This is a genomic window from Pseudoalteromonas sp. PAB 2.2 (genome assembly GCF_001938575.1).
GTDB classification, from domain to species: Bacteria; Pseudomonadota; Gammaproteobacteria; order Enterobacterales; family Alteromonadaceae; genus Pseudoalteromonas; species Pseudoalteromonas lipolytica.
Genome location: NZ_LYPI01000011.1, coordinates 230,686 through 288,356, shown reverse-complemented (window position 1 = coordinate 288,356; position 57,671 = coordinate 230,686). Strand labels below are relative to the sequence as shown.

Annotated in this window: 53 protein-coding genes and 1 riboswitch (1 of these 54 running past the window's edge); of the genes, 24 read left to right on the top strand and 29 right to left on the bottom strand. The window is 42.7% G+C overall.

Annotation, left to right across the window (positions count from 1 at the left end; all coding sequences use genetic code 11):
• The 4 genes from BWD47_RS11285 to BWD47_RS11270 form a co-directional block, all read right to left on the bottom strand.
• Positions 1–2,026, bottom strand: the 5' portion of a protein-coding gene (locus BWD47_RS11285) for a serine/threonine-protein kinase (RefSeq protein WP_075594000.1). The gene continues 1,301 nt to the left of window position 1, outside the view; only the first 2,026 of its 3,327 coding nucleotides appear in the window; the start codon lies at positions 2,024–2,026; the stop codon falls past the left edge of the window.
• Between the two features lie 19 nt (positions 2,027–2,045).
• Positions 2,046–2,942, bottom strand: coding sequence for an FHA domain-containing protein (locus tag BWD47_RS11280; protein WP_083633663.1), 897 nt, complete (start codon positions 2,940–2,942; stop codon positions 2,046–2,048).
• A gap of 29 nt (positions 2,943–2,971) precedes the next feature.
• Positions 2,972–3,808, bottom strand: coding sequence for a DUF6689 family protein (locus BWD47_RS11275; RefSeq protein ID WP_075593999.1), 837 nt, complete (start codon positions 3,806–3,808; stop codon positions 2,972–2,974).
• 165 nt (positions 3,809–3,973) lie between these two features.
• Positions 3,974–6,439 (bottom strand): S8 family serine peptidase, encoded by a 2,466-nt coding sequence (locus tag BWD47_RS11270; RefSeq protein WP_075593998.1) that lies wholly within the window; start codon positions 6,437–6,439, stop codon positions 3,974–3,976.
• Positions 6,440–6,708: 269 nt separating this feature from the next.
• Between BWD47_RS11270 and BWD47_RS11265 the strand changes: the two genes are divergently transcribed.
• Positions 6,709–7,290: a hemerythrin domain-containing protein gene (locus tag BWD47_RS11265; protein ID WP_083633662.1), complete on the top strand. Its 582-nt coding sequence runs from the start codon at positions 6,709–6,711 to the stop codon at positions 7,288–7,290.
• A gap of 33 nt (positions 7,291–7,323) precedes the next feature.
• Here BWD47_RS11265 and nrdD read toward each other — a convergent pair whose 3' ends face one another.
• Together nrdD and nrdG are read right to left on the bottom strand one after the other, a co-directional pair.
• Entirely contained in the window at positions 7,324–9,123 is a 1,800-nt protein-coding gene (gene nrdD, locus BWD47_RS11260; protein ID WP_075593997.1) for an anaerobic ribonucleoside-triphosphate reductase, read from the bottom strand.
• 5 nt (positions 9,124–9,128) lie between these two features.
• Positions 9,129–9,581 carry an anaerobic ribonucleoside-triphosphate reductase activating protein gene (nrdG, locus tag BWD47_RS11255; protein ID WP_075593996.1) on the bottom strand — a complete coding sequence of 151 codons (453 nt, stop codon included), beginning with the start codon at positions 9,579–9,581 and terminating at the stop codon, positions 9,129–9,131.
• 266 nt (positions 9,582–9,847) lie between these two features.
• On the opposite strand from nrdG, the gene mog reads away from it, so the two are divergent.
• On the top strand, positions 9,848–10,375 hold the full coding sequence (gene mog, locus BWD47_RS11250; protein ID WP_036973017.1) for a molybdopterin adenylyltransferase: 528 nt from the start codon (positions 9,848–9,850) through the stop codon (positions 10,373–10,375).
• A gap of 85 nt (positions 10,376–10,460) precedes the next feature.
• Here the strand turns inward: mog and BWD47_RS11245 are convergent, their stop codons facing one another.
• Complete coding sequence (locus BWD47_RS11245) at positions 10,461–11,933, bottom strand: NarK family nitrate/nitrite MFS transporter (RefSeq protein ID WP_065978357.1); 1,473 nt, start codon at positions 11,931–11,933, stop codon at positions 10,461–10,463.
• Positions 11,934–12,264: 331 nt separating this feature from the next.
• A complete protein-coding gene (locus BWD47_RS11240) occupies positions 12,265–13,455 on the bottom strand; it encodes an alginate export family protein (protein WP_075593995.1) in 1,191 nt (396 codons plus the stop codon).
• Positions 13,456–13,638: 183 nt separating this feature from the next.
• On the opposite strand from BWD47_RS11240, the gene BWD47_RS11235 reads away from it, so the two are divergent.
• On the top strand, positions 13,639–14,382 hold the full coding sequence (locus tag BWD47_RS11235) for a molybdopterin-synthase adenylyltransferase MoeB (RefSeq protein ID WP_036973025.1): 744 nt from the start codon (positions 13,639–13,641) through the stop codon (positions 14,380–14,382).
• Between the two features lie 16 nt (positions 14,383–14,398).
• Here the strand turns inward: BWD47_RS11235 and BWD47_RS11230 are convergent, their stop codons facing one another.
• From BWD47_RS11230 to BWD47_RS11220, 3 genes are all read right to left on the bottom strand, one after another.
• Positions 14,399–14,842 (bottom strand): putative zinc-binding protein, encoded by a 444-nt coding sequence (locus BWD47_RS11230; RefSeq protein WP_075593994.1) that lies wholly within the window; start codon positions 14,840–14,842, stop codon positions 14,399–14,401.
• Positions 14,843–14,989: 147 nt separating this feature from the next.
• Entirely contained in the window at positions 14,990–16,192 is a 1,203-nt protein-coding gene (locus tag BWD47_RS11225) for an NnrS family protein (protein WP_196857407.1), read from the bottom strand.
• A complete protein-coding gene (locus tag BWD47_RS11220) occupies positions 16,189–17,457 on the bottom strand; it encodes a nitrate/nitrite transporter (protein WP_065978355.1) in 1,269 nt (422 codons plus the stop codon). Before BWD47_RS11220 ends, BWD47_RS11225 begins: the two co-directional genes overlap by 4 nt.
• Before the next feature lie 321 nt (positions 17,458–17,778).
• Between BWD47_RS11220 and BWD47_RS11215 the strand changes: the two genes are divergently transcribed.
• Positions 17,779–19,497 (top strand): bifunctional protein-serine/threonine kinase/phosphatase, encoded by a 1,719-nt coding sequence (locus BWD47_RS11215; protein WP_075593993.1) that lies wholly within the window; start codon positions 17,779–17,781, stop codon positions 19,495–19,497.
• On the opposite strand, the gene BWD47_RS11210 is transcribed toward BWD47_RS11215, so the two are convergent.
• Positions 19,494–20,363, bottom strand: coding sequence for a U32 family peptidase (locus BWD47_RS11210; RefSeq protein ID WP_036973032.1), 870 nt, complete (start codon positions 20,361–20,363; stop codon positions 19,494–19,496). The two genes, BWD47_RS11215 and BWD47_RS11210, sit on opposite strands and share 4 nt — an antisense overlap.
• 8 nt (positions 20,364–20,371) lie before the next feature.
• Positions 20,372–21,364 carry a peptidase U32 family protein gene (locus BWD47_RS11205; RefSeq protein ID WP_074989365.1) on the bottom strand — a complete coding sequence of 331 codons (993 nt, stop codon included), beginning with the start codon at positions 21,362–21,364 and terminating at the stop codon, positions 20,372–20,374.
• A gap of 80 nt (positions 21,365–21,444) precedes the next feature.
• Here BWD47_RS11205 and BWD47_RS11200 point away from each other — a divergent pair, with 80 nt between their 5' ends.
• Positions 21,445–21,963 (top strand): SCP2 domain-containing protein, encoded by a 519-nt coding sequence (locus BWD47_RS11200; protein WP_036973036.1) that lies wholly within the window; start codon positions 21,445–21,447, stop codon positions 21,961–21,963.
• Between the two features lie 134 nt (positions 21,964–22,097).
• On the opposite strand, the gene BWD47_RS11195 is transcribed toward BWD47_RS11200, so the two are convergent.
• Complete coding sequence (locus tag BWD47_RS11195) at positions 22,098–22,469, bottom strand: hypothetical protein (protein ID WP_036973038.1); 372 nt, start codon at positions 22,467–22,469, stop codon at positions 22,098–22,100.
• 69 nt (positions 22,470–22,538) lie between these two features.
• A complete protein-coding gene (locus BWD47_RS11190; protein ID WP_075593992.1) occupies positions 22,539–24,152 on the bottom strand; it encodes an antiporter in 1,614 nt (537 codons plus the stop codon).
• 278 nt (positions 24,153–24,430) lie between these two features.
• On the opposite strand from BWD47_RS11190, the gene narL reads away from it, so the two are divergent.
• The 3 genes from narL to BWD47_RS11175 are packed head-to-tail and all read left to right on the top strand — an operon-like array spanning position 24,431 to position 26,643.
• Positions 24,431–25,084, top strand: a complete 654-nt coding sequence (gene narL / locus BWD47_RS11185; RefSeq protein ID WP_036973040.1) for a two-component system response regulator NarL — start codon at positions 24,431–24,433, stop codon at positions 25,082–25,084.
• Between the two features lie 2 nt (positions 25,085–25,086).
• The gene (gene glp / locus BWD47_RS11180; RefSeq protein WP_075593991.1) at positions 25,087–26,343 is read left to right on the top strand and encodes a gephyrin-like molybdotransferase Glp; all 1,257 of its coding nucleotides are present in this window, start codon (positions 25,087–25,089) and stop codon (positions 26,341–26,343) included.
• A 15-nt stretch (positions 26,344–26,358) separates the two neighbouring features.
• Positions 26,359–26,643 carry a hypothetical protein gene (locus tag BWD47_RS11175; protein ID WP_036973042.1) on the top strand — a complete coding sequence of 95 codons (285 nt, stop codon included), beginning with the start codon at positions 26,359–26,361 and terminating at the stop codon, positions 26,641–26,643.
• Here BWD47_RS11175 and BWD47_RS11170 read toward each other — a convergent pair.
• The 10 genes from BWD47_RS11170 to BWD47_RS11125 form a co-directional block, all read right to left on the bottom strand.
• Complete coding sequence (locus BWD47_RS11170) at positions 26,640–27,815, bottom strand: ATP-binding cassette domain-containing protein (RefSeq protein ID WP_051501922.1); 1,176 nt, start codon at positions 27,813–27,815, stop codon at positions 26,640–26,642. The genes BWD47_RS11175 and BWD47_RS11170 overlap by 4 nt on opposite strands.
• A gap of 14 nt (positions 27,816–27,829) precedes the next feature.
• Positions 27,830–28,522, bottom strand: coding sequence for a molybdate ABC transporter permease subunit (gene modB, locus BWD47_RS11165; protein WP_036973043.1), 693 nt, complete (start codon positions 28,520–28,522; stop codon positions 27,830–27,832).
• A gap of 4 nt (positions 28,523–28,526) precedes the next feature.
• Positions 28,527–29,279 (bottom strand): molybdate ABC transporter substrate-binding protein, encoded by a 753-nt coding sequence (gene modA, locus BWD47_RS11160; RefSeq protein WP_075593990.1) that lies wholly within the window; start codon positions 29,277–29,279, stop codon positions 28,527–28,529.
• Positions 29,280–29,289: 10 nt separating this feature from the next.
• Entirely contained in the window at positions 29,290–29,739 is a 450-nt protein-coding gene (locus BWD47_RS11155) for a molybdenum cofactor biosynthesis protein MoaE (RefSeq protein WP_065978350.1), read from the bottom strand.
• Between the two features lie 2 nt (positions 29,740–29,741).
• Positions 29,742–29,987 (bottom strand): molybdopterin converting factor subunit 1, encoded by a 246-nt coding sequence (gene moaD / locus BWD47_RS11150; RefSeq protein WP_065978349.1) that lies wholly within the window; start codon positions 29,985–29,987, stop codon positions 29,742–29,744.
• Between the two features lie 15 nt (positions 29,988–30,002).
• Complete coding sequence (gene moaC, locus BWD47_RS11145; protein WP_065978348.1) at positions 30,003–30,473, bottom strand: cyclic pyranopterin monophosphate synthase MoaC; 471 nt, start codon at positions 30,471–30,473, stop codon at positions 30,003–30,005.
• Positions 30,473–31,024: a molybdenum cofactor biosynthesis protein B gene (gene moaB, locus BWD47_RS11140; protein WP_075593989.1), complete on the bottom strand. Its 552-nt coding sequence runs from the start codon at positions 31,022–31,024 to the stop codon at positions 30,473–30,475. The genes moaC and moaB overlap by 1 nt, the downstream gene beginning before the upstream one ends.
• Complete coding sequence (locus BWD47_RS11135) at positions 31,012–31,584, bottom strand: molybdenum cofactor guanylyltransferase (RefSeq protein ID WP_074989362.1); 573 nt, start codon at positions 31,582–31,584, stop codon at positions 31,012–31,014. The genes moaB and BWD47_RS11135 overlap by 13 nt, the downstream gene beginning before the upstream one ends.
• A 1-nt stretch (position 31,585) precedes the next feature.
• A complete protein-coding gene (moaA, locus tag BWD47_RS11130) occupies positions 31,586–32,557 on the bottom strand; it encodes a GTP 3',8-cyclase MoaA (RefSeq protein WP_075593988.1) in 972 nt (323 codons plus the stop codon).
• Positions 32,545–32,676: riboswitch (molybdenum cofactor riboswitch) on the bottom strand. (Overlaps the previous gene by 13 nt.)
• 123 nt (positions 32,677–32,799) lie before the next feature.
• Positions 32,800–34,623 carry a histidine kinase gene (locus BWD47_RS11125; RefSeq protein WP_083633661.1) on the bottom strand — a complete coding sequence of 608 codons (1,824 nt, stop codon included), beginning with the start codon at positions 34,621–34,623 and terminating at the stop codon, positions 32,800–32,802.
• A 267-nt stretch (positions 34,624–34,890) separates the two neighbouring features.
• Between BWD47_RS11125 and BWD47_RS11120 the strand changes: the two genes are divergently transcribed.
• The 11 genes from BWD47_RS11120 to BWD47_RS11075 all read left to right on the top strand — a co-directional run bounded on the left by BWD47_RS11120 (position 34,891) and on the right by BWD47_RS11075 (position 48,076).
• Positions 34,891–38,616, top strand: a complete 3,726-nt coding sequence (locus BWD47_RS11120) for a nitrate reductase subunit alpha (protein ID WP_075593987.1) — start codon at positions 34,891–34,893, stop codon at positions 38,614–38,616.
• 14 nt (positions 38,617–38,630) lie between these two features.
• The gene (narH, locus tag BWD47_RS11115; RefSeq protein ID WP_036973051.1) at positions 38,631–40,166 is read left to right on the top strand and encodes a nitrate reductase subunit beta; all 1,536 of its coding nucleotides are present in this window, start codon (positions 38,631–38,633) and stop codon (positions 40,164–40,166) included.
• 3 nt (positions 40,167–40,169) lie between these two features.
• Entirely contained in the window at positions 40,170–40,883 is a 714-nt protein-coding gene (gene narJ, locus BWD47_RS11110; RefSeq protein ID WP_036973052.1) for a nitrate reductase molybdenum cofactor assembly chaperone, read from the top strand.
• 10 nt (positions 40,884–40,893) lie between these two features.
• Entirely contained in the window at positions 40,894–41,577 is a 684-nt protein-coding gene (gene narI / locus BWD47_RS11105; RefSeq protein ID WP_036973053.1) for a respiratory nitrate reductase subunit gamma, read from the top strand.
• Between the two features lie 45 nt (positions 41,578–41,622).
• Positions 41,623–42,399 carry a peptidylprolyl isomerase gene (locus BWD47_RS11100; protein ID WP_036973054.1) on the top strand — a complete coding sequence of 259 codons (777 nt, stop codon included), beginning with the start codon at positions 41,623–41,625 and terminating at the stop codon, positions 42,397–42,399.
• 15 nt (positions 42,400–42,414) lie between these two features.
• Entirely contained in the window at positions 42,415–42,555 is a 141-nt protein-coding gene (locus BWD47_RS20130; RefSeq protein ID WP_155950865.1) for a hypothetical protein, read from the top strand.
• Between the two features lie 112 nt (positions 42,556–42,667).
• Entirely contained in the window at positions 42,668–43,288 is a 621-nt protein-coding gene (gene gmk, locus BWD47_RS11095) for a guanylate kinase (RefSeq protein ID WP_036973055.1), read from the top strand.
• Between the two features lie 110 nt (positions 43,289–43,398).
• On the top strand, positions 43,399–43,674 hold the full coding sequence (gene rpoZ / locus BWD47_RS11090; RefSeq protein ID WP_036973056.1) for a DNA-directed RNA polymerase subunit omega: 276 nt from the start codon (positions 43,399–43,401) through the stop codon (positions 43,672–43,674).
• Positions 43,675–43,804: 130 nt separating this feature from the next.
• Complete coding sequence (spoT, locus tag BWD47_RS11085) at positions 43,805–45,910, top strand: bifunctional GTP diphosphokinase/guanosine-3',5'-bis pyrophosphate 3'-pyrophosphohydrolase (protein WP_036973057.1); 2,106 nt, start codon at positions 43,805–43,807, stop codon at positions 45,908–45,910.
• Between the two features lie 11 nt (positions 45,911–45,921).
• A complete protein-coding gene (locus tag BWD47_RS11080) occupies positions 45,922–46,314 on the top strand; it encodes a RidA family protein (RefSeq protein ID WP_036973059.1) in 393 nt (130 codons plus the stop codon).
• Positions 46,315–46,471: 157 nt separating this feature from the next.
• Complete coding sequence (locus tag BWD47_RS11075; protein ID WP_036973061.1) at positions 46,472–48,076, top strand: DUF342 domain-containing protein; 1,605 nt, start codon at positions 46,472–46,474, stop codon at positions 48,074–48,076.
• Between the two features lie 48 nt (positions 48,077–48,124).
• Here BWD47_RS11075 and asnA read toward each other — a convergent pair whose 3' ends face one another.
• On the bottom strand, positions 48,125–49,120 hold the full coding sequence (gene asnA, locus BWD47_RS11070; protein ID WP_036973062.1) for an aspartate--ammonia ligase: 996 nt from the start codon (positions 49,118–49,120) through the stop codon (positions 48,125–48,127).
• 187 nt (positions 49,121–49,307) lie between these two features.
• Between asnA and asnC the strand changes: the two genes are divergently transcribed.
• The 3 genes from asnC to recG are packed head-to-tail and all read left to right on the top strand — an operon-like array spanning position 49,308 to position 52,657.
• Entirely contained in the window at positions 49,308–49,766 is a 459-nt protein-coding gene (gene asnC / locus BWD47_RS11065; protein WP_036973064.1) for a transcriptional regulator AsnC, read from the top strand.
• Positions 49,767–49,820: 54 nt separating this feature from the next.
• Positions 49,821–50,537 (top strand): tRNA (guanosine(18)-2'-O)-methyltransferase TrmH, encoded by a 717-nt coding sequence (trmH, locus tag BWD47_RS11060; protein ID WP_065978344.1) that lies wholly within the window; start codon positions 49,821–49,823, stop codon positions 50,535–50,537.
• 38 nt (positions 50,538–50,575) lie between these two features.
• A complete protein-coding gene (gene recG / locus BWD47_RS11055; protein ID WP_075593986.1) occupies positions 50,576–52,657 on the top strand; it encodes an ATP-dependent DNA helicase RecG in 2,082 nt (693 codons plus the stop codon).
• 54 nt (positions 52,658–52,711) lie between these two features.
• Here the strand turns inward: recG and BWD47_RS11050 are convergent, their stop codons facing one another.
• A complete protein-coding gene (locus BWD47_RS11050; protein ID WP_036973069.1) occupies positions 52,712–53,644 on the bottom strand; it encodes a porin in 933 nt (310 codons plus the stop codon).
• Between the two features lie 196 nt (positions 53,645–53,840).
• On the bottom strand, positions 53,841–54,695 hold the full coding sequence (locus BWD47_RS11045) for a LysR family transcriptional regulator (protein ID WP_036973070.1): 855 nt from the start codon (positions 54,693–54,695) through the stop codon (positions 53,841–53,843).
• Between the two features lie 90 nt (positions 54,696–54,785).
• Here BWD47_RS11045 and BWD47_RS11040 point away from each other — a divergent pair, with 90 nt between their 5' ends.
• Both BWD47_RS11040 and BWD47_RS11035 read left to right on the top strand, forming a co-directional pair.
• Entirely contained in the window at positions 54,786–55,160 is a 375-nt protein-coding gene (locus BWD47_RS11040) for a DUF413 domain-containing protein (RefSeq protein WP_036973071.1), read from the top strand.
• A 79-nt stretch (positions 55,161–55,239) separates the two neighbouring features.
• Positions 55,240–56,475, top strand: coding sequence for a diguanylate cyclase (locus BWD47_RS11035; protein WP_075593985.1), 1,236 nt, complete (start codon positions 55,240–55,242; stop codon positions 56,473–56,475).
• 2 nt (positions 56,476–56,477) lie between these two features.
• Here BWD47_RS11035 and rarD read toward each other — a convergent pair whose 3' ends face one another.
• The gene (gene rarD / locus BWD47_RS11030) at positions 56,478–57,401 is read right to left on the bottom strand and encodes an EamA family transporter RarD (protein WP_065978341.1); all 924 of its coding nucleotides are present in this window, start codon (positions 57,399–57,401) and stop codon (positions 56,478–56,480) included.
• Between the last annotated feature and the right edge of the window lie 270 nt (positions 57,402–57,671).

Below are 57,671 nucleotides of genomic sequence, written 5' to 3'. Positions count from 1 at the left end.
AATCAAAGGCTAAATCAATCTCCCCGAGTTGATTGTAAACAACACCAAACGCATTCAGCGCTTCGCCTTCTTGATACGCATTTTTCGATTTTTTGGCAGTTACTAAGGCTTTAACAAAATACTCATCAACCGCTTTTTGATACTGCCCTTGTAAAAATGCAGCTCGGCCAAGCATAAACCATGCATCGGGATGATAAGGGTCAAGGTTAACGACCTCAAGCAACAACGTTTCCATTTTTTGATGTTGTTCTGTCAGAAAATAAAACTCAGCAAGGGCTATTTTTAATTCCACATCATAAGGAAATGCCTTTACAAGGGCTGCATAGTCAGCTTGAGCTTGCTCTGCTTTACCGGCGAGATCATTAAGCCTCGCACTGGCAAATTTTGCTGTGTAGGTTTTATCTTCAGCAAACTTAAGGGCCTGATTGTAAGCATTCTCAGCATCAAAAAATTGCTGGGTAGCAAGCAATAATTCACCTTGCAGTAACCACCCTAGCCCTGAATTTGGGTGCTTGGTTAAAAACTGCGATAACGATGTTTGCGCTTTTTCAAACTCACCTTTTTGCAGTAACGACTTCACAATAAACAACTCACCTGCTGGTTGAGGGTCAACTTGTAATGCCTTCACTTCAGTTGATAATTGCAATTGCTGTGAAAAACGCTCGGTAAAACTCGACACGCTTTGTTGCCAATTAGCTTGATTAAAATCGCTCGTTAAGAGTGTATTTTGCTGTAATGTGTGTCCTTCAAGCTGATAAACATTAAATTTAATATCGTGTTGCTCTGAACCACTTGGGTATAGTTGCGGAGCAATCAGGTAGCTTACATTTAATAAGTCAGCCACCAGCGCTAGCTTTTGCTCATCTAACGGCATTGTAATTCCAAGTTGAGAGAGCAACTGACTTAACCTGCCTTGCTCTACTACTCGTAAATGACCTAATTCATGCAGTTGATAGTTAATATATTCAGCAAGCCCTTGTGCAACGCTATCGTCGCTACTTTGCAAAGGTAAAACAGCCACTGCATAGTATTCTTTCTCAGGCTGTTGGGGAGTATCGTGTGGCATGCTTAAAAATACCGCAGCCATAATAAACAAGCCTATAACCACCACGACAGCCATCAACATAGAGTGTTTTTTAATGTTGTGCGGTTTTTCTTTAATTTGTTTTAAAAATGCCGTTTGTGCCTCAGTGGCATTTTTAAAACGTGCGTTAACTTGAGAATGAATAAGTTTGTTGATAAATGGCGCAATAAAAGCCAGTTGTTTATGCTTTACGCGACATTTTGCTTTATTAAGCTGCTTTGCCGTTAATACCTCATCAAGGCTTTGTCCAGTAAAGGGAAGTTCACCACAACACAGCTGATACAACACCACGCCAACCGCATATAAATCAGTAGTCGAATTTACAGCCCCAAACTGCAAATACTCTGGAGGGGCATAATGAACCGTCCCCACAATATCGCCCACATCTGCGCTGCCTTCTAACACCGATAAACCAAAGTCTGAAATATACAGTCGTCCCTTTTTATCGAGCATAATATTGGCGGGTTTAATATCTCGGTGAACAACATTGGCTTGCTCCACAAAAACCAATGCCTCTAATAACTGGCTGACAAATGTAATAAGCTCTTCACGACTCTGAAAAGTCAGACTAGCCTCTTCTAGCGATTGGCCGTCAATCCAATCCATCGTTATAAAATGTAGATTTTGCCAATGATAATATTCATGAACACGTAAAATAGTCGGGTGGCTTAATTGACGTAAATGCAGTAATTCTTGTTTGAACTTTGCAATCGCATCTGATTGCTGACTAATTGATTGATTAAGTACTTTAATGGCAATGTGTGTATCAAGCTGTTTGTCGTAGGCGCGGTAAACACACCCATACTGACCTTGACCACACATGGCTTCAATCTCAAAACGGCCAAGTAAACATTCGCCAGGCTTAAGATAAGTCGGTGAGCTAATTACCTGAGTTTCATGCAATTCATCACTGCTACTTTTAGAAACGTCGTTATTGCTCATATCACCTATTTAACAGGGGTTAATGACATAAATTAAATAAAGTATAGCCAGTATTTTCGTTAACGTGCTTATCTGTAACCACTTTTTGTAAGTTATCAATAGATTGTTGCAACAGTAAGGCTTGCACTGCGGCCTCGATTTGAAGTCCCATGCTGTGGAAAATTTCGATGTCTAAATCAGTCAGTACTTTTCCCGCTAATTGGCTGTCGGTATACACGACCCCAACAACTCGACCGTCAAACAGTAACGGGATACACGCTAGCGAGGATATTTTTTTCAACTGAATACTGTCGCGGTGTTTGAGTAAGTCATGTACCGACACATCCATAGCCACCACGGGTTCTGCTTTTTCAAAGCAACGAGAGATTGCACCAACACTGCCTTCAAAGCGTTTCAATTTAAAATCACCCGTTTTGAAACCTTGTTCGATACATACTTGTAATGAATCTAATTGTTCGCCTAATAGCAACACACCACGCTGCGTGCCTGTTAACGTAATTAGGTTATGTAATTGGGCAATTAGGCTTTCTTTTAAATAGTCTGTATTAGAAGACGGTGAGGCTAACTTACTTTGTGTTAATCGCCAGGTGTTATGCTCATTAATGGCCGCTATTTGCGACATTGACTTTGCTTCAAACAAGCAATCTAAATCACCAATCGAAATGATTGCATCATCAGCAAGGGTTGAGTGAGTGACAACGGCACCGTTTACTTTCGTGCCGTTTAAACTTCGTTGATCATTAAGTTGCCATGCATCATTACTGTGCGACACACGAGCATGCTGACGTGACACCGTTGGGTGCTCCAAAATTAACTGACACTCTTTCGCACGTCCTATGAGGTATCCACTTTGTTCGTATAAATAGCTTTCCATCGCAGGCTGATCAGTATAACAAACCGTAATTCTAGCGGGCATACACAACTACTCTACAAACCTTATTATTCTTAATTGGCAAGTCTCAAACTAAAGCGTAACGTATTTGCATAAGCTATCAGCTCACCCATCACGTTATCGACATCTCGGCTTGAGCGCCACACATCTGGAATTGCTTGGCCTCGATTAGCTTTCACATTATTAATAAACTGGCTAACTTTACTACTCGCTGAGCTGTAATCAAGCGTCATAATTGCTTGATTAATATCGGCGACGTCTTGCAATAGTGTTGAATAAACAACACTGTCAATCTGGCTAGAAAAAGCATTTAACGCCGATTGTAAGTCGTTAAACTTTGTATTGATCACAACGGTTGCAGGGCGTAAGTCAGCGACAATTATAAACTGTGAAAAGCGGCCTGTTGAACCGCGAGCACGGTAACTCCCCGCCCCCATTGTTGTAGTAATATCTTTAAACTCACCGCCCAAAGGCGCTTTAAAAAAGCGTAGCGGCGTACCCGCTGTGTACTCTAAATTGTGCGTATGAATGTCAACACTCGCGACTCCCGAAAACGAAAAACCGCCACTGGTATCAGGCTCAATGGTAATCATCATTGGAAAAAGCGCTTGCAAAGAAATATTGCTACTGTTTGGTAGTCGCTGCAAAAGATTAAGCGACGTGATATCAATAATTTCGGCTGTAATACCTATATTATCAGCGGTAAGGCCTACTGCATTTTCAAATTCAAGGGTGATATCTGCTGAAATATTTGCAGGGAGGTTAATCACGGCCTCAACAGTATTACCTTGAACATTGACACTGACTAATTCTGTGCTGTGTGATACTGGGCTTGAAAGCATCATTATTAAAGCAAATGCAATGATGTAAAACGTCTTGAACTGGCTCATATTCTCAACTCTCTCGTGACGACGGCAAGCCGAAGCAACACTTTTATTTAACAAACTACAACATTAAACTTACTTTCGACTGGGGTATTTCGCAAGTTTTTAATGAAAAATAACGGATAAAAACCAACCATTTTTCAGGTTGGTTTTTATTCATCAAGGACTTAACTATCTTAAATATTGATCGAACACTCGACCAATAATCACCGCGTAATCACCCCGGCTTACTACGGTGTCTGGTTCAAAGTAAGCAACAAGCGTCGGTGTTAAATCATAGCGGCCCTGTTCAAGCTCAAAACGGACACCTAACAGCGACATATCAACAGCCAATTGCACATACCCTTTTAATTCGCTAGGTATCGCATTGCTATCACGAAGCGGGATTTGTTCGCCGTTGTAAGCAACCGTGATATCGCCCGTGTGATTGCCAGCCTGCGATTGTAAGCCAAGTGCTTGCACTAATGAGTACGCTAAATCGGTTTTGCTAACTGTGCCCGTCGGATTAAATGACTGCCCCGATACTGACATCACCGGATTTTGCTCTTGTTTACGGTCTTTTAACGCTGAGCCTACTGACGTAACGGCATCGACAAACGCTTCGCTACCAGACATAACATCCACAAAGGCCGGTTTTTGTGTCGCCAGAATGTCACGTTGTTGTCTGATTGCCATTCCCATCACAAGATACTGAGCAAGCTCTGCACGTGATAGGTTTACATCAGGTCGGTAGTAGCCATCATCGTGACCATCAACGAGTCGTTCACTAACCGCAAATTCAATCGCTTTTCGAGCTGGGTGAACAAAAATATCATTAAGCCCTTGGTATCCACCTGACTTCAAAATACTAATTTCACCACTAATAAACTCAGGTAAGCTTGGGCCATTTGTGACACCTGTAGGATCGGCTTCTACACCTGATAACGAGGTCAAACCAAATGCAGATAACTTCCACTCTCCGGCTTGTGCTGGCGCTGAAACACGCATTGAAGTATCAAGTACTGGCAAGGTTAAGTTGCCAAAATAAACCGTGCCATCGGGTGCTTCAAGTTTGAGTTTAGTGGTGTTCGCCAGCACATCTGCAGCCACATTGATAAACGCAGCATCACTGCCAACAGTAAAGGTAAATTCCTCTGGTTCACCCACTGGTGAGTAGAACACTTCAAATGGGGTGGGTGAGCTGTCATCCACAATAATGGCATTCGCATTAAAGTCGTTTAAGTTATTTACTGTGACACTATTTTCAGCGTTATAACCCAATGCGCCAGCTACAGCGGCATACGCATTGACATAACCAGCGCCCACTTCCCATGCCTGATAGCCCGGCATGTTTGTCGCTGTTTCTTGCATAATTTGTTTAATTTGCAGCGGTGTTAAGTCGGGGTTTGCTTCCAGCATCAGCGCAGCCACACCCGCAACATGGGGGGTGGCCATTGACGTGCCTGAAATCATTGTGTAATAAGGTAAGTATTCAGCTTCAATTGCGTCAATGTCATCTGCACCGCCGTTCGATACGATGTTCGTTTTTGCGCGTGTCGAAATAATATCCACTCCCGGTGCGACTATTGTTATTTCATTTTTATACTGCCACTCACTGCCGTCTGGCATAGTAAAGGTGCCTTGTTCACCACTTTTACCCCGTGATGAAAAATCAATTAAATCACCTTGCTTGGTGCCTGCACCCACCGACATTCCCCATGGAATTTGTGCATATGGGTTGTGAGTATCTTCGCCTGAACCTGAATTACCCGCAGCAAACACTGATAACATACCCAACTTGTAAGCTTTGTAAGATGCCAATGAAATAGGATCATGGCTTTCGAACTTACCACTGCTTCCCCATGAGTTACTCATGATACGAATCGGCGAGTTAAAATCCCAAATATGGGTAATGGCATAGTCATAACCACCCAGAGCATCCAAAATAGAAATACCTGCGCCAGAACCATAACCAATTAAATCAGCACCCGGTGCTGCACCTTGGTACTTACCATCAGAATGACTTCCCCAACCAGCCACAGTGCCCGCACAGTGTGTGCCATGACCTACATTTAAATCGGTGTTAAGTTGGCCTTCAATCCACACACCACTTGCACCAGTAATTGAAATAGCACTGGCATGAGTAATCCCTTGCACGTTTTCAATGACTTTAGCGCCATACTCTAAATCAGCGAGTGACGCATCAATACCAGAATCATTGACAAGAACGGTGACGCCTTTACCTGTGAACGTCATCCCATTATTAGCCGTGAATTCGTCTGATTGAAGCTTTTCGACCCCCGTAATTTCTCGCGCTTCTAGGTTGTAATAAGTTAAAGGTCTATTTGCAAAAATAGAGCGAACCCCTTCCATTGCTGCTAACTTTTTAATTTGTGTAGGTGATGCAACAACACCAATCATTGGTAATGACTTAAATTGCACACTTTGTGTGATACCTAGATTAATTAACTTACTTATTTGTGTGGCTTTAAGTGCTTCCATTTGCTCGTAACTTACAACCACCATCGCTTTGTCTGTGAGCGACATAGTTTTAAGCTGTTGCTCTAATTGAGAGCCTATCACTGCGGCTGCCGCTGCGTTTAAACTGAATCCTGCAAGCGTTAAACCAACCGCCATATTTTTCATTAATAGTTTCATCTGACACCTACCTTGCGTGAATTGACGCCTAAAATGGTTAATGTTTTATTTACATTTCTAATTAAATAGCCGAATGAAGTTGGCAGCTATCAGGATCAATCCCTACATGGCATGAGGGAAATCCCCTATTAGGTAAGGTATTAAATGAATTTTTACGGGCACTACCTAGTAAAGGTTAAGCGTTTTCTATCCCCTTTGAGGAATATCTTTCGTCCTATGTTTCAACTAGATTGATTAAACCATTCGTCATTTAAAAGTAAGGATTGAGAATGTCTGCTCGTACAGAAACATCAAATGATATAGCGAGCGAAAGCGCTAATGCTATTGACCTTGTCAATGAAGATAACTCAACCACCAAGCAACACACTCATATTGGACAAGCTATTTCTGGCAGTAACATAAACTGGGAGGCGCAATCGCCCATTAAGCTCATTGCGCATATCATCGATAATTTTCATGAAAAGCACAGAATGCAATTTCAACAATTGATCCAATTAACCAAAGCAGTGAAATTAAAAAATACTGATCATGCTGACTACCCTCATCATCTGGAATCTCATTTATCGCAAATGAAATATGAACTTGAAGAACATATGATGAAAGAAGAGGCCATTTTATTCCCAATGATCATGAAAGGTTATTATCCATCGGGTCCTATTAGTGTGATGGAAGCAGAACACTTAGAGCACGAGAAGGCACTCGAAAAATTAACCACACTCACCAATAAGTTTACTCCTCCGCACGATGCTGATGAAGACTGGCAGCGTCTTTATGCCAAAATACATGAGCTCTACAACGATTTAAACGAGCACATTCATTTAGAAAATAATATTCTTTTTATGCAAGGTTAAGGCAAAAGGGGCAATAGACGCCCCTTTACATTGTTAGGCTAACGCTGATTGTTGTACTTTTGTGCATTGGTAATGTCGCAATTTGTGCTCTTTACGTCGGCCATGACTAAATGACGACACTCTTTTTAAGTAGCCAATCACGCGTGTGCCATAATCAATATCTGTTGAACCACACTGTGAGCATGATTGCCTTGAGCGTTTGTCGATATACTCACAGTGATTACAAATGGTGATCCTCACATTAATGCAAAAATAATTGCACCCCGTTCGCGCTGCCACATTAAATAACTGCATATATTGCTCAGTGTCTAAATGCTCTTCTAAGTTCAAATGCAGTGCTGAGCCACCATCTAAAAACTCTGTCATCGATTTACCATGCAATATAAACTTATCAAGGTGATTTAGTGTTGTGTCTTCTACTAAATAGAAATAACTGTTGTAGCATTCTCTTGGCGTGAAGTAGCCATCTTCGCTATCCCATTTGGCATTTTTTATCCCTAAATTTTCAGCAGGAACAAACTCAGTGTTAAATAAAAAGCCGGTCTCTTTTGTTGCTAAGCGATTCTCTTTATAAATCACTTCTAACTGACTTTTCACCCATTCTTTATACGCATCATTAACCCCCACTTGAATACCTAAATACTCTGCGGCTTCAACCATGCCATTAATACCAATGGTTAAAAATTGCTTGTTAAAGGAAATAAACCCTGCGTCGTACACCGGTAGCATGCCCGCTTGCTGGTACTCTTCCATTAAGGTGCGATACGCGATTTGATAAGCATGTATTTTTCTTATTTCTGTTGCTAGGTCTCTGCCATCTTGCACCAATCGATTCATATTCAGTGTAATAACATTGATAGAGCCCGTCGAAACGCCCCCCGCGCCTAAACTATACGAAAAACTATGATCGCTAATTTCATTACGAAGTCGACAGCATGAGGCTAATGAATCAGCATCGGTTGATTGATAAACAAAAAATGAGCCGCCTTGACTTAAGTTTTCGGCACACATCAATGCAAATTCTTTATCTTTAGGTTCATTGTCTTCTACTAGCATGGCAGCGGTGACAACAGGAAATGTTAAAACAGCTTTGTTTCGCTCTTGGTTAAACCAATTTAAAAACATGTCTTGCAGTGCCTTTAAAGACGACCAATCGGGAGCCGTCATATCAGGAAACACAAAATGACCAAACATAGCCTCAAAGTATGCACTATCGTACAACGAGATATTCCAAAATACGCTTTGATAACCTCGTGCAGCAGCGGGTTGATTTAAAGCGTACACGACATGCTGTAAGTGATTTTCTATCTGTTTATAGTGAGTAACTAAATAGTCTTCACCGTAATCCTTACGCGCAAAGTAATCAAAATACATTAAAAACTCGACCGTCGCGACAGCCCCTGCAAACTGCGCGCTAATTGCAAAAACAAGATTCACAAAACTGCCGCAGAACGATTCTAAATGCTTGGGTGCCTTAGACTCTCCCCCTAATTTGGTTAGCCCATCCAATAAAAATGGATACATGGTGATAGAAGTACAGTAAGGCTTTAAGCTCGTTTCATCATGCACATAAATTTCATGGTTCTCAATTTGTCGAAGGTACTCTTTGCCCAATGACTCGCCGAAAAGCGCGGTTATTTTATTACTCACCTGAGTGCGATTAACGTGAATGAAAAAGTCTTTCATTATTTCTGATTCTAGCGTCGCTATATTTTTTAATGTCACATTTGCATTCGCATCCACTTTAGAACCATCGGCCGCATTCTTGGCCTGTGTATAGTTTTCGATGAAACGCATTTTTTCTTTTAATTGTTCACAATTCAGCATAGACATTTTTGTTATCCTTTTAAAAATAATGAGTTAAGTACCTTACCCGAAGCAATTTCAATAAATCGTTGATTAGTTAAATGGCTCGCCAGGCCACCTAATTCAGCGACATAACGGCCCGTTTTTACATAAGTCAGCTGTGCTTTTAATTGCTCCGACACATCCTCAAGCCCGGTATACAAACACGTTGCTAAGCCTTGCTGCGTTGCTAACTTTAAAAAATAAACTAAATCACCTTCCTGCCATTCTCCGCCAAAAAACACCACACAAGTTATCAAGTGCTTATAGCGCTCAAGCAGTGCAATAAAGCGTTGCGATGTTAACCGCTCACCATACTTTGGATCCCATGTATCAACGCTATGACATCCAGGACAGCGCAAGGGGCACCCCGTGCACACAAAGCCTAACGCAATGTGTCCGGGGACTTCTTGAAAGCACACTTGGGGTTCTAATACATTAAACATAAACCACTACATATTGTGTTTTAAATTTCAATATGATCAATATATAGTATCAACGCCGTTTTAAGCCAGTTTAAAACTTGATCTAGATCAAAGCAGCTTAGTTCTGCCAAAAGAACAAAATGGGTAGCCAATCAAAACCCCGCTCCTGTCACAAATAAAATGCAGCGAAACGGAGCGCCCCCCAAACACCTCTACCTACTTTGGAGGAGTTACCTTTACCCATCACTTTGCTAGAGTGCGAATAAATGAATTGTAAAGAGATGAAAATGACTGCGAAAATTGGAATTTTGACTGTTAGTGATCGCGCAAGCCGAGGCCAGTACGATGACTTATCGGGACCCGCTATCACCGATACATTAAATGACTATTTAAGTTCGCCATGGCAGGCATGCTATCGATTAGTCGAAGACGAGCAACATTTAATTGAAGCGGCATTATGCGAGCTTGCCGATCAAGAACAATGCGCTTTAATCATTACCACAGGTGGAACGGGTCCCGCCAAACGAGACATAACCCCCGAAGCCACAGAAGCGGTGTGTGACAAAATGATGCCAGGATTTGGTGAGTTAATGCGTACTGAAAGCTTAAAATACGTGCCAACGGCTATACTCTCTCGACAAACAGCGGGGATAAGAGACCGCTCATTAATTATTAACTTACCGGGCAAACCCAAAGCGATTCGTCAATGTCTTGATGCCGTATTTCCTGCGGTGCCTTATTGTATTGATTTACTTGAAGGGCCTTACTTAGAATGTGATGAATCTGTGGTTCAAGTATTTAGACCTAAGTCATAAATAAGGTTTGTCATAACGTTAAAACATCCCCTTAGTTAATAACGAAAAAAGCCAGCTTAAGCTGGCTTTTCTATCGTATTAAGATTTATTTGTGTGATACATCAATCAGTTCAACAGTCCCGTCTTCGCGTACTTCAGCAATTTGACCTCGCGGTTCATCCATAAAGAACAAAGTAACAAAGCCAATCATTGCCGTACCGGCGATAACATAAAAGAAAGTTGCATAATCAACGAACGATAACACCGTTAAAAATGTAACTGCCCCAACGTTACCATATGCCCCTGTCATCCCTGCAATTTGACCTGTTAAGCGACGTTTAATTAATGGCACGACCGCAAACACAGCACCTTCACCTGATTGAACAAAGAAAGAACACGCCATGGCTGTTGCAACTGCTAACCATAATGGCCACTGCGAATTAACCATGCCCATTAACAGATAACCTGCGGCTAAACCGGCGGTTAAAATAAGTAACGTTGTACGGCGACCAAACTTATCTGAAATAAACCCACCTGCTGGGCGTGACATTAAGTTCATAAATGCATACGCACCGGCCACCATCCCTGCCATAACAGGGTCAAGCGAGAAGGTCTCAGCAAAAAATAGCGGCAGCATTGACACCACAGCAAGCTCAGAACCAAAATTTGTAAAATACAAAATATCCAGCACAGCTACTTGCTTAAAGCTATAGCGGTGTAACTCAGGTACTTCTTGCTCAAATACCGTTTTATTTACATTCCACACTTTTTTAACTTCAAACAAGTACAGCAGCACTAACCCACCATAAATAAGGTGTACGACATTTGCTTCAATCATCCCAACACCATTGGGTGAGAGTTTCCAAGCCAGTAATGCCATTGCTGCATACATAGGGATTTTCATGATTAGGAGTAAGAAAAAATCGCCTTTAGAAGTGACTTCCATCGCCCCTAAATTTTTAGGACGAAAGTACGTCGAGCCTTTAGGTGTATTGGTTACATTAAAATAATAAATAAAACCATACACAAAGCTCATTACACCCGTAATACCAATTGCATAACGCCAACCATCATCGCCGCCAAAAATTAATGCCAACGTAGGCAGTGAAAAAGCCGCAGCAGCGGAACCAAAGTTACCCCAGCCACCATACACACCTTCTGCGGTGCCTAACTCGTGATGAGGGAACCATTCAGACACCATGCGGATACCAATAACAAAGCCTGCGCCGATAAACCCAAGTAAAAAACGAGCAATGGCAGCTTGCAAAAAGCTATCAGCAAAAGCAAACATTAAACAAGGTACTGCGCTGACAATCAGCAAACATGAATAGACTAACCTTGGCCCGTATTTATCGGTTAGCATGCCAATAATCACGCGGGCAGGAATGGTCAAAGCCACGTTCAAGATCAGTAGTGTTTTTACTTGCTCTGTACTTAATCCCAAGGTGGTTTTTACAGCCTGTAGTAACGGTGCAAAATTAAACCACACAAAAAAGGTGATAAAGAATGCAAGCCAACTAAGATGTAAGATTTTCATTTTTCCTTGAAAGGAAAAAAGGTTAAATTTTTCACTCGCCATTGTCGTCTCCAAACGGTTTTATTAATTTGATTCTGAGCCGACTTACTAAAAAAGAATTGATGTAAATCAAGGAATAAAGGTAACCGCCGTGCAGCCAAAAACACGTCTACCCCCTATGAATAGGCGCACTGCAAAGCAATGCCTTTGTTAACTGCGCTTACTACCTACTAAGGTGTATTAACACCCCCTATCACTCTATGAGGGAGATAAAAGGAGATATTGGAGGAATAACAATGAGGTTTTGGGATATCACACAGAAAAAAGCCTCCGAAGAGGCTCATAATTGCAGGGAACTGAAACTAATCTAGCTGCTAAAAAGCATGCTAAGCGGTTAAAACTTATGAGTGAGCATCAACCATACCTTATCGGTATCCGTGGCATAATCATCAGCGTTGTACATGGCATATTTAAACAGCACATTACAGTTGCTTGAAAGTGCATATGCAGCCGTTAAATCAAGCTCTTGGCCATAATCGATGCTGTGTGCATCACTATCAAAAAAGTGATAAGTCGCGCTCAGCTTTATATCTGCCAACTGCCCATTAACGCCAAAGTATAAATCAGCAAGCCCATTACCTGGGGTCGCTAAAAACTTATCTGCAAAACCTTGGAACTTATGCCCTGTTGCCAGTGGTGTACTAAAACCTATGTTGTTATCTGAGCCTAACAGCTCATAGCCAACTTTCCAGCCAAGCTTACTCACTTTACCCTTTAGCTCCGCTAATATATAGTCAGCATCAAACGAATTGGGGTTATCGGCATAATCTTGCTGAGTTGCATAACTAACCGTATAACTCAATGAATCGGATAATTGGCCTGTTGCGCGTACACCCATTGTTTGTGTTGAGCTGGCTAAAGCAGCATCAAAGTCATAGAGATAGGCAAACACACTGACATTAAATTGCTTATTAACTTGGTATGCAGCATTGGCAAAGTGTAATTTACCGTGCAAATCGCTTTTATTGCTGTCTTCACCAAAAATACGATTCACATTAAACACATAGCTGTAGTCGAACTTTAATGACTCTGATGGTTTATAAACGACTCTGTAACCATCAAAAGTTTGTTCATTCTGGCGCCATGCGACACCCCCTACAAATCGTTGGTCATCAAGGTTGATACGTTGTCTACCCGCAACAACGTGCAACTCTTTATTTTTGAATTGCAAGCTTGCTTGATTAACCTCAGTACCTTTAGGGTCAGCAACAACGGGGTGATCCGTATGACCATTAACGGTACTGTTATAATTGTCATTACCAATCTCGGTAACATTATCAAACTCGAGAAGTGCTGAAACGCCTTTGAGTGTTGCCGTTGTATAATTAATACGCGTGAGTAATGTTGATGCATGTGCTTGTTCAGCGATCCCCGATTGATCGACATTTTCATATCGATAACGCAACATGCCATGCACTTCACCATTCGCCAACATGTTATGAATGCCATTATCTTCAGTTGCACTCACTTGCGTACTCAAAGCAAATGTAACTAACGCTGTTAGAACTGAGAGCTGTGTTTTCATATCACTACCTTGCTATGTTTTTAAGTTATGCACAGATTACGGCTATGCATAACTATGAAAATTGATTTAAATCAACTTTTTCATAGCGTTACCTAATATGACTCACTGCACCTCCAAAGAGGTATAACAACACTGCCCTATTTAATGTAGGCTTATAGACGCGTTCTAAAGAAGGAAAATTGCATGTTATTAGAGAGTGCCAACACCCTGCGTTATTGCCGTCATATTCTGCTTCCTCAGGTTCAAGAAGAAGGGCAAGAAGCCATTATGGCAAGCCACGTACTCGTTGTCGGAGCTGGAGGACTGGGTAGTGCAGTACTCCCTTACCTTGTTGCGGCAGGTGTCGGAAAAATTACTTTATTTGATCATGACACAGTGGATATAACTAACCTGCAACGACAAATATTACACACCGAAAACAGTGTGGGTCAGTTAAAAGTTGAATCAGCTAAACAGCAATTAACAGCACTCAATAGCCAAGTAGAGATGACAACCTATGCTTCTGAGTTTACGACACACCATGAGCCAGAGTTAATCAGCGCTGATGTTGTCGTTGACTGCAGTGATAATCTCGCAACACGCTTACTGCTTAATCGCTTATGTTGGACACATAAAACGCCCCTAATTTCAGGTTCTGCAATTCGTATGGAAGGGCAACTCATTCACTTTCCAATGCGTGACGGCGATCCCTGTTATGCCTGCGTTGCTCGGCTATTTAAAGAGCCCTCATTAAGCTGTATGGAAGCTGGGGTCCTTGCCCCAGTAGTTGGCACTTTAGGTTCATTGCAAGCCACAGAGGCGCTTAAAAGCCTGCTATCTATGCCCCCTAAAACAGTGTCAATGCTGTTATATGATGCAGAGCACCTGACATTTAAAGAGTTTATTATTCCAAAACAACCCCACTGCGAGGTGTGTGCAGAGCGTTAAAGTTACATTGCTAACCTTAACGCTCTGCACACGGAAACATCGCAATCACTTTGCTTCCTGCGGCTTCCTTTTGATTCACTTTATGTTGCTTTGGTAGGACAGACGCGAGTTGATACTGCACCGTTTTTGTCACTTGCAAACAGGCCGCTAGCGAAGGTTTGCCCACGCCATTGTTTATTTTCTGAAGCTGCTTGGTCATATCAAAATGATAAAATGTATTAATAGATAACTTTTCGAGGCTTAACTTCGCACAGTTAAGCCCACAGCCATCAAAAACAATAATCGCAGGAGAAGATGCTAACTTTTGCCAATGCATAGCAGAACCTGCTGATAATGCCGTAATGGAGACTTTTTCAACTTTCCCCTGCATAATTAAACTTTGTGATAAGTCTTCAGCCAGCTCTGCACCATAACTACAGCCTGAGCACGTTAACAATATTGGTAAAGATTGCTCCTTCATGCTTTCCACTCTTTTTACTGATACGTAAATATCAGCTTAGTAAGCGTACAAAAATTCAGCTTGATCTACATCAAGAGGAATGAAGTCCACACTAATTCAAAAGAGGTAGCTACTTTACCTAAACAACCATATTGACGTATAGAAACGTTAGCCTGCGCGGCCATCTGCTCTTGGTTGTGTTAACACCGGAAAATACACTAAGCAGAATAAACCATAAGCCATACACCATGTAATCACAGATAAAGAAATAAAGTACAGGCTCAATTGTGAATTTATCAACACACCAAATACGCGTAATAAGGCCGCTATTAATACCGCACCAAATGCAAAAATAATGGCGTGCTTAACCACTAATTTTCTTCCAGTGTGGCCTAAGCTAACACGCGCCATCATGCTTAAAATCATATTGCCCATAGCCCCCACAGTCAGTGCATGGAAAGCGGTCGAAATTGACAATAAATCAGTGAAGTAAGACATCCCCATTAATATAATTCCCACAGGAATAAACCAATAAGCCAAATGCAAACTCCACAGCAGTGGAACCGCTAAGGTTTTAAAGAACGGCCATCGCGCCGCACGAAGACAATGAAATACAGCACATATAATGAGCATGCCGCCAATGAGCTCATTGCTCAGGTAATAAACTGCACCAGTAAAAAACAACACAAAAATAAACCAGGTACTGCCAAGCGCTGCAATCTCTAACCAAGGTTTACCGTCGACCTTCTTTGTCGCAGTTGCATTTGCAGTGAAAAAGGGAATTACACGCCCGCCTAATACACTCATTAATAACGTAATTAGCCAAATAGCAGACATATAACCATGCTGATACAATTCAGGCATCCCCAGTGTCACGCCTAAGTGCATTAATAAATTGGCAGCACTGAGTAATAAAATAATCGGCACAAAAAAGAGGTTTCGCATTTGCCCTTTGACAATGATTGGTTTTGCTAACCAATAACCCGCTAAGGGCAAAAACACCATATCAATACCAAATACTAACCAGTGCGGCAAAGCGGGCACCACCATGGCAACTCGCGCGATTAACCATGCAAGAGTTAACAGCAGCAGCTTTCGACCATGAATAGAGCGTAAACCTGTCCAGTTTTGTACCGCGGTTAATAAAAAGCCGATAACAATAGCGCACACAAAACCAAACAGCATTTCATGGCTATGCCAGAACAAAGCCCCTCCATAAGGAGAGAAAGACCAGTGACCATTGAGTACTAATCCCCACACAACCAAAGCAATACAACTAAATAAGCCCCCACACAAAAACAGCGGACGAAATGCGAGCTGAAATAAGGCAACGTCACTTTTGGTTTGTTGTTCATCGGATATTTGCATCATAAACTATCATCTTCTAAAAAATTATAACTCGCAGCTTCATTCAATCTTCGTTGATAGCGCTCAGCACGCACCGCGAAATACATCAGCATCATACAGACAGCTAACACAGCGTAAAGCAACATAAAAGAGGCACTGTAAAAGCCAAATAAATCAACCACCGCACCAAACATTATCGGTAATGTGAATCCTCCCAAGGCCCCAATGGCAGCAATAAAACCGCCTACCTTGCCCATTTCTAACGGGTAGTTTTCATGGATAACTTTAAACACACTGGCACGCCCAAAACCTTGCGCTAAGCCAATCACAAATAATAAGCCAGTAAACACCCACACATTCACCGACACAGATAAATTCACATCTTGCTTAATACCATGAATGGTCATTGTTGTGGGCGGGTAGCTTAAGAAAAACAAACACACTAAACACACCCAAAACACGCTCCAGTTAACACTACGACCGCCATACTTATCGGCAAACCACCCACCAAGAGCCCGTATCACCGACGACGTTGCAACAAAAAACAATGTAAAGGCCATCGCTTGTTTAATTGATAATTGGTAGGCCTGCATATAGTAATATGGCAGCCAAAGCAGTAAGGCCAAGAAAGAACCAAACACAAAATAATAATAGAGCCCTAATCGCCAAACTTGCGTATTTTTCAGTAACAGTGTCCAGGTTTGCGGTTTACTATTAATAACATGAGCGTTATCTGGCTGGCTGGGGGCAAACACACCATACAGCACCGCAACAAATAACAAACCAAACGCATACACAGGCCCAACCCACTGCCAACCATAGCGCTCCATTAACCAAGGCGCTAACACGAGTGTAATAGCGGCACCGGCATTACCCACGCCAAAAATCCCCATCGCGGTTCCTTGTTGACTGCGTTGATAAAAATCACACACATAACGGATACCGAGGGTAAATGAGCTACCACTGAGACCAATCCATAAACCGAGAAAAAGTAGTTGAGAATAGCTTGTCGTTATATACAAGCATGCAAGGGCGGGCACACACACTAACATTTGCACAACAAAGAGCACTTTTGCCGAATAGCGGTCAGCCAATTCGCCAGCGGGGATCCGAGACAATGCACCTGTGAACATCGGGGCTGCAAGTAAGCCACCTAACTCAGTGACCGTTAATTGCCATTGCGATGATAAAGGCAATACTATCGCCGCATACAATGTCCATACGGAAAAGTTAGCCGCAAAAGCTAAGGTAGCAAATAATAACGCACGTTTAGCGCGAGACTCTGACATGCGATGCTCCAATTAAAAACGGTCGATGAACACGTCATCTATAAATCATTGACCCATTCTACCTAAAGCACGCGCTTTTTATGAGGCTCTACCCACAATGCCACAACTTAAAAATATCAACAGACAAAAACGACGAACAAAATAAAAAGCACATAAAAATCAAAGAATTAAAAACAACAACAATTACCCCAAAAGAGGTAGTTAAGCTTATTTGATAATAAACAGACCCGAAAAACTGACCGTTTATTGATCTGTACAGGTTGAATACTCCCCCCGTTTTCTTGCACTATTTTGATATTATTTCAAAGCTAACTACACATTATGCAAAGCACTCAGGTTGATGCAGGATTTCATACCTCACGCGGAATAAAAGAAATCAACGAAGATTGCGCAGGTCTTTTTATTCCAAAAGATGAGTACCTCAGCAATATTAAAGGTGCCGCATTTTGTGTTGCCGACGGTGTTAGCTCAGCAGAAGCAGGTAAAGAAGCGAGCGAAACAGCCGTTGAACGCTTTCTTAGTGAATACTTTAAAACCCCCGATACATGGTCTGTTAGTCGCAGTGGCGAACAAGTATTATCGGCAATCAATTTACGCCTTTTTCGCAAAAGCCATGCATTTTCACAAGAAAATAAAGGTTACTTATCAACCTTAAGCTGCCTGATTTTAAAAGGAAATCATGGTCATATTTTTCATGTGGGTGATAGTCGAATTTATCGCTTTAGAAATGGAAACTTAAAGCAACTCACAGCCGATCACACCACCAATTTAGGGCAAGGAAAATCGTTTTTATCGCGTGCCATTGGCATGGATAACAAATTACACATTGATTACAGCAGCAATGAATTACAACAAGGTGACATTTACTTATTAAGCTCTGACGGGGTGCATGATTTTCTCCCGACCGATATCTTAATAGATAACTTATTGAGTTATCAGCCAGCCTCTAAAATAGCAGAGCAACTGTGTATAGAAGCCAAAAAGCATGGCAGTGATGACAATATCAGTTGTGTCGTTTTAAAAATAAAAGAGCTGGCATATCAAAATGAAGCTGAATATAGCGCTGAGCTCACAAAATTGCCTTTTCCACCGCCGCTTAAAGCAGGTATGAAATTAGATGGTTATCTTGTCATTGAAGAGCTGTTTGCCTCATCACGTAGTCAACTTTATTTAGTGGAAGATGAGCTTACAAAAAAGCGTTACACAATGAAAACGCCTTCAGCCAATTTTGACGACGACACACATTACATCGACCGCTTTATTAAAGAGCAATGGATTGGCAGCCGAATTGACTCCCCTTATGTCGTAAAAATTTATCAACATTCACGGCCAAGAAGTGCCCTGTATTATTTAATGGAATGGCTCGATGGCACCAGCCTCGACAACTGGTTAGCTGAGCATCAGCCCCTAAAACCTAAACGAGCAATCGCCATCGTTAAACACATTGCAGCGGCCTTAAATGCTTTTCATAGTAATGATGCGATTCACCAAGATCTCAAACCTGGCAATGTGATGGTATTAGAAAATGATGAAATCAAACTGGTTGATTTTGGCTCTGTGTTTGTTGCTGGAGTTGCGGAGCTTTATCAGCCAATAGAACATCAAGGGGCACTTGGCACGGCCAGCTATTCAGACCCTAATTATTTGCTGGGCAAAAATGCTGCCGTGCAAGGTGATGTGTATAGCCTCGCGACTATTTGCTATGAATTATTTACTCACCACTTACCCTATGGCGAAAAAGTTGAGCAATGCACAAGCATGGCAGACTACGACAAACTACGTTATCACAGTGCCATTAAACATAACCCCGTTATTCCAATTTGGTTTGATAAAGCACTGCAAAAAGGGGTTAGTTTTGATTTAACAGAGCGCTATCAAACCGTGGATGCACTCATGCATGACTTAACCGTCCCTAATCCTGAATTTTTAAAACCGGATCCTGAACCGAAGGAAGCCAGCAGTTTATTATTTTGGAAAATGGTAAGTGGTTTTTGGTTTATCACACTGGCTCTCATATTGTATTTATTTAGCCAGCACTAAGACTGGCAATGCATACCCGCAATGTGATGCCAAAAGCCATTAATATGTTCATCCGGTCGCTTAGAGTCGGTGCCCAAAGCAAACGACTCAATCCATTGTAAGTCGTCCATATCGTGCATACTTAGCCGCGCGATATCCGCACTGCTATTAAGTGCATGGCGGTCTTCACACAAGTTATACACTTGCCCAGACATTGTTTGAATGCCATTTAAGGTAAACACCTTTTTACCGTCTTGGCTGTGAGTCATTAATCCCGAAGGGTGCTTTTGACAAATGAGCTCACATTGATCTTTAGCTAAGTCATAATGGCGAGCCGTGAAGCATCGCGCACTGTAAGCCAAAGGCAACAAGCCATAACTAAACACTTCAAATTGCATCGGTAAATCTGTCAAACCCGCGTATTCGTGTTTTAAAGCCACCAGCCAATCTCTCGACAATTCAACAGGCATAACCCAGCGCACAGCTCCCATTTGAGCAAACTTTGCTAGCGTATAACCGTTATAAACATTAATTGCGGGGCCAATCACAAATGGTAATCCCAAGCTATGTAATTGCTGCACGGCGGCAAGATCATTCGCCTCTATTAAATACGCGCTTTGACGACACACACGTTTTAACTCTTGAAGTTGAGCCCCCGACTCCAACAAGGCTAAGCTAGACAGCACCACTTCTTTTCCTGCTTGCTCTAGCATTTTAGCCCACTCAAGGTAATCATTTAGGCGACTTAAACGTCGCTTTCCACAGACGGTTTCGCCTAAATAAACAATATCGGCTGTCGACTGCGCTACCCGCTCATAAAATTGTTCGAGCAACTCCTTTTGCCACAAAAACAACATGGGCCCTACCGCAACTTTTAACTGTGTCATTGTTACTCCTATTTCCACTTGCGATGATACGCACCTAAGGTGGTTTGCTGCCCCTCAGATAAACTGTCCAGCGTCGTTTGCCAATGCGTTTCAACACTGAAGTCAGTCACATTTTGCTTTGCATGGTCAATAGCCTGTCGCCAAACGCGTGTAACTTGCTCAACATAGGCAGGGCTGCGCTGTCGGCCTTCAATTTTAACGGCCGCAATATTCATGGCTAATAACTCAGGTAACAAAGAAAGCGTATTTAAGCTCGTTGGCTCTTCTAAGGCATGGTAGGTTTCGTTATTAACAACAAAACGCCCTTTACATAACGTTGGATAACCGGCTTGCTCATCGTCAGTGAACTGATCAATCAATACATCATTCAAGCGTGATTGCATTCGAGCGCCCTGTTGTTGCCAACGAACAAACTTGGCCGGCGAACAGGCACCTGTTGTATTAGGTGATTCGCCTGTTAAATATGAAGATAAATAACAACGCCCTTCGGCCATAATACATAAACTACCAAAGGCAAAAAGCTCAAGTTCGATGTCGGTGGTGGTTGCCAATTGCCTGACCTGTTGCAAACTTAATACCCTAGGCAATACCACTCGCTTCACACCAAACTGCTTATAAAAATCAATTGCGAGTGCATTTGTCACCGATGCCTGCACACTGACATGCATTTCTTGGTGCGGATAATTATTCGCAATAAAATCAAGCGCAGCAATATCAGCAACAATCAGGGCATCTACCCCCACAGCAATCGCTTCATCAATGGCATGCTTCCATCTTGTAAAATGATTGGGGTGAGCAAAGGTGTTAATAGCAACATGCAATTTTCTTTTATGCTGCTGACAATAGTCTGCCGCTTCAACGAGTTGCCGCTCATTCAAGTTTAGGCCCGCAAAGTGACGCGCATTGGTATCATTGTTTAAGCCAACGTAAACCGCATCAGCGCCTTGCGCAATTGCTCTTTTTAACGAGGGTAAGTTTCCTGCTGGGCAAAGTAACTCCATACCCACTCCTGATTATTTAAACTAAGAAATAAATTATCAATAATGGTAAGCCAGCAAACCTAATAAGGTAATCTACTAATATGATTAGTCTCACTGATATTATGAAGCATAAAACTCCGCCATTTTTTACCCCGAAATGGCTAACTGCTATTACTCATCTCACGCCAACCGCAGGCATAAGTTGGCTGATAGAACAGCGAATAAACCTCATTTTTAAGACACAGATCAACGACGGTGAGCTCGACTTTTTGATTGATAAACAGTTATGCATTGACGTCGATAACCTGCCACTCAGCTTGCTTATTTCACTCAATGCAACCTCTAAACGGTTAACTATTTTCTCTATAAAACCGTGGTTACTCCCTAAAGAACACCTCAAATACGACGGAAAGTTAACAGGGAGTAGTGATACATTTTTAAGTTTGATGAGTGGAAAATACGACCCTGATACACTTTTTTTCTCACGTAAATTAGCAATCCAAGGCGACACAGAACTGTGCCTAACTGTTAAAAACTGGCTCGATACGCAAGACCCACAAGCAAGCTTGCCAGACTGGTTATTTAATCAGTTAACAGAGTACGTAGAGTCATTACAATAAAAAGAAGGCAGCGAGTAGCTGCCTTCTTTTTACATTTAGGAGAGTTGTGCACAGAGCACACTAACGGCCATTAATCAGTTTAATATCGACCACTTACTTTGTGCCATTATTGCCGTGCAATTTTTTATACTGACTTAACTACCGACCATTTCTACAAGGTTATCTTCTCTGTCGAGGACAACATACAACGCCGTGTTTTTACCACTTTGTACGTCTTTAATCATCGCCTTCATGCTACTTTCAATCAGGCTGACCTCTGTATTAGCACCAATACTGGTGACAAATAATAAATCCCATGCTTGGTTTATGTTATCTGCTTCGTGACAAAGCGCCGTATAGTCAGTTAACTCACTGGGCAGTTTATCAACACACATAACAGGCTCAATCACGCCTTTATTGACATCGTTAACTGAACTTTCAACATTTGCTTTTGTAAATAACAACAGTAGCTTAACGGGTTCAGCTTGATGGCGAGCCATGGATAATAATTCTTGAAACTTACTCATATTCTTTTCCTGCAACAATAGAAAAAGAGCCAAAAACCGAAGTTGATGGCTCTGGACAAGTGGAGATCGTTATGGATTATAAAATTCGCCGTCTTTTCTTAAGTAGAACCACCAATTAATAATCAAACATAGCGCATAAAATACCGCGAAACCAATCAGTGCTACCTCAGGTGTTGTCGCTTTAATTTGCTGACCAAATACCATTGGAATATAAAATGCACCGTATGCAGCCACTGCCGAAGTCCAACCTAATACAGGGCCTGCTTGTTCTTTAGGAAACACCATCGCAATCGTTCTAAAGGTTGAGCCATTACCAATCCCTGTTGCTCCAAATAGCACTAAGAATAAGATGAAAAATGGCATAAAGAACTCTTCAGGTGTAGGCGACTGATAAGCCTCTTTCATGTAATAGGCTGCACCTAACGACGAGCCAATCATTACCACAGAACACACCTGTGTTACTAACGCACCACCCCATTTATCAGCAATCCACCCACCTAGTGGACGAATTAATGCCCCAATAAATGGTGCCATCCACGCATACATGAGCGCACTTGGGCCATTTGGGTTTAAGGTACTATGGGTCATCACACCATCAACCATAATGTGTTGAAAACCAAAAATAACTTTGATTGCTAACGGAAATGCTGCCGCAAAACCAATAAATGAACCAAACGTCATGGTGTAAATCGTGCTCATTACCCAGGTATGTTTATTATTAAAGATTTGATATTGCTTAGTGAGGCTTTTACCAATCGCCCCCGGTATCATCTTCAGTAAAAACACGGTAATAGCAACAACCAGCACCAGTACCAACTCTTTCGGTACCCCAAAGCCAGAACCATTTGCTGATTCAGGAAGCATCAACCACAGACCAGCCGCCGCAGTGGCAAGACCAATTGTTAGCATCACAGAAACCATTGCAAATGCACTCAGAGGGCTGCCTAAGTTTGGTGACACTTCTGGCGTGCGAATGTTATTCATACCAAACCATGTTGCAAAGAACAGCGGTATTAAGAACAGTAGCCATAAAAAACCACCGTTTTGCAGCCAAGTTTCAGAACCGGCTGGAATTTTACCAATCAAACTTCCCGACGTGCTCACCAACGTAATTGGATCGCCGCCCAATGCACCAAACACCCCATATGTCATAAACAATGGAATCAAAATCTGCATCGTTGTCACACCAAAGTTACCTAACCCTGCATTGAGACCCAGCGCTAAACCTTGTTGTTTTTTTGGAAAGAAAAAGCTGATATTTGACATTGAAGAAGCAAAGTTACCCCCACCAATACCCGACAACAAAGCAAGTAACTGATATTGCCACAATGGTGTCGTTGGGTCTTGTAATGCCAAGCCGGTAAATAGAGCCGGAATTATGAGTAGCGATGTAGTGAAGAACAGCGTGTTTCTGCCACCACAAAAGCGAATGAAGAAACTACTGGGAATACGTAATGTAGCACCAGAAAGTCCAGCTATCGCCGTCAGCGTAAATAGCTCATCTGCGCTAAAACTAAACCCTGCATTCATCATCTGAACGGTCAAGATTCCCCAGTAAAGCCAAACAGCGAAGCCACAAAGTAAACTTGGGATCGAAATCCATAAATTCCTTTGCGCAATTTTTTTACCTTGGGAATTCCAGAAAGCTTCATTTTCTGGTTCCCACTTGTCTAGTTCAGCCATATGCTGCTCCATTTCGTTCTAATTGAACTTACTATGCGCACATAAAATCAACTCAACAATTCACATTGATGGGTAAGCCACACACAGCATAAGCAGCAAGCAACTACCACTTAGTGGGTATATTTAAGCGTAAGCAATTGTTTATCATTAAATAATATAAGAAAGCTTAAGGTTATTAGGAGTAATAGGGAGGCTTTTTGGTGAATACTTTATTGATCCACGTTAAGATATTTTTAAACCGCCAGTCTTTCAGGCTAAAGCCAACAAAGAGTTAAAGTATGAATGCACTAACCAGCTCAATTTTATTAGTTGATGACCACCCATTGCTACGCAAAGGCCTACAACAGTTAATCGATTTAGAAGACGAACTCGTCGTCATCGGTGAGGCAGCAACAGGCAAAGAAGGGCTACAGTTAGCTATAGAGCATGATCCCGATCTCATTATTCTTGACCTTAATATGCAAGGAATGGATGGCTTAGAAACCCTTAAAGCCATGCGTGCCAGTGATGTTACATCGCGTATTATTATGCTAACGGTTTCTGATAACGATGAAGACGTGCTCACTGCAATCAGCTATGGCGCAGATGGTTACTTACTAAAAGACATGGATCCTGAAGAAATTCTCGAAAAAATAAAACAAGCGGCACTGGGTAAAATGGTGCTGAGTGAAAAGCTCACAGGGGTACTCGCCCAAGCTATCCGCAAACCTGATGTATCGCAAAAAGCGAACATCCTCAATTCACTCACTAGCCGTGAATTTGAAATCCTCAAGTTAATTGCGAAAGGGTTATCAAACAAGTTAATCGCACGAGAATTAGATATTTCTGATGGCACCGTTAAAGTGCACGTAAAACACCTGCTGAAAAAGCTAAACCTGCGCTCACGTGTTGAAGCTGCCGTGTGGATAATCAATCAGCAAAAAGGGGCTTAATAATGAATCAGTTTTCGAGTGAGCAGCCCCTGCTCTCTTTTCAACACGCTAGCGAAGCACTTTTATCAGACACGCCGTTATTAGTTAAAACAGAGACACTGCCTTTATCGGCTGCTCATCGTCGTATTCTTGCTGCACCGATTATCGCCGACATTAATGTGCCTAACGCAGATAACTCAGGAATGGATGGTTTTGCATTTCGTTTTAGTGACTTAAATGAACACACACATTTAAATATTATTGGCACTGCCTATGCCGGGCACCCATTCAACGGCAAATGGCAATCAGGTTGCTGCATACGCATCATGACAGGCGCACATATTCCGGCTGGTTTTGATACGGTGATTATGCAAGAACATGTCACGGTCTCCACTGAACAAACAATCACTTTAAACACTAAGCCTTGCTTTGCACAAAATGTACGTAAACAAGGTGAAGATATCAGTATCGGCAGCCAATTATTTGCATCAGGGCAACGCTTAACAGCCACAGATATCGGTATGCTTGCCTCGCTTGGTATTGCCTCTGTTAGCGTTTATAAGCCACTTAAAGTGGGGGTTATTTCTACGGGCGATGAACTTTTTGAACCCGGCACGCCACTTTCACAAGGTGGAATTTACGATACTAACCGTTACACGATTCAGGCTATTTTAACTAATTTAGGCTTTGCGGTGCAGGATTTTGGCATCATTGCTGACGACCCTGACGCGCTAAGGTTGGCTTTTGAAGAAGCACTTTCAAATACCGATGTCATTATTACCTCGGGTGGTGTGTCGGTTGGTGATGCTGATCACACAAAAACAGTGCTCACAGAGCTTGGCCAAATGCAGTTTTGGAAAGTAGCAATAAAGCCAGGTAAACCATTCGCATACGGTCATTTTCAGCATTTAACACAAGACGGCCACAACAAGCGATTTATGGGATTACCGGGCAACCCGGTTTCAAGTGTTGTGACATTGCATCAACTCGCGATACCTGCGCTTCGTAAAATGGCTGGTGAAACAGTGCGTACACAGCCTCCCCTTAAGTTACCTTTAGCGTGTGATATTAGTAAAAAACAAGGTCGCGCTGAATTTATTCGTGCATCATTAGTTGTCGATAACACAGGAACCTATGTTGAGCCTTTAAAAGGACAAGGTTCTGGCATGCTCAGTACTTTTGCAAAAAGCCAAGGTTATTTATTGCTTGATGCTGAAAAAACTCAGTGGCAAAGTGGCGACTTAGTGCCCTTTATTCCTTTTGATTGTGCATTAAATTAGAAGCAAAGCAGTCAAATGCAAACACGTAAACCTGACCGCGTCACCGCCATGCAGCAATTAATCGAGCAGGTAAAAGTAGAGCTTCCCTTATACGAACCTGATACCTTTTTTTGTGGCACCGATAACTCGTGTATCGGCTGCCCTAAGAAGCTAATGGAGTTGGTTGATACCGAACTATGCTACTGGGAACACCAGCTGCAAATAGGCACAATCCCTAATTTTGACGATATTTCTCGATTCGCGAAGCTCTGCAAAAATGTAAAACGCGGTTTAGTAAGAAATAACTTAGTCGATAGTTAACCGTGTAATGCGTCCGCTTTACCTATTAAATACCACGTTTCATCTAGTTTAGGCTGTAGTTGATTAAATGATAAGCGCGTGATCCACACATGCAATGATGCGGGTTTATGCACACCGTCTTGTTCGCTGTTAGCGAGCCTTACTTTCACCAACATACCTTGCTCTTTTCCCATATTAACGGGGTAAAACGCCGTGATCCGCACTTTTAATTGGTTCACAAAACTACTCTCTGGTAGTGCTATTTTTGATAAACCCAGACGATTTGCTTTCAGTATTAATGGCTGCAAACGCCCTATTTGATGCTCTGAATTATACGCAGCAAAGCAGCGCTGCCCGCCAACGTGATACTCCGTTAAGCCCAGCGCAGGAAAGTGAGCATGAACCTGTCCGTAAAACATAGAGGTAAATTGACTTCCCTGTATGTTCTCACTCGATTGGCTCTCTAGTAACTGCTGCTGATAACGCTCAACACCTTCATCCACAGGGAACATTTGCCACTGTGTACTATTGTTTATCGTATGCTGCAATAAGCAGCTATCAGCTAAAGCTAATACATCATCCAGTTGGTGGCATGCTAACAAAGCAGCACCTTGCACTTTACAAAGGTAGTCTTTTATAACCCCTATACAGGCTTGCTTATTAAGTTGATCGAGACCGGTAAGCACTTCATCTAATAATAATAAAGGCGCTCCTTTTATCATCGCAAGCAAAAGCGCAACGCGCTGGCGCTGTCCACCACTTAATTGGTGAGCCCGATACACTAGTTTGTCGGTCAGCCCTAAGGGGTCTATTGCCCAACTTATATCAAATGGCTGCGCTTGTTGCTTAGCAACCAACTTTAATAAAGCGGCAATGCTTAGGTGGTCAAATAACAAAGGAGACTGTGTTACGTAAGCGATGCGGCGCTTATGTGCTGGCATACCTAACTGCTGCTGCCCTGTTACTTTTAACCCGCCAGAAGCAGGAGCAACACCCGCAATTGCATTAAACAAACTGCTTTTACCTGTACCACTTGGGGCTAATAACACCGTTATTTGCAAGGTCTTAAGCTGACAATCAAGTTGCTGAGTAACAGGCTCTGAACAATTAAGTTCAATATGCGCAACCACAGGCTTAGACGTACACTGTGGGTCTGAAATACCCATGCTGCTGTCGCTATTTAATGCCATCATCTGTTTAAACCTATTCAAAGCAAGCTGGTTGGTGTACTTACACGCTGCGTTTGTCTTTGCCACCATTGACATGCAAACACAACGGCAAATGAGAACACGAGCATCAGCCCTGCAAGCATATTTGCAGCCTGAAGATTAAAACTCTCAACATGATCAAATAACGCCAGTGACACAACTTGAGTTTCTCCTGGAATATTACCGCCAATCATTAAAATAACACCAAACTCACCCACCGTATGGGCAAAGCTTAAAGTCGCAGCGGTATAAATAGCCGGTTTAATCATGGGGAGTACTAACCATAAAAACTGCTTCCATGGCTTAAAGCCCAATAAGGCAGCACTGCTGTATAAGTTATCAGGCAATTGTTCAAATGCACTTTGTAAGGGCCGAAAAGTAAAAGGTAAGCTGTAGATCATCGACGCCACTAAAATCCCCGAGAAGCTAAAGACTAACTGTATACCCAAGGTATTTTGCAGCCATAAACCGATACCTTGTTGCGGCGAAAATAACACTAAAAAGTAATACCCTAATACCGTAGGAGGCAAAACTAAAGGCAAGGTAATTAAGGTTTCGAGGAAGGGTTTTATGGCCCGTTTACTTCGCGCAAGCCAATATGCGCAGGGAATCGTTATTACTAACAACGCCAGCGTACTTAACGCAGCAAGTTTTAACGTAATAAAGATGGCTTGCAAGTCTCCCTCGCTCATAGTATTACCTATAGCCCATTGATTTTATTAACTGTTGTGCCTGTTCAGTTTGAACAAAATGATAAAACTGACGCGCAAACACTGAGTCTTTTACTAATAAAACATGCTGCTCAATTGGCTGATACCACTCACTGGGAATGGCGATAGCCGTGCCATTATGTGGTTGTTGCAGTAGGCTTTTTGCAATTAAGCCTAACTCTGCATTTTGGCTTTCAACATATTGAAAAGCATGCAAAATAGATCCTCCCGTTACTGTTTTTTTCGGCTTGGTTTGTAAATGGGCCAATACCTCAACCGCAGCCTGTCCATAAGGTGCATAACGTGGATTCGCAATAGCTAAAGTAATATGGGGCAAACGTGTCATAACGCCTTCCAAACTGTCATAGCCCTCAGACGAATAAAACACCAATTCGCCAAGCGCATACACTGTGCTTTCAATGCCAAAACCATCGGTTTTTAGTTGTGTAGGCAATATTGCATCGGCTGAAAAAAATACGTCATAAGGGGCTCCATAACGAAGCTGTGTTGCGAGTGTGCCTGATGAGCCAGTCACCACTTTAACCTGTATATCGGTTTTAACCTGTGCTTTGAATACTGGCAGCAACTGATCCATTACAGCGACAAAGTTAGCCGAGCAAGCAATCGTTAGCGAAGAGGATGTGTCTTTATCATTAGCGCTTGCAGGCGAAACACAGCACAATAAAACCAGCACAGTCGCTATCGTGTATGTGGTTAGTTTATTTGTTAGCCACTGCATTGTTTCAACCCTACAGCCACTGGGCAGCCGCTATTTGATCTTTATGATTGGCACTCACCCAACGAGTCTGCTCTCCTTCAACGTGCTCTTTTTTCCAAAATGGCGCACGCGCTTTAAGTAAATCAATTAAATACTGTGCCGCTTCAAATGCAGCTTCGCGGTGGACACTCGACACTGCCACCAGCACAATTTGATCTGTTAAGCTTAATTTACCAACGCGGTGAATTAAGGTTACCTTTTCCAAAGGCCATAATGACAACGCTTGCTGCTCTAACTGGGTAAGGTATTTCTCTGTCATCGCCGGATAATGCTCTAGATATAAACTATCAACTTGGTGGCCTTGATTAATGTCGCGAACACGGCCTACAAACATAACCACGGCGCCCGACACCGAGTCGTCAGCTAACATGGATTGATACTCTTCGTTCATATCGAAATCATGTTCTTGTACACGGATCATCACTAACCTCCAGTGACAGGTGGAAACATAGCAACCTCATCGCCAGTGCCGACCGCAGCATTATCATCAACCAAAATTTGGTTTACGGCCACTAACACATCTTTATCGAGTAACCAGGTGTGCCAACGCTCATCTCGTTCAGCCAATGTTTGGCGTAACTGCCTAACCGACATACCTTGTGCATCTAGTTGCACCGAGTCACAGCCTAAACGTTCACGTAACTGTGCAAAAAAAAGTACCTTATTCATTCATACTCCCCTTAATTAGCCAATATAGGTGCCGCGTCTGCCACCACTTTTATAGGTAACTCGCATGTTCTGTACTGTCATACCTTGGTCAACCGCTTTACACATATCGATAATAGTGAGTGCTGCAATCGATACCGCAGCTAACGCTTCCATTTCAACCCCGGTTTGCCCAACTAACTTGCAATAACTGTGAATATCAACCGCACTGCCTTGGTTGTTAATAGAAAACTCAACCGCCACCTTACTTAACGCCAACGGATGGCAAAGGGGGATCAAATCAGCTGTTTTTTTTGCTGCTTGAATTCCTGCAATACGTGCGACAGCTAATACATCGCCTTTGTCTAACTGATTTTGCTCAATAAGAGCGAGCGTTTCTGGCTGCATCACGACCGTTGCGCATGCACGCGCTTCTCGCACTGTTGCTGATTTATCTGCAACATCAACCATGCTTGCTTGACCACTTTTATCTATGTGGGTTAACTGCATTAATTCATCTCCCGAGAGTGGCATTGTTCAACACGATGTGATTTAAGCTCTGCTACAAAATTACATGGCCCACACCGCGAATCGAGTTGCTGACATAAAATCTCATCCCAGGCGGTAGCACACGCATTTGGGCTACCCGGCATAGCAACAAGAAGGGTTCTATTCGAAAGCCCTGCTAACGCTCTGGATTGCAGTGATGAGGTGCCAATTTGCGAACAAGACAAATGCCTGAATAACTCACCAAAACCGCTCACAGACACATCAAATAACACATCGATTGCCGAAGGCGTAATATCATCTGGTGTCAGTCCAGTGCCACCAGAAATCAGTACCACGTCAATATCGTCACTGGCTATCCATGTAGCGACTTCCGCGCGTACTTTATAAATATTGGCTTTATGTAATTGTCGATTAAGCACATGATGCCCACTGTCTATGACTTTTTGCTGCAACAAATCACCCGCAGTATCTTGCTCAGGGCCTCGACTATTACTCACTGTTAAAATCGCTATGTTTAATGGTACAAAGCGGTTGCTTTTTACTCGCGCCATGCGTAATCCTTTTGATCAACCAAACAACGAGCCTGTGCCCATTGTTGTGGTGTATTAACGTTATATAGTTCACGACCCTCGCCATTTGACTCAAACAATTCAATGACGGCCGCTCCAAGCTCTTCAAGTAAACCACTGACAGAGCGCTGCCCATGCTCTAAACGTTGCTGGGCAATTAAACTCGCGCGTTCAAGCCGATTGAGGTAACAAGGCAATACACTGTGTGCAAAGTAACAGGCACAATCTCGTCTGCGCCCTTGGTTGATAAGGGTGCGTAAACTTGTTTTAGATAGCAGCGGCATATCAATAGGAATAACAAGCGCATCATCATACTCAGCGTGATTCAAACAGGCATGAATACCTGCAACAGGTCCTTGCTGTACAAATTTATCAACGATAAAACCGCTGCTATTTCGACTCACAATGACCTCATCGCAGCCCGCGTCTTTAAGGCAAGCAATCGCGCGTGTTAATTGCGTTTGACCATTAATTTCAAGTAAAGCCTTATCTTGCCCCATGCGGCGAGAAAGCCCTCCAGCCAGAACAATACCCACTAACATACTAACCCCCTAACATAGCCAGTTGTTTGGTCAGCCCTGTTCGTCCCATTTGTAATTGATGGCCTTGCCATTTATGTTGAACACTGCTTAAAAGGTGAGTGGCTAAGCCTCTAACATCTTGATTATCTAACCATGGCGTTAAGTCATCATTTGCTTCACCAAATAAACACAAATGCAATTTGCCTTCAGCAGAGACGCGTAAGCGGTTGCAGCTTGCACAAAATGCCTTACTGTAAGGCATGATCAAGCCAATTTGACCCGCATAGTGAGGGTGAAAAAATTCTTCGGCTGGGCCCGCATCCACCGCTTTGGGGGCTGCTCGCCAACCCGACTGTAAAAGCTGTTGTTTAAGTTGCTGACCTTGTACATGTTGGGCATTGAAATAAGCCCGGTTATCACCGGTTTGCATCAGTTCAATGAAACGAAATGTGACAGGCTTATCTTTAATATAATCAAGAAATTGCTGTAATTGGTTGGCATTGTATTGCTTGAGTAAGACCGCGTTTAATTTAACTTTTTTAACACCCAGCTCTAAGGCTTTATCAACACAGCTAAGTACTTCATGTAATGAGTCACTGCCGGTGATTTGCGAAAATGTATAAGGATTCAAGCTATCGGCGCTCAGGTTTAGGTTTGTTAAACCACTGGCCACTAAACGAGGAAGTTTTTCAAGTAAGCGATAGCCATTGGTTGTCATTGCAACGGTATCAATACCTTGGGTTTCACTGCATGCTCCGACGATATCGGCAAGATCTTTGCGCAAAGTAGGCTCGCCGCCAGTTAAGCGTATTTTTTTAGTACCCGCCATCGCAAAGGCGTTTACCAAGGTGCTAATTTTATCAACACTGAGGGTTTTCGGACGAGCATCACACACGTAGCCATCCGGTAAGCAGTAATTACATTTAAAATTACAGACTTCCGTTACTGACAAGCGTAAGTAATTATATTTTCTATCAAAATTATCTTGCAACATCACAGCCTTTCCAAGTCGGGAGGCAAACAAATTTCTTTATTTACCCGGTGGTCACCCACGGTACATTAACCATGCTAAAAACTAGTTTAGGTCGATGTACTTCAGCATCTTGGATACAGCTTAGAGAGTTTGCATTTGCATCACCATACAAAAGAATGGGCAGACAAACTACCCACAAATAAGTAATTTACAGCAACAAGCCCACTATCAATCATGCGCTTATACATTATAAAATCTTTAAATCACTGATACAGATCTTTACCGCCGACAGGCAAAAACGTCAGTTTTACTTGTGTCCCCTGCTCTTCTCGAGGTAATACCACTAACTCACCATTAAGGTGTTTGGCTCGCTCTTGCATAATAGCCATGCCGTAATGGTTTAATTTCTCTGCATTGTGGCTAATCCCTACGCCATCATCACTAATAGCAAGCTCTAATTGACCATCATCAAGTTGCTTTAAGGTGATCCACGCATTGTTCGCCTGTGAATGGTGCACGGTGTTTTGGCTTGCCTCTCGTGCAATTTGTAAGATATGAATTTCTTCCATTGGTGATAAAGGCACTTGCTTAACGGCAAACTCTAAATGAAACGAAATGCTGCTTTGCGAGGCTAACTGATCAATGGTTTTATTCAGCGATGCCTCTAACCCCTCTTCCACCATTTTTAAACGAAAAGTGGTTAATAGTTCACGTAATTGCCGATATGCAGAATCTAACCCCATTTTAAGTTCATCAATAATCGGCTGCTGCATATCATATTGCTGCTTATTCTGCGTTTTTGACAAGCGCGTCACTTGAATTTTCAAATACGATAATGCTTGTGCTAAAGAGTCATGTAACTCACGCGCAATCACCGTACGCTCATGGAGTAACGCGATACGACGGTCTTGATTATGCTGCTCGTCAAGGTTAAGCGACAAGGCAACCTGGTCGGTCACCGACTGAACAAGCTGTAACTGCCAAGAATCTTCGGCAAAGCATTTGCCCCCACGTACAACAATCACACCGTAATGGTTATCCCCATACACTAATGGAAAGCGTGTTACGGTGCTGTCATCAATTGATACAAATGCAGCGCTCCCAATACAGTTATCACAACTTTGAGCGCGGCATGCTCCCTTGTCATCGTGTGTTGGTTTTATTTGCACATACGGCTGGTCGCCACCCGATGTCATTAAGCATAACTCAATGTCATTAACGCCAATGAGTTGCGACAACTCATCAAACGTTTGCTGTAAGTCATGCTTTTTTTCTCTGGTTTCCAGTAGCAAACGGGCTGTTTTAAACAAAAACGCAAGGGTCTGATTATTTAACTCAAGCTTTTCAGTTTGCTGCTTTACGCGTAATTCAAGTTGGCCATACATTGATGCTATCGCCTCGCAGGTATGGTTCAAGGTGGCTCCCATTAACGCCAGTTCGTCATCGCCCTGTAAATCAACATGATGCGTAAAATTTCCTTTCCCGATAGCGTAGGCAGCGTGAGTCAGTTCAGCCAAAGGCTTTTCAACCCTTAAACTGATTAAATGCAAGGTAAACATGCCCACCAATAAGGTAATAAACAACGCGCCAACTTGAATAGTGCGCAGTAATCTAATTTTGCTTTCAGCATCTATTTGCACCGCATAAACAAATGCATCAGCATTTTGAGCGAGTGTTTTTACATAGAGATTAAATTGAGCCTTATCTTCTATCGGTAGGTTAAGCAGTGCGGGCTTTAGGAATGATTGCCAATGAACAATGGTTTGCTGCCACAACACATTTAACTGTTCATCATTTTGTAGCTTCTGAAAAATGGGGTTTTTTAGTTTTTCTTCAAATATTGCAATGCGTTTATCTATTTCCTGTTTGTTTCCTTCAAGGCCGTACATTCCCAGCTGATACGACTCCATTCTCAGCGAGCCACTCAAATTAATTGCGCGAGCATCTAAGTCGGCTAATTCTGTGATCCAATACGATGCAAACAAGGTCGTAATGGCCAGACTAATAATCCCGACCAATGACCCTTTGATATACACCATGACCGAGCCATTAAATCGATTTTTTAGTTCATTTAACCGAATACCCACAATAATTACCCACCTTTTCTATGTTACGAAACCATAACGCTTGTATGTTATCAACACCAGTATTTTCACCCTAACAGCCCCACATTTACACTACCTCTTTGTAGGTATTCTCATAATATTCATGGCCTTACCCCCCATTGAGATATTGATCCTCATCAAGTTACTGTAGCGGTGAAACACTATATTTGATTTGCAATGTAGCTTTCTGCCGCTTCAAGGTGCCTAGTGATTGAGCGCTAAAGTTGAGCAGGATAGGAGAATAAGTAAATGAGCCATTTGTTGAATAAAATGCGCTTTTTCAAGACTAACAAGCAAAGCTTTGCGGGTAGTCACGGTGTAACAACTGATGAAAATCGCGATTGGGAAGACGGCTATCGTCGTCGCTGGCAGCATGACAAAATTGTACGCTCTACACATGGTGTAAACTGTACAGGTTCATGCAGTTGGAAAATTTATGTAAAAGATGGGCTAGTTACCTGGGAAACTCAGCAAACAGACTACCCTCGTACACGTCCTGACTTACCAAATCATGAACCTCGTGGTTGTCCTCGTGGAGCAAGCTACTCGTGGTATATTTACAGTGCTAACCGCTTAAAATACCCTAAAGTTCGTCAAGCATTATTAAAACTGTGGCGCGAAGCTAAGCAAGTACATAGTGATCCAGTTAAAGCATGGGAATCGATTGTTACTGACCCTGCTAAAACGAAAAGCTACAAGTCAAAACGTGGTTTAGGTGGCTTGATCCGTGCTAAATGGGATGAAGTGAACGAGATCATCGCGGCTTCTAATGTTTACACCGCAAAAACGTACGGCCCCGACCGTATCATGGGATTCTCACCTATTCCTGCAATGAGCATGGTTAGCTACGCGGCTGGTTCGCGTTATTTATCACTGATTGGTGGTAACTGCTTAAGCTTCTATGACTGGTATTGTGATTTACCACCTGCATCGCCACAAATTTGGGGTGAACAAACAGACGTTCCAGAATCAGCTGATTGGTATAACTCAAATTATATCATTGCTTGGGGCTCAAATGTTCCACAAACACGTACTCCTGATGCTCACTTCTTCACTGAAGTACGCTACAAAGGCACCAAAACGGTTGTTATTACTTCTGACTACTCTGAGTGCTCTAAATTATCAGATATTTGGTTGTCGCCAAAACAAGGTACCGATGCTGCTCTGGCAATGGCCTTTGGACATGTAATTCTAAAAGAATTCCACATTGAAAAACCAAGTAGTTATTTTACCGACTACGTTCGCCGCTACACCGATATGCCTATGCTTGTCGTGTTGGATAAAACCGACCAAGGCTACACACAAGGTGCCTTCTTACGTGCAGCAGACTTGGCTGATAACTTAGGCCAAGACAACAACCCGAAATGGAAAACCATTGGTCTTGATGAAACAAGCAATGAACTTGTCTCACCAACGGGGGCTATTGGCTATCGTTGGGGTGAAAAAGGCAAGTGGAATATTGAGCAACGTGAAGGAACAAACGGCAGCGATATCAAGTTAGCGCTCAGCTTAAAAGATCACTCAGATAAAGTTGAATCAGTATTATTCCCTTACTTTGGTGGCCAAGCACATGAACTTGGTTACTTCCAACATACTGAACATGACGATATTCAAGTTCGTAAAGTCCCTGTTAAAACAATTACCCTCAAAGATGGTAGCGAAGCACTCGTTGCCACCGTATTTGACTTAATGATTGCGCATTACGGCGTTGACAACGGCTTGGACGACCCTGCGGTTGCAAAATCATATGAAGACAATGTGCCGTATACACCGGCATGGCAAGAAAAAATCACCGGTGTTAACGCAGCTCACGTAATCCAAGTAGCGCGTGAGTTTGCCGATAACGCAGACAAAACTCGTGGCCGCAGCATGGTCATCGTGGGTGCTGGACTTAACCACTGGTACAACATGGATATGAACTACCGTGGCTTAATCAACATGCTGATGATGTGTGGCTGTGTGGGTCAATCAGGTGGTGGCTGGGCTCACTATGTAGGCCAAGAAAAGTTACGTCCACAATGTGGCTGGTTACCGCTTGCGTTTGGTTTGGATTGGCAACGTCCGCCGCGTCAAATGAACGGGACGTCTTTCTTCTATAACCATTCTGATCAATGGCGTTATGAAAAACTTGAAATGACCGAAGTGCTGTCTCCTTTAGCAAATAAAGAGAACTGGACGGGCTCAATCATTGATTACAATACACGTGCAGAACGCATGGGCTGGTTACCTTCTGCCCCTCAACTTGGCATGAACCCACTGCAACTGTGTAAAGATGCAGAAAAAGCAGGATTATCAGCTAAAGATTATGCTGTGCAGCAACTTAAATCAGGTGATTTAGACTTTGCATGTGAAGACCCTGATAACCCTAAAAACTTCCCGCGTAACATGTTTATTTGGCGCTCTAATTTACTGGGTTCATCGGGTAAAGGTCACGAATACATGCTGCGTCATTTCCTCGGTACTAAGCATGGCTTGCAAGGTAAAGATCTTGGCGAAAGCGGAGATAAAAAACCTGAAGACGTTGTCTGGCATGATGATGCACCAGAGGGCAAAGTTGATTTATGGGTCACACTTGATTTCCGTATGTCAACGACCTGTTTGTATTCCGATATCGTGTTACCAACCGCAACTTGGTACGAAAAAGATGATATGAATACATCCGACATGCACCCATTCATTCACCCACTTTCAAAAGCGGTTGATCCAGTGTGGGAATCACGTTCGGATTGGGATATTTTCAAAGGCATTGCGAAAAAATTCTCTGACTTATGTGAAGGTCACTTAGGCGTTGAGAAAGACTTAGTAACATCGCCACTCATGCACGACACGCCAAGCGAGTTAGCCCAACCAGATGGCATTAGTATGTGGTGGAAAGGCGAATGCGATCTGATCCCTGGTGTCACTGCACCCAATATGATTGAAGTTGAGCGCGACTACCCTAATACCTACAACCGCTTTACCTCTCTTGGGCCACTGCTCGAGAAACTCGGTAATGGGGGTAAAGGTATTAATTGGAATACAGACCAAGAAGTGAAGTTTTTAGGTGAGTTGAATTACACACACACCAGCGAAGGCCCACAAAAAGGTCGTCCAAAAATAGACACCGCTATTGATGCAGCTGAAGTCATTTTAAGTCTTGCTCCTGAAACCAATGGTCATGTTGCTGTTAAAGCGTGGCAAGCATTGGGTGAGTTCACGGGTCGCGACCATACACACTTAGCAACCCCTAAAGAAGATGAAAAAATTCGCTTCAGAGATATTCAAGCACAACCACGTAAAATCATCAGCTCGCCAACATGGTCAGGGCTTGAAGATGAGCATGTGTCTTACAACGCAGGCTATACCAATGTGCATGAACTGATCCCTTGGCGTACCGTTACCGGCCGTCAACAATTTTACCAAGATCACCAATGGATGCGTGACTTCGGTGAAACCATGGTGTCGTACAAACCACCTGTAAACTTAAAAACTACTCAACCATTATTAGATAAAAAACCTAATGGTAATAAAGAGTTAGTTTTAAACTGGATTACGCCACACCAAAAATGGGGCATTCACTCAACCTACTCAGACAACCTACTTATGCTGACATTAAGCCGTGGTGGTCCGATTGTTTGGATCAGTGAAACGGATGCCACTGAAGGGGGTATTAAAGATAACGATTGGATCGAAATCTTCAATGTTAATGGTGCCATTGCTGCACGTGCCGTCGTATCACAGCGTGTACCACAAGGTATGAGCATGATGTACCACGCACAAGAGCGCATTGTAAACACACCAGGCTCTGAGATATCAGGAACCCGAGGTGGTATTCATAACTCAGTTACCCGCGCCATCATGAAACCAACCCATATGATTGGGGGTTATGCACAGCAATCATACGGCTTTAACTACTACGGTACTGTGGGCTGTAATCGTGATGAGTTTGTAATTGTCCGTAAGATGGACAAGGTTGATTGGCTAGATAACGAGTAACCGAGGATAAAATTATGAAAGTACGTGCACAAATTGGCATGGTCCTAAATTTAGATAAATGCATCGGTTGCCATACCTGTTCAATCACTTGTAAGAATGTATGGACTAGCCGAGAAGGTGTTGAATACGCTTGGTTTAACAACGTAGAGACCAAACCGGGTATTGGTTATCCGAAAGAATGGGAAAACCAGAGCAAATGGAATGGTGGCTGGAAACGCAACAGTAAAGGCGTATTAGAGCCCAAACAAGGTAATAAACGCCGTTTATTAGCTAATATTTTTGCTAATCCAGATTTGCCCGAAATTGATGATTACTACGAGCCGTTTGATTTTGATTATCAACATCTGCATAACGCACCTGATAGCAAGCACCAACCGGTTGCTCGCCCTCGCTCGTTAATTACGGGTCAGCGTATGGAGAAAATCAACTGGGGACCTAACTGGGAAGAGATTCTCGGGACTGAATTCTCAGAGCGTAAAAAAGATAAAAACTTTGACGACGTAGTACAAAAAGACATTTACGGGCAATTTGAAAAAACCTTCATGATGTATTTGCCACGCCTGTGTGAGCACTGCATCAATCCAGCCTGTGTTGCTAGCTGCCCTTCTGGTGCGATTTATAAACGTGAAGAAGATGGCATTGTCTTAATTGACCAAGACAAATGCCGTGGCTGGCGGATGTGTGTATCAGGTTGTCCGTATAAGAAAATTTACTACAACTGGAAATCGGGTAAATCAGAGAAATGTATTTTCTGTTTCCCTCGAATCGAAGCAGGTCAACCCACCGTGTGTGCTGAAACCTGTGTAGGTCGAATTCGTTACTTAGGCGTCTTACTTTATGATGCAGACCGCATAGAAGAAGTTGCAAGTGTACCGAATGAGCAAGACTTATACCCTGCACAGCTTAGTATGTTCTTAGATCCGAACGATCCTGAGGTCATTGAAGCAGCACGCAAAGAAGGGATCCCTGAAAATTGGTTAGAGTCAGCACGCCAATCTCCTGTCTATAAAATGGCAATGGACTGGAAAGTAGCACTGCCTCTGCACCCTGAATACAGAACCTTGCCAATGGTTTGGTATATTCCACCATTGTCGCCGATTCAATCAGCGACAGAGGCTGGTCATGTTGGCATGAATGGCGTTATTCCTGACTTGAAGTCATTACGTATCCCCATGCGCTACCTTGCTAACTTACTTACGGCAGGTGATGAGAAGCCCGTTGTACGAGCACTTGAACGCATGATTGCTATGCGCGCTTTCAAACGTTCGCAACAAGTCGATGGCGTTGAAGATCTCGAAGTACTTCAGCAAGTTGGACTAAGCGCTGACCAAGTTGAGCAAATGTATCGTTATATGGCGATTGCCAATTACGAAGACCGCTTTGTGATACCCACCAGTCATAAATCGTATGCTGAAGATGCCTACGATATGAAAAATGGCTGTGGTTTCAGCTTTGGTAATGGCTGTAGTGATGGTAACAACGGCGTAAATTTATTTGGTGCCAAAAAAGCCACCGTGAAACAAATTATCCCCGTTGAGATCAAGGAGTAAGTTATGCAAGTTTTAAGTGTATTTTCTCATTTACTTGATTACCCGACTGCTGAGCTTGTAGAAGCGAAAGATGAGCTAATTAGCACACTTAAGCAAAGTTCACTAACAGAGCAAAATCAACGTGCTGTCTGTGATTTTATCACCACACAATGCGAAAAAGACATACTCGACTGGCAAGCAGAGTATGACGGATTGTTTGAACGTGGACGCGCGCTTGGTCTGTGGCTTTTTGAACATGTTCACGGCGAAAGCCGTGACCGTGGTCAAGCTATGGTCGACTTAGTCGAGCAATATAAACAGGCAGGTTTAGAGTTAAGTCAAAATGAACTACCTGACTACATTCCCCTGTTTTTAGAGTTCTTAGCAACCCAAGGTGAGGAGAATGCTCAGTCTTGGTTAGTTGAAGTTGATCATATTTTTGGTCTGCTATTGTGCCGACTCGAAAAACGAGAGAGTAACTACTCATTACTGTTTTTAAGCTTGCTAGAGCTTGCACAGAGTGACCTAGACCTCGAGGTATTACGCAAGCAAATCAACGGTGAAAAGCGCGACGATACGAAACAAGCAATTGACAAAGAATGGGAAGAAGAAGCCATTACTTTTGGTGCACAAGATGCAACTAACTGCCCAAGTTCAGTCAATCGCCCTGACGAAACTCAGCGCAAAGATCAATATGTTCCAGTTAGCTGGACTGACTTTAATCAAGAAGCCAGTTAAGGAGTTCATCATGAGTTATTTAAACACCTTTTTCTTTGGGATTTACCCCTATATCGCCTTAGCCGTGTTTGTTATTGGCTCGGTAATACGTTACGACCGAGAGCAGTACACATGGAAAACAGGCTCAAGCCAACTACTTGAAAGCAAAAAACTCAAGCAAGGCAGCCGCGCATTTCATATTGGTATCATTATGGTATTGCTCGGCCACTTTGTAGGCTTACTCACACCAGCAGAAGTATGGCATGTGTTTGGTATTGAAGCGGGTCACAAGCAACTGATTGCCATGACGTTAGGCGGTGTGTTTGGTTTGATTTGTTTTTACGGTCTAACCATTTTAATCAAACGCCGCTTATATGAACCGCGCATTAGAGCCACCAGCAGTAATATGGATATTGCAATTTTACTGCTGTTATACGTGCAGTTAATTTTAGGTTTATTGTCAATTTTTGTCTCAGCAGGTCATTTAGATGGTGCAGAAATGCTACTCCTAATGAGCTGGGCACAAAACATTGTGACCTTTGATTTAACCGAAGCAACCGCAGCAATTGCACAAGTACATTGGATTTATAAGCTACATGTTGCACTAGGTATGACGTTATTTGTGGTATTCCCATTTAGTCGCTTAGTTCATATTGCCAGCGTACCGGTACAATATTTAGGCCGAAACTACCAAGTGGTTCGTAGCAAATCTTAACCTATCATGCCCTGTTTCGACAGGGCATTCCCCCTCGAGGTCGATATGATTAACGTTAATCAACACACTATTAGCGAAACACAAATTCTTAATGAAATGCAGTATCACCCAGCCGACGATCATCGCGCTGCGATGGTAGAGGCGGCACAGAGTTTGATCATTGGCGAATTGTTACAACAACGCGCACAAGCGCTAAATATCAATCTAGATACGCACGCTTCAGACACCGACGAGCAACGCCAAAATAAATTGCTCGAAAAACTTATCGCTGCAGAAGTGCAACTGCCCCGTGCCAGCGCGACTGAGTGCGAACATTATTATCAACAAAACAAACCCAAGTTCACCACACCTCCGCTTATTGCAGCAAAACATATTTTACTTGCAGCACCGAGTAGTGATGAAAAAGCGCGTAGTCATGCGCTGAACCAAGCCGAAAACCTGCTTAACGCACTCTCGCAAGGCGCTTCTTTTAGTGAGCTTGCACAGCAATATTCAAAATGTGATTCGGCTCAGTTAGGAGGCCAACTTGGTCAAATAACAAAAGGGCAAACTGTCAGCGAGTTTGAACGTCAAGTATTCAGTGCTGATGTTGGCTTAATTGCTCACCCTATTGAAACCCGTTTTGGTTATCACCTTGTTTATGTTGATCATAAAGAGCCTGGGCTGCAACTGCCTTTTGAAGCCGTGGAGTCACGTATTGAGGACTACCTGAATAAAAAAGTAGAGCGCAAAGCCATCGCGCAATATATCCAATTATTAATTGCTGACGCCGATATTGAAGGCTTCGACTTTAATGTCAGCAGCAGTCCGCTTGTACAATAAAATAAAGGAAAACACATGAGTTGTTGTGGAGCCTGTGGTGGGCAAGAGAATACAAAACCAACCGATCAAGACAATACGCCGAGTGAGCAAGCTTTGGCGGATACCGCAAAGCACAAAGATGAGGGGCAAGCAGTCCCTGACAATGAAGACGAGTAATCTCACTGAAACTTGAGCACAACACGTCAAATAAAGTACACTGTAGAATACAGTAAAGGCTTGTTGGAGTATTCGCTCCTACAAGCCTATTTATTTTCAATAGAGACAGATCATGGCGCAAACTCGCGGAAATTTATTTATCTTATCGGCCCCTTCAGGCGCAGGTAAATCAAGCTTAATTAGTGCATTACTAAACAAACACAGCGATATGAAAGTATCGGTTTCACACACAACTCGTTCACCTCGCCCAGGCGAAGAAAACGGTGTGCATTATCATTTTGTGTCGGTTGAGGAATTTAAAGCACTGATTGAAAAGAATGATTTCTTTGAATGGGCGCAAGTGTTCGATAATTACTACGGCACTTCAAAGCAAGCAATTGAGACTCAGCTTGCAGCAGGCATTGATGTATTTTTAGATATTGACTGGCAAGGTGCACAGCAAATTCGTAAATTAGTCGAAGATGTTGAAACCATTTTTATTTTGCCCCCCTCAAAAGAAGAGCTTGAGTCACGCTTAACGAACCGCGGCCAAGATTCGAGTGAGGTTATTGCAGGAAGAATGGCCAAAGCCCAGTCTGAAACCTCTCATTACAATGAATATGATTACGTTGTAGTAAATGACGACTTTGATACCGCCTTGGCTGAAATCGAAACAATTGTTATGGCAAAACGTTTATCACTCAAGAGCCAAGCACAGCGCCATCAAACGCTTTTAGATAATTTATTAAAGTAAGACACGCGTTAATTAACGAATAGAGATAAAAATTAACCACTAGCTATTGGCGAATCTGACTTGGTGCAGTAAACTACGCCTTTGCTTAAGAATTTATTTGGAGTGCTAAGATGGCTCGCGTAACTGTTGAAGATGCAGTAGATGCAATTGGTAATCGTTTTGACTTAATTTTAGTTGCGGCTCGTCGTGCCCGCCAAATCGCGGTAGGTGGAAAAGATCCACTTGTTGACGCAGAAAATGACAAGCCGACAGTCATTGCTTTACGTGAAATTGAGAAAGGGTTAGTAAATAGCTCATCAATGGACTTAATTGATCGTGAAGAACAACAACACCAAGAAGCAGCAGAAATGGCTGCAGTGGCTGCTATCGTAGGTGGCAACCAATAATCAAGCTCCCCGCTTTGATTTCGCTAAACGGCTAGTATTTCAGCACTAGCCGTTGGCAAGCCCTTCTTTTCATCGTATATTCTATTCATACCGTTACCGATTTACTTCATTTGCGCATTGGAGTGTGACTTTGTATCTTTTTGAAGGTCTAAAAAAGAAAATATCCGAATATTTGTCTCCCGCCGATATCGAGCTGGTGCAAAAAGCTTACGTGGTTGCTCGTGAAGCCCACGAGGGTCAAACACGTTCAAGTGGCGAGCCCTACATTACTCACCCTGTCGAAGTGACACAAATTCTTGCTGGCATGCATCTCGATCACGAAACTTTAATGGCAGCATTAATGCATGACGTGATTGAAGACACCGACTTTAGCCAACAAGATTTAGCTGAGATTTTTGGCGACACAGTTGCCGAATTAGTTGAAGGCGTTAGTAAACTCGATAAGCTGAGCTTTAAAGACAAAAAAGAATTCCAAGCGGAAAACTACCGTAAAATGATCATGGCAATGACACAAGACATTCGCGTGATCTTAATTAAGCTGGCAGACAGAACGCACAATATGCGCACACTCGGCGCACTTCGTCCCGACAAGCGTCGTCGTATTGCCCGCGAAACACTCGAAATTTATGCGCCAATTGCAAATCGTTTAGGTATTCACGACATTAAAAATGAGCTGGAAGATTTAGGCTTTCAGGCACTCTATCCTATGCGTCATCGTGCTTTGAAATCTGAAGTGATCAAAGCCCGCGGTAATCGAAAAGAAGTCATCAGTAACATTAAAAGTGAAATCGAAGCACGCCTTGAAGAGGCTGGTATCGACGCCACGATTTCTGGGCGTGAGAAACACCTCTACAGCATCTATAAAAAAATGCTGAACAAAGAGCTCTCTTTTAACGAAGTCATGGATATTTACGCGTTTCGCATCAATGTAGATAACATGGATACCTGTTATCGCGTTTTAGGTGTTGCGCACAACTTGTATAAGCCAATTGAAACGCGCTTTAAAGATTACATTGCGGTGCCAAAAACCAATGGTTATCAATCATTGCATACATCATTGGTGGGCCCACATGGCATTCCGGTCGAAATTCAAATTCGTACCCACGATATGGATCATATGGCCGACAAAGGGGTTGCCGCTCATTGGATGTATAAAAAAGCCGGTGATAGCGCAGGTCACACCGCACAACAGCGTGCACGCCAATGGATGCAAAGCTTACTTGAGCTACAACAAAGTGCTGGGTCATCGTTTGAGTTCGTTGAAAACGTTAAAACCGAGCTATTCCCTGAAGAGATTTATGTTTTCACGCCAGATGGTCGTATTGTTGAACTGCCCATGGGGGCAACCGCCGTTGACTTTGCCTATGCAGTGCATACCGATGTAGGTAATACCTGCGTGGGGGCGCGTGTAAACCGCAAACCGCATCCACTGAGTAAAGCGCTTGATACGGGTCAAACCGTCGAAGTTATTACCAGTTCTGGCGCACACCCTAATGCCACGTGGCTCAACTTTGTGGTAACAGGTAAAGCCCGCTTAGGGATTCGTAACTACCTTAAAAGCCAACAGCACGAAGAAGCCTTGTTACTAGGGCGTCGCTTACTCGACTCAGCCCTTGGTGAGCAAAAACTGGATGACATTCCAGATGAAAATATTCGCCGCGTGCTTCAAGAACATGAACTGAATACCGTATTAGAGCTGTTGGTCGAAATAGGCTCTGGTAACTTAATGAGCGTCTTAATTGCCAAGCGCCTAATGCAAGTAGAAGCCGACGACCTTAATGCGCTTGCCAGAAAAGCCAAAGCGACCATTATCGGCACCGAAGGTATGCTCGTTAATTACTCTAAGTGCTGCCGTCCCGTTCCTGGAGATGCCATCACCGCTCATATCAGCCAAGGTAAAGGCTTAACGGTTCACCGCCAAGAATGTAAGAATATTCGCGGCTGGGAGAATGAACGTTCGAAATACTTGGTTGTAAAATGGGACGATAATCCCGAGAAAGAATACATTGCCGCCCTTCGTATTGAAATTATCAATCATCAAGGGGCACTTGCTAAGCTCACCAATGTCATCGCCTCAACCCAAGCAAACATTGTCGAGATAGCCACCGACGAAAAAGAAAGTAATCTATACATGATAGACTTAGGCATTACCGTGAAGAACCGTGTTCACGTTGCCAATATTATGCGTCGCATTCGTGTGATGCCAGATGTACAAAAAGTCTACCGTAAAAAGTAACAAGGATAATCATGAACAAATCTTTTATTTCTACTGACAATGCACCCGCAGCAATCGGCACATACAGCCAGGCTGTTAAAGTAGGTACCGCTGTTTACTTATCAGGTCAAATTCCTCTTGTACCAGAAACAATGGACGTTATTTCTGAAGACTTTACAGAGCAAACACATCAAGTATTTAAAAACCTAACGGCTGTTTGCCAAGCCGCGGGTGGTCAAATTCAAGACATGGTTAAAGTCAATATTTTCCTGACTGACCTATCAAACTTTGCAATTGTTAATGAAGTGATGAGCCAGTACTTTAAACAACCTTATCCAGCTCGCGCTGCAATTGGCGTGCGTGCACTACCTAAAGGCGTGCAAGTTGAAATTGACGGTATTATGGAATTACCTTCAACGAACTAATACACACAGTGCCAGCAACCCCCTTGTTGGCACTTTTTTAGACAAAGTTACTATTTTCCTCAGCCGAAGTTCTTGACTCACAAACCATTCTCTAGCAATCTGTGTAGTAATAATAATTAGAAACCTTTAACTATTGTAGTACAAAAGGATCCCCCACGTGTTTAAGCTGGCTCACAATGGAAACGTCTTATTAGATGTTCACGAACACTCACCACCCAGTGCTGCGTTTATTATCGAAGCATTAGAAAAGTCATCCTTCTGTGAATGCAGAGTGGATCATGATGCGATCAATAACTTTTTTAAAAATAAATCTACTGAACGTATGCTCGTTGTAGCTTCAAAGCATGATGCAAGCCTTGAGGTATCGTTAAGTGATGACAAAATGCTGGCCACTGGTGAGTTGACTATCGCTGAAGGCGGCAAAGCCCTAACCCTTGAAAACGCGAAAAAAGAACTCATTAAAGCCGGCGTAGCACGGGGTTATAAACAAGCATTTTTAGAACAGTTATTACAAAAACAGTTTGAGCTTCCCGCAGGCACTAAAACCAAAGGCGTATTAGCAAAAGGCCGCTTGCCCATTGATGGCCAGCCCTCAAAACTAGTGCCGCAAGTAGAAACGTTAAAAGACCGTTTAAAACAGCCCAAACTTCGTGAAGATGGCACCGCTGACATGCGTGACTTTGGTAAGTTAGCCAGCGTAGAGCCGGGTGTACTGCTTATAAAACAAGTTCCTGCCACTCCCGGTAAAGAAGGGTTTACCGTCACCGGTGATGTGCTACCAGCTAAAGCTGGTGAGAGCCATGCCTTAGTTGCAGGTGAAGGCACTGAGATTTCAAAAAACAATCCGCTGGAGCTGATTTCAGTGATCGCAGGGGTGCCTGTTGATATTGCCAATGGCATGCGTGTAGATGACATTTTTACGATTGCTGATGTTAACGTTAAAAGTGGCCATGTTGATTTTGAAGGCAGTGTCATCGTAACCCATAACGTTGAACCCGGCATGCGCATAAATGCGAAAGGCGACATTACCGTCATGGGAACCGTTGAGTCAGGTCACTTAACTGCGGCAGGCGATATCACCATAAAACAAGGTGTAATAGGCCACCAGCTCGATGATAAAAGCTTATCTTGTCATATTGTTTGCCAAGGCGACATTCATCTATCTCATGGTCAATACAGCTACCTTGAAGGGAATAACATTATCATTGACCGCCAATCAAGCCATTGTGTGATGAAAGCCGCTAAGTTGCTGCAGTTAGGCAAAGAAGACAACCCTCAAGGTAAGTTATTTGGGGGCACTATTTTAGATGCACAAATGGTGATAGCAGGTGAAATTGGTAATGAATCAGGTGCCAAAATGGTTATTAACCTCGCGGCCTCTGGCGCACAAGTCACCGCACAAACCGATCAGTGTTTAAAAGACCTAGCACAAACCGACTCACAGCTAGATAACTTGCAAGAAGCCATTGAAAAAGCCGACCAAGTCAAAGACGCTGAAAAGAAAAAGCTGTTATTGGCTAAGATAGGCGCTACACAAATGCATTACTGTGAACAAGCAGAGCAACTCGAGAAAAAGCTCTCAAACTTAGAGCTTCATTTACATGAACTGCTTGAAGGCGCACAACTCGTCGTTAATAAAACATTGCACTCGGGAGTTGAGATCCATATTTTCGATAAGGTGTTACTCACTAACCGCCAATACCCACCTTGTAAAGTCAAACTCGAAGAAAGCAAAATTGAAGTAGAGTTTAAAACAAGTTAAAAAAAAGAGGCTTAAAGCCTCTTTTTACCAGGGTCATTAATCTTTAAACTAAAGAATTCCTTCAACTTGCTGCTTTAACTGCTCAGGCCACACGCCGACCTGCACTTGCCCGATATGGTGCTTTTGTAATAGCAGCATCGCTAAACGAGACTGACCAATACCGCCACCAATCGTTTGTGGGAACTTTTTCGCTAATAACGCTTTATGCCAATCAAATTCAAGACGCGCTTGGTCGCCCGTAATCGCCAGTTGTGTAGCCAATGCATCAGGACTTACACGAATTCCCATCGACGAAATTTCAAACGCATCTTCAAGTACTGGGTTCCACACTAGAATATCGCCATTTAAACCAGCAAACTTGCTGCAGGTTTGCGTCGACCAATCGTCGTAATCTGGCGCACGCACATCATGAATTTTACCATCTGCAAGCGCTCCCCCAATACCAATTAAAAATACCGCGCCGTATTCCTGCGCAATCGCTTTTTCACGCTGTTTCGCAGTGAAATCAGGGTACATTTGGCGTAATTGTTCACTGTGAACAAAAGTAATTTTTTCAGGTAAAAATGGGGGGATATCAAACTCACTTGCAACATAACGTTCAGTCGCTTTTATCGCTTGATAAAGTAACGTTACTGTTTCTTTAAGTTTATCTAAAGTACGTTCAGTGCTTTCGCAAATCACTTTTTCCCAGTCCCATTGGTCAACATACACTGAATGAATCGGGCTTAATGACTCTTCGTCTGGGCGTAATGCTTTCATGTGAGTATAAAGCCCTTCACCGACAGAGAAATCATACTCGGCAAGCGTTTTACGCTTCCATTTAGCGAGTGAATGCACCACTTCAAACTGGCTACCAGGAATCGTTTTCACCGCCACCGATACAGCATTTTCAGTTCCACTCAAGTTATCTTGAATGCCATCACCTACTTTTGCCAAGATAGGGGCTTGCACCTCAACTAAGCCAAGTTGTTGCTCTAATTGACTCGAAAAAAACTGTTTTACTTTACTAATTTGCTGCTGTTGCTGCAGGTAGTGTGAACTCATAATAATTGGCCTCATTCCCAGTTATTGTTACTTGCTTATAGAGAACTAAAATCTCTTCGTTAAAACAATCCTCAACCAAATGAAGATTATTTTCAATAACCCGCAACAAAAAGAACTTAACATTGCAATTATCGTAAAAATAATGCTATAAATTTTAGATAATCAATAATTACAACTCGGTTAATTCATGGAAAATTATCAAATCGATAATCTCGATAAAAACATCCTCAACGCATTAATGGAAAATGCACGCACCCCATACGCAGAATTAGCCAAACGCTTTGCCGTCAGTGCCGGCACTATTCATGTTCGCGTCGAAAAAATGAAACAAGCCGGTATTATCACCGGCACCCAAGTGAGTATTAATGCAAAGCAACTCGGTTACGATGTCTGCTGTTTTATTGGTATTAATCTCAATAATGCCCGTGATTACCCAGACACCTTACTGCACCTAAAAGAGCTCGAAGAAGTGGTTGAGGCCTACTACACCACGGGTAACTACAGTATATTTATCAAAGTAATGGCGCGCTCTATTGACCACTTACAGGATGTGTTGATCAATAAAATTCAAGCCATAGAAGCCATTCAATCAACTGAAACGCTTATTTCTTTACAAAACCCAATAAGTAGAGCGGTAGTGCCCTAGCCTTATACTGGGTATAATCAGCGCCAATTAGAATCCGTCAACGAGCACACAACTATGGATACAACTCGCTTTGAGCGTGTAAAACAGGTGTTAGAACGCCGCCAAACGGACCTAACGGTTTGTTTAGAAGAAGTACACAAGCATCATAATTTATCAGCCATTGCCCGTACTGCTGACGCAACAGGCTGTCATCATGTGCACGCAGTGTGGCCTGACAATCAAAAATGGCTAACCAATAACACCTCGGGTGGCAGCAAAAATTGGTTAGAAACGCACTTGCATCGCACCATAGACGACGCCGTAGCGATGATGCGAGCCCATAATCCAGAAGTGCAAATTTTAGCAACTAACCTCAGTGACGATGCGGTCGACTTTCGCGAAATTGATTACACCAAACCAACGGCTGTGATTGTAGGCCAAGAGCGTGATGGAATTTCGCCTCGCGCACTTGAGCATGCTGATAAACACATCATTATTCCAATGCAAGGGATGGTGCAATCGCTCAATGTATCCGTTGCAGCCGCATTAATTTTGTTTGAAGCACAGCGCCAACGCGAAGAAGCCGGCCTGTATGAACGTAATATGTTAGACGACAGCATAAAACACCGTATTTTATTTGAGGGATGCCACCCTATTATTGCAAAGCAATGCCGCGAAAAAGAACTGCCTTACCCCGCGCTTGATGAAAGTGGAGAAATAGTCGCTGATGATGACTTTTGGCAGATTTTAAAACATACGCAATCGCTTGAAGCCGCTAACGACTCACAGTAAACTGAAAAAAGTTTACTAATTAATAATTTGAGTCACCATTGAGTCATTGTAGCTTAGCGTTATACCCGATAACTGAATTAAAAGGCGTTGGCCCCAAAATGGCCGAGCGCCTTGCTAAGCTTGGGATTCATACAGTGCAAGATATGCTGTTTCATTTACCGCACCGCTATGAAGACCGTACTCGCATTCACCCCATTTGTGAATTACAGCCACACAGCCATGTGAGTGTCGAGGCCACAATTGAAACCAGCCAAATTACATTTGGCAAAAGACGCATGCTAGTTTGCCAAGTTAACGATGGCACCGGTCGTTTAACGCTGCGTTTTTTTAATTTTAGTGCGGCACAAAAAAATGCGCTCAGCGCTGGTAAAATTATTCGCTGTTTTGGTGAAATACGCCGAGGTCGGGTTGGGTTTGAAATGACCCACCCTGAATACAGTTTGTCAGACACGCCATCAGAACAACCGACGAACACCACCCTAACACCCGTTTACCCTGTTACTGAAGGCCTTAAGCAGCTATCTATCCGCGCTTTAAGCGACCAAGCCTTAGCTTTACTTGCTAAATATCCCGTTGAAGAATTACTGCCAGAACAATTTCAACCCACTGGCATGCGCTTAAGTGATGCACTTTTGACCTTGCATCGCCCGCAAAACGATGTCGATTTAACGGCGCTTGAGCAAGGCTTTCACCCTGCTCAGCAACGATTAGTATTTGAAGAGCTGCTCGCACAAAATTTAAGCTTGTTGAAGCTACGCCAAAAAGGCCAAAGTGTAAAAGCTATTGCATTAAAGCCTCATAACCCGCTAGAGACAGAGTTTTTGTCGACACTAGCATTTAGCCCCACCACGGCACAAAGCCGAGTTGTGGCAGAGATCAAGGGCGATCTTCAACACCCTTTCCCAATGATGCGCCTTGTTCAAGGTGATGTAGGCTCAGGAAAAACCCTTGTTGCAGCACTCAGTGCGCTAACAGCAATTAGCGAAGGCTACCAAGTTGCCTTAATGGCTCCGACCGAAATTCTTTCTGAGCAGCATGGTATCAACTTTAGCCAATGGTTTAACAACTTGGGCATTGAAGTCGCATGGCTTGGAGGCAAAAGTAAAGGAAAAGAGCGCACCGCCACACTTGAAAAAATAGCCTCGGGTGAGGCGCAAATGATTGTTGGCACTCATGCGCTGTTCCAAGAGCAGGTCGAATTTAATAACCTTGTCTTAATCATTATTGATGAGCAGCATCGCTTTGGTGTGCACCAACGATTATCACTGCGTGAAAAAGGGCGTTTTGGTGACTGTTATCCCCACCAACTGGTTATGACAGCCACACCTATCCCACGCACGTTGGCTATGACCGCGTATGCAGACTTAGAAACCTCTGTGATTGATGAATTACCGCCAGGTCGAACGCCTATCACAACCGTTGCCATTCCAGATACTCGCCGTGAGGAAATCATTCAACGAGTCAGAACAGCCTGCACAGCGCAAGGCCGTCAAGTGTATTGGGTTTGTACGCTTATTGACGAGTCTGAGGTATTGCAGTGCCAAGCAGCAGAGGACAGCGCAGCACAATTAAAAGAAGCCCTGCCCGAGTTAAATGTCGGCTTAGTACATGGCCGAATGAAAGCCGCTGAAAAGCAAGCGATTATGAGTGAGTTTAAAGCGGGTAATATTCATGTTTTAGTCGCGACAACGGTGATTGAAGTGGGTGTTGATGTGCCGAATGCCAGCCTGATTATCATTGAAAACCCCGAACGCTTAGGACTTGCGCAATTACATCAACTAAGAGGCCGTGTTGGTCGAGGGGCGATAGCATCGCACTGTGTACTTCTTTATCACGCGCCTTTATCTGCAACAGCACAAAAACGCTTAGGTGTATTACGCGAAAGTAATGACGGCTTTGTTATTGCCGAAAGAGACCTTGAAATCCGTGGTCCAGGTGAAGTGCTCGGCACCAAGCAAACCGGTTTAGCCGAATTTAAAATCGCCGATCTTAATCGCGACAAACAAACGCTGGCCCATGTCAGACCTATTGCCTTTAAAATGTTAACCGATTACCCAGAGCAATCAAACAAGCTAATTACACGTTGGTTAGCAGGCAAATCAGATTACGCGCTCGCATAAAAAAGCCCCGCATCAATGCAGGGCTAAAAATAAGGGAGTTATCCGTGTGAACGGTTAGAATTTGTATTCAATACCAACGCCTAGGTAATCTTGATCCACTTGATTGTCCATATCAAATGTTGAGTAGAAACCAAATACTTTGGTGTTTTTGCTAAGCGTGTGATCAACACCAGCAGAGATAGCCGTTTTCTTATCGCCTTCATCAAAATCAATCACTTGGTATTGAACTTTGAACGTGTTGCTATTCATTTTATACGCCGCATTCACCAAGTAACCATCTGCTTCTGCGCTGCCATCCACTTTCTCTTGTGTTTGGTACATAGCACCTAGTTTAAAGTCGCCGACTTTACCTTGTACGGTTGCACGTACAATATCGTAGCCTTTCACTTCACTATCTGCTGCAACAGAGGCATACAGTTTGCTGTCTTTTAATTGAGCGTCACCGTAAGTAACTGCAAGTGAATAACCGTTATCTGCATCAACATCATCTTCTGCAATATAGGTTGCAAGCACTTTAAAGCCACTGAAATCGTTAGATGCGTAAGAAATCGTATTACCTAAACGGTTTTCACCTTTAAATACATTTTTAATATCGCCTTCAAGGTCATTGAATAAATCAATTTTGCCTTGAGATAGCTTCATTGCTGTATCGTTACGACCAATCACAACCTGACCAAAGCCACCTTTAACACCTACGTATTGGTTACGTGCAGTGATGTTGTCATCATTGTCGCCTTTTGAATCAGCGTCAGATACGTCAACACCAAACTCTAGTTTATAAACAGCTTCTAAGCCTTCAGTTATTTTTTCAGAGCCTTTCAGGCCAAAACGTGAGTTATTGCTTTTGATTTCAGTGAAAGACCCTTCACCATCGTCAGATGATTGAACAGTCACGTTTGCTTTACCATACACATCAACATCCGCTAATGCTGAAAAAGATAAACCACCAAATAAAGCTAAGAATAAGCTAGACTTTGCAAATTTCATGTCGTTTCCTCAATAATCGCAACAAAAACACGTGCTCGTGTTTCAATGCGGGCAGTTTGCCAGCGAAAAATGACAGAAAAATGACAATTGAAATAAAATCGTAAATTTACCTTCATGAAATGTAATTATTTCTGAAATAAAAACGTAACTTACTACTGCGAAATAAAATTTTATTTAAAGCATCGTTTAAAATTTTTTAAGCTTTAATTTTTAATTCAGTCAATAAAGTCACCAATTTCTCTAATAGTGGCGTTTGTTCATTATCTCTGTGGTAGGCAACAAACACATCTCGCGAGGTATGCGCCACATCTTCAACATGATATAGCTCACCCGCTTTAAGCTGCTCCTCGACTAATAACTGAGGAATAAAGGCACTACCGCCACACTTCAAAATTAAGTCTAAGGCAATACGCCCGGTACTGGTTCTAAAATAAGGAGGAGCGTGACCATTAAACTCACGAGCATGCCATAACGAAAACGAGGTGCCCCAGTCTACATACACATACTGGTTATCAAAAAAGTTCTCACTGTTTGCTGTTTCGTATGCACTCACCGGAATGATCGGCAATTCACAAATACGCTCAACAATTAACTCATCTACTTTAGGGGGATCGAACAGCACAGCTAAATCGAGTGTGCGCTCAAGTAATAAACGCGTGCTCTCTTGCTGCGCCTTCACTTCAGCAACCAATGAAACTCCCGGCATTGCCGAGACAATATTCGTGATCCCAAACTGTAAAAAAGCATCCCAAATATTCGGAGTGCCTGCTAAACTAATTTGCTTATGCATATTATCAGCAAGTGCCACATCGACTTTAGCCCTTTGCATGCCGGTGATAATCATTTGTGCGTGAGGTAAGAGTCGTTCACCCGGCGCTGTTAGCTGTATATTATTACGCTGACGAATAAATAAATTAACGCCTAAACCTTGCTCTAATTGACGGATCCGAAAACTCACAGCAGACTGGGTAATGTACAGGTTTTCAGCTGCCTTACCAAAGTGACGTGTGCGCACCACTTCAACAAAGGTCTTTAATAAATCGATATCCATTTTTTACCCTTACGATAAAAATAACTTGTTTAATAAAATCGACAACTTGATCCATACTCCTGCAAGAAAATAGGGTATGAGGATACAGCCATGAGCAATGACATTTCATCACTTCGTCAGGCATTCGTAAGCCAACGTCAATTTTATGATGATCAAAACTTCCCACGCGGTTTTGGTCGTAGTGGTCACTTCACTTTGCTAGAAGCCGACATTCTCGAACAGCATGGTGTTGTACTAAAGGGTTTATACAACAAAACCCTAGAACCACAAAATGAATTTCAAACTCAATTTGTGCAAGTAGTCACAGGTAACCTAGAAGCAACCAACCCAATTGAGCGCGCTTGGATAAAATACCTAAAACAAACTACCTGCAAAACTAAGTTTCATACTTTGTTCGGTCGTTCTCGTATCGCGAGCCCGACACCACAAAGCGTTGATTATTATTCTGAGTCGGATAGTTTGTAAGCAAGTTGCTTTTTTAACTTTTTAGAGTTACAACATGTAGTAACTTACGCTACGCGGTAAAGTTATTACAAGGTAAAACGTGACCAGAAAAATATTAATCATTGAAGATGCACCTACTATTGCGCGAGTGCAAAAGCATATCGCGCATAAAGTCGGGTTTGAAGCAGACATCGCAACATCGTTAGCTGAAGCTAAACAACTTATTGCTGAAAATAACTATTTTTGCGCCGTTGTTGATTTTATCCTTCCAGATGCACCCAACGGTGAAGCCATCCCCTGCAGCGTCGATGCCGACATTCCTACCATCGTTATGACCGGCAATTTAGACGAAAAAACCCGAAACACGGTCGAAAAGCATCCTATCATTGATTACATCACCAAAGAAAATAAACAAGCCTATCAATACTTAGAAAAACAACTGACTCGCCTACCGCGTAATGAACAAATATTAGTTTTAGTGGTTGATGACTCACCCGCAACTCGCCGTCACATTTGTAATCTACTCGCACGACATAAGTACCAAGTTATTGAAGCGGTAGATGGCGTAGATGCACTGCGAGTCTTAGCAGAAAACCCCTCAATCTCTGTGATCATTACTGATAACGAAATGCCTAATATGAATGGCGATCAGCTTTGTGTCGAAATTCGTCGCCTGTATAACAATGACGAAAAAGCCATAATTGGTATTTCAGCACAAGATACCTTGCATTTATCAACGCGTTTTTTAAAGTCTGGCGCTGACGATTATTTAAGTAAGCCCTTTAATAACGAAGAGTTTTATTGTCGCTTAAGCCAAAACGTCGACATGTTAGAAAATATTAAAACGATTCGCTTACAAGCGAATACCGACTACCTAACATCATTGCCTAACCGCCGCCATTTCTTTGGCGAGGCGAGTCAGCATTTAAAAGCGGCACACGCGGCAAAAAAATCGGTCTCACTCGGCATGATTGATATCGATTACTTTAAATCAATTAACGACAAGTACGGTCATGACTCAGGTGATGATGTACTCAAATGCCTGTCACGGTGCCTACTTAAGTACTTTAAAGATAATTTAGTCGGACGCTTAGGCGGAGAAGAGTTTGCTGTCTTTTTTGCTGATAATGATCCGCAACAAGCACAGCAACGATTAGAAAAATTCCGTCATTTCATCGAAAAACACAGCGCGGAATTTAGTCGTGACAACATTACATTTACGCTATCTATCGGATTTCATAATGGGCCTGTTTACAGCATTGATGAACTGATAAAACAGGCCGATTTAAAACTCTATCAAGCCAAAGAGACTGGCCGTAACAAGTTAGTGAGCTGATATTAAATAGGTTTAGTCACTGCTTTTAATGATGCTTTACGCTGCTTACGGCTTTGACGGTACGAATCCCAACTAAACAAAGCCAGCGCGCTCCATATACACGCAAACGTTATCACCCTTTCAGCATCAAATACTTCGCCATAAAATGCCACTGCAAGCACAAACATTAAACTTGGACCAATATACTGAAAAAAGCCCAATGTACTGTACTGCAAACGTTTAGCAGCGCCTGTAAAACACAGCAAAGGCAACGTGGTCACCACACCTGCACTAATAAGTAACAGATTGATATGCCAATCATTGGCAGTAAAATCAGAACTGCCTGTGGGCACCATTAACCACCAGTAAACCAGAGCAACAGGCAGTAAAATTAACGCTTCAAGTAATAACCCTGGCAGCGATTCGATAGGCAGCTTTTTACGCAGTAAGCCATAGATAGCGAACGAGCCTGCCAAAGAAAAAGCCACGATTGGAAAAGAGCCAAAGCTGAGCAATTGTAATAATACACCGCATAATGCAAGGCCAACGGCTACGCCTTGCCATTTACGCAGTCGCTCACCTAAAAACAGCATACCTAACAACACATTTAAAAGTGGGTTTATGTAATAACCCAAACTCGCATCGAGCATGTGGTTATTGTTTACCGCCCAAATAAACAAGCCCCAGTTAAAGCCAAGCAAACTGGCCGTTACCACCAGCATTAGGAGCAACTTAGGCTGACCTAATACAACGCGAATGCGCTGCCATTGATGGCGTGCAGCAATAATGATCAACAAAAATAACACCGACCAAATAACACGGTGCATCAAGATTTCAAAGGCAGATATATTCTGTAAAAGTTTAAAATAAATGGGTGCTAAGCCCCACATAAAAAACGCTAAACATGCGAAAATTACCCCTTTTCGCTGTTCAAGATTGGTAGGCATAAGTCAGGCTTTATAGATTAAAAACACTATTTTACGCCGCCTATTTACTGGCGCAACTAAAACGCGGCAAATAAACCCATGTATACCCAAACCACCTCAAGATGCGAGTTTCAGTTGGAATTAAAAGCGATTTAGGCAAGACATTGATTGCAAGTAATAGTGGTTCTATTGTTAAAATCAATAACGCAGTATAAATCGCTTTTAAACCAACCCTTTGGGCGCTCTACAGGCACTTACTCTCATCGTTGTTACTTCTTAAAAGGGACTGTC

What these genes read in the sequence shown, in the direction of transcription:
- BWD47_RS11280 (WP_083633663.1), bottom strand. Translation starts at nt 2,942, where the DNA reads ATGCCCGCTAGAATTACGGTTTGTTATACTGATCAGCCTGCGATGGAA.
- BWD47_RS11275 (WP_075593999.1), bottom strand. Translation starts at nt 3,808, where the DNA reads ATGAGCCAGTTCAAGACGTTTTACATCATTGCATTTGCTTTAATAATG.
- BWD47_RS11270 (WP_075593998.1), bottom strand. Translation starts at nt 6,439, where the DNA reads ATGAAACTATTAATGAAAAATATGGCGGTTGGTTTAACGCTTGCAGGA.
- BWD47_RS11265 (WP_083633662.1), top strand. Translation starts at nt 6,709, where the DNA reads ATGTCTGCTCGTACAGAAACATCAAATGATATAGCGAGCGAAAGCGCT.
- nrdD (WP_075593997.1), bottom strand. Translation starts at nt 9,123, where the DNA reads ATGTCTATGCTGAATTGTGAACAATTAAAAGAAAAAATGCGTTTCATC.
- nrdG (WP_075593996.1), bottom strand. Translation starts at nt 9,581, where the DNA reads ATGTTTAATGTATTAGAACCCCAAGTGTGCTTTCAAGAAGTCCCCGGA.
- mog (WP_036973017.1), top strand. Translation starts at nt 9,848, where the DNA reads ATGACTGCGAAAATTGGAATTTTGACTGTTAGTGATCGCGCAAGCCGA.
- BWD47_RS11245 (WP_065978357.1), bottom strand. Translation starts at nt 11,933, where the DNA reads ATGGCGAGTGAAAAATTTAACCTTTTTTCCTTTCAAGGAAAAATGAAA.
- BWD47_RS11240 (WP_075593995.1), bottom strand. Translation starts at nt 13,455, where the DNA reads ATGAAAACACAGCTCTCAGTTCTAACAGCGTTAGTTACATTTGCTTTG.
- BWD47_RS11235 (WP_036973025.1), top strand. Translation starts at nt 13,639, where the DNA reads ATGTTATTAGAGAGTGCCAACACCCTGCGTTATTGCCGTCATATTCTG.
- BWD47_RS11230 (WP_075593994.1), bottom strand. Translation starts at nt 14,842, where the DNA reads ATGAAGGAGCAATCTTTACCAATATTGTTAACGTGCTCAGGCTGTAGT.
- BWD47_RS11225 (WP_196857407.1), bottom strand. Translation starts at nt 16,192, where the DNA reads ATGATGCAAATATCCGATGAACAACAAACCAAAAGTGACGTTGCCTTA.
- BWD47_RS11220 (WP_065978355.1), bottom strand. Translation starts at nt 17,457, where the DNA reads ATGTCAGAGTCTCGCGCTAAACGTGCGTTATTATTTGCTACCTTAGCT.
- BWD47_RS11215 (WP_075593993.1), top strand. Translation starts at nt 17,779, where the DNA reads ATGCAAAGCACTCAGGTTGATGCAGGATTTCATACCTCACGCGGAATA.
- BWD47_RS11210 (WP_036973032.1), bottom strand. Translation starts at nt 20,363, where the DNA reads ATGACACAGTTAAAAGTTGCGGTAGGGCCCATGTTGTTTTTGTGGCAA.
- BWD47_RS11205 (WP_074989365.1), bottom strand. Translation starts at nt 21,364, where the DNA reads ATGGAGTTACTTTGCCCAGCAGGAAACTTACCCTCGTTAAAAAGAGCA.
- BWD47_RS11200 (WP_036973036.1), top strand. Translation starts at nt 21,445, where the DNA reads ATGATTAGTCTCACTGATATTATGAAGCATAAAACTCCGCCATTTTTT.
- BWD47_RS11195 (WP_036973038.1), bottom strand. Translation starts at nt 22,469, where the DNA reads ATGAGTAAGTTTCAAGAATTATTATCCATGGCTCGCCATCAAGCTGAA.
- BWD47_RS11190 (WP_075593992.1), bottom strand. Translation starts at nt 24,152, where the DNA reads ATGGCTGAACTAGACAAGTGGGAACCAGAAAATGAAGCTTTCTGGAAT.
- narL (WP_036973040.1), top strand. Translation starts at nt 24,431, where the DNA reads ATGAATGCACTAACCAGCTCAATTTTATTAGTTGATGACCACCCATTG.
- glp (WP_075593991.1), top strand. Translation starts at nt 25,087, where the DNA reads ATGAATCAGTTTTCGAGTGAGCAGCCCCTGCTCTCTTTTCAACACGCT.
- BWD47_RS11175 (WP_036973042.1), top strand. Translation starts at nt 26,359, where the DNA reads ATGCAAACACGTAAACCTGACCGCGTCACCGCCATGCAGCAATTAATC.
- BWD47_RS11170 (WP_051501922.1), bottom strand. Translation starts at nt 27,815, where the DNA reads ATGATGGCATTAAATAGCGACAGCAGCATGGGTATTTCAGACCCACAG.
- modB (WP_036973043.1), bottom strand. Translation starts at nt 28,522, where the DNA reads ATGAGCGAGGGAGACTTGCAAGCCATCTTTATTACGTTAAAACTTGCT.
- modA (WP_075593990.1), bottom strand. Translation starts at nt 29,279, where the DNA reads ATGCAGTGGCTAACAAATAAACTAACCACATACACGATAGCGACTGTG.
- BWD47_RS11155 (WP_065978350.1), bottom strand. Translation starts at nt 29,739, where the DNA reads ATGATCCGTGTACAAGAACATGATTTCGATATGAACGAAGAGTATCAA.
- moaD (WP_065978349.1), bottom strand. Translation starts at nt 29,987, where the DNA reads ATGAATAAGGTACTTTTTTTTGCACAGTTACGTGAACGTTTAGGCTGT.
- moaC (WP_065978348.1), bottom strand. Translation starts at nt 30,473, where the DNA reads ATGCAGTTAACCCACATAGATAAAAGTGGTCAAGCAAGCATGGTTGAT.
- moaB (WP_075593989.1), bottom strand. Translation starts at nt 31,024, where the DNA reads ATGGCGCGAGTAAAAAGCAACCGCTTTGTACCATTAAACATAGCGATT.
- BWD47_RS11135 (WP_074989362.1), bottom strand. Translation starts at nt 31,584, where the DNA reads ATGTTAGTGGGTATTGTTCTGGCTGGAGGGCTTTCTCGCCGCATGGGG.
- moaA (WP_075593988.1), bottom strand. Translation starts at nt 32,557, where the DNA reads ATGTTGCAAGATAATTTTGATAGAAAATATAATTACTTACGCTTGTCA.
- BWD47_RS11120 (WP_075593987.1), top strand. Translation starts at nt 34,891, where the DNA reads ATGAGCCATTTGTTGAATAAAATGCGCTTTTTCAAGACTAACAAGCAA.
- narH (WP_036973051.1), top strand. Translation starts at nt 38,631, where the DNA reads ATGAAAGTACGTGCACAAATTGGCATGGTCCTAAATTTAGATAAATGC.
- narJ (WP_036973052.1), top strand. Translation starts at nt 40,170, where the DNA reads ATGCAAGTTTTAAGTGTATTTTCTCATTTACTTGATTACCCGACTGCT.
- narI (WP_036973053.1), top strand. Translation starts at nt 40,894, where the DNA reads ATGAGTTATTTAAACACCTTTTTCTTTGGGATTTACCCCTATATCGCC.
- BWD47_RS11100 (WP_036973054.1), top strand. Translation starts at nt 41,623, where the DNA reads ATGATTAACGTTAATCAACACACTATTAGCGAAACACAAATTCTTAAT.
- BWD47_RS20130 (WP_155950865.1), top strand. Translation starts at nt 42,415, where the DNA reads ATGAGTTGTTGTGGAGCCTGTGGTGGGCAAGAGAATACAAAACCAACC.
- gmk (WP_036973055.1), top strand. Translation starts at nt 42,668, where the DNA reads ATGGCGCAAACTCGCGGAAATTTATTTATCTTATCGGCCCCTTCAGGC.
- rpoZ (WP_036973056.1), top strand. Translation starts at nt 43,399, where the DNA reads ATGGCTCGCGTAACTGTTGAAGATGCAGTAGATGCAATTGGTAATCGT.
- BWD47_RS11080 (WP_036973059.1), top strand. Translation starts at nt 45,922, where the DNA reads ATGAACAAATCTTTTATTTCTACTGACAATGCACCCGCAGCAATCGGC.
- asnA (WP_036973062.1), bottom strand. Translation starts at nt 49,120, where the DNA reads ATGAGTTCACACTACCTGCAGCAACAGCAGCAAATTAGTAAAGTAAAA.
- asnC (WP_036973064.1), top strand. Translation starts at nt 49,308, where the DNA reads ATGGAAAATTATCAAATCGATAATCTCGATAAAAACATCCTCAACGCA.
- trmH (WP_065978344.1), top strand. Translation starts at nt 49,821, where the DNA reads ATGGATACAACTCGCTTTGAGCGTGTAAAACAGGTGTTAGAACGCCGC.
- BWD47_RS11050 (WP_036973069.1), bottom strand. Translation starts at nt 53,644, where the DNA reads ATGAAATTTGCAAAGTCTAGCTTATTCTTAGCTTTATTTGGTGGTTTA.
- BWD47_RS11045 (WP_036973070.1), bottom strand. Translation starts at nt 54,695, where the DNA reads ATGGATATCGATTTATTAAAGACCTTTGTTGAAGTGGTGCGCACACGT.
- BWD47_RS11040 (WP_036973071.1), top strand. Translation starts at nt 54,786, where the DNA reads ATGAGCAATGACATTTCATCACTTCGTCAGGCATTCGTAAGCCAACGT.
- rarD (WP_065978341.1), bottom strand. Translation starts at nt 57,401, where the DNA reads ATGCCTACCAATCTTGAACAGCGAAAAGGGGTAATTTTCGCATGTTTA.